The sequence below is a fragment of the Aquitalea sp. genome, from assembly GCF_030150775.1.
Classification (GTDB): domain Bacteria; phylum Pseudomonadota; class Gammaproteobacteria; order Burkholderiales; family Chromobacteriaceae; genus Aquitalea; species Aquitalea denitrificans.
The window spans coordinates 1-57,671 of record NZ_JASLFG010000061.1 but is presented as its reverse complement, the minus strand read 5'-3'; the positions used below and the strand labels follow the sequence as shown (position 1 = coordinate 57,671).

General features: G+C 59.6%; 48 protein-coding genes (1 of these 48 running past the window's edge). 14 read left to right on the top strand and 34 right to left on the bottom strand.

The window, feature by feature from the left end:
• A protein-coding gene (locus tag QVF59_RS20520) for an Lrp/AsnC family transcriptional regulator (RefSeq protein ID WP_287882377.1) crosses the window boundary here: on the top strand, nucleotides 1–66 show its end. 408 nt of this gene lie to the left of the window's left edge; only the last 66 of its 474 coding nucleotides appear in the window; its start codon lies beyond the left edge, outside the window; the stop codon is at nucleotides 64–66.
• A 1-nt stretch (nucleotide 67) separates the two neighbouring features.
• Here QVF59_RS20520 and QVF59_RS20515 read toward each other — a convergent pair whose 3' ends face one another.
• Nucleotides 68–991 (bottom strand): DUF808 domain-containing protein, encoded by a 924-nt coding sequence (locus QVF59_RS20515; protein WP_159875474.1) that lies wholly within the window; start codon nucleotides 989–991, stop codon nucleotides 68–70.
• Nucleotides 992–1,117: 126 nt separating this feature from the next.
• Nucleotides 1,118–2,026, bottom strand: a complete 909-nt coding sequence (locus tag QVF59_RS20510; RefSeq protein ID WP_287882375.1) for an ion channel — start codon at nucleotides 2,024–2,026, stop codon at nucleotides 1,118–1,120.
• A gap of 113 nt (nucleotides 2,027–2,139) precedes the next feature.
• Between QVF59_RS20510 and cls the strand changes: the two genes are divergently transcribed.
• Nucleotides 2,140–3,588 (top strand): cardiolipin synthase, encoded by a 1,449-nt coding sequence (gene cls, locus QVF59_RS20505; RefSeq protein ID WP_287882373.1) that lies wholly within the window; start codon nucleotides 2,140–2,142, stop codon nucleotides 3,586–3,588.
• Nucleotides 3,589–3,597: 9 nt separating this feature from the next.
• On the opposite strand, the gene QVF59_RS20500 is transcribed toward cls, so the two are convergent.
• The 3 genes from QVF59_RS20500 to QVF59_RS20490 all read right to left on the bottom strand — a co-directional run bounded on the left by QVF59_RS20500 (nucleotide 3,598) and on the right by QVF59_RS20490 (nucleotide 6,751).
• The gene (locus QVF59_RS20500) at nucleotides 3,598–4,299 is read right to left on the bottom strand and encodes a methylated-DNA--[protein]-cysteine S-methyltransferase (protein WP_287882371.1); all 702 of its coding nucleotides are present in this window, start codon (nucleotides 4,297–4,299) and stop codon (nucleotides 3,598–3,600) included.
• Nucleotides 4,296–5,204 (bottom strand): DNA-3-methyladenine glycosylase family protein, encoded by a 909-nt coding sequence (locus tag QVF59_RS20495; RefSeq protein WP_287882370.1) that lies wholly within the window; start codon nucleotides 5,202–5,204, stop codon nucleotides 4,296–4,298. Before QVF59_RS20495 ends, QVF59_RS20500 begins: the two co-directional genes overlap by 4 nt.
• 107 nt (nucleotides 5,205–5,311) lie before the next feature.
• Complete coding sequence (locus QVF59_RS20490; protein WP_287882369.1) at nucleotides 5,312–6,751, bottom strand: glycoside hydrolase family 1 protein; 1,440 nt, start codon at nucleotides 6,749–6,751, stop codon at nucleotides 5,312–5,314.
• Between the two features lie 100 nt (nucleotides 6,752–6,851).
• Here QVF59_RS20490 and QVF59_RS20485 point away from each other — a divergent pair, with 100 nt between their 5' ends.
• On the top strand, nucleotides 6,852–7,730 hold the full coding sequence (locus tag QVF59_RS20485; RefSeq protein ID WP_287882367.1) for a LysR family transcriptional regulator: 879 nt from the start codon (nucleotides 6,852–6,854) through the stop codon (nucleotides 7,728–7,730).
• A 42-nt stretch (nucleotides 7,731–7,772) separates the two neighbouring features.
• Here the strand turns inward: QVF59_RS20485 and narI are convergent, their stop codons facing one another.
• The 4 genes from narI to QVF59_RS20465 form a co-directional block, all read right to left on the bottom strand.
• A complete protein-coding gene (gene narI, locus QVF59_RS20480) occupies nucleotides 7,773–8,459 on the bottom strand; it encodes a respiratory nitrate reductase subunit gamma (protein WP_287882365.1) in 687 nt (228 codons plus the stop codon).
• Between the two features lie 65 nt (nucleotides 8,460–8,524).
• Entirely contained in the window at nucleotides 8,525–9,172 is a 648-nt protein-coding gene (gene narJ, locus QVF59_RS20475; RefSeq protein ID WP_287882363.1) for a nitrate reductase molybdenum cofactor assembly chaperone, read from the bottom strand.
• Between the two features lie 3 nt (nucleotides 9,173–9,175).
• Nucleotides 9,176–10,726 (bottom strand): nitrate reductase subunit beta, encoded by a 1,551-nt coding sequence (narH, locus tag QVF59_RS20470; RefSeq protein WP_159875466.1) that lies wholly within the window; start codon nucleotides 10,724–10,726, stop codon nucleotides 9,176–9,178.
• On the bottom strand, nucleotides 10,723–14,412 hold the full coding sequence (locus QVF59_RS20465; protein ID WP_159875465.1) for a nitrate reductase subunit alpha: 3,690 nt from the start codon (nucleotides 14,410–14,412) through the stop codon (nucleotides 10,723–10,725). Before QVF59_RS20465 ends, narH begins: the two co-directional genes overlap by 4 nt.
• A 404-nt stretch (nucleotides 14,413–14,816) precedes the next feature.
• Here QVF59_RS20465 and QVF59_RS20460 point away from each other — a divergent pair, with 404 nt between their 5' ends.
• Entirely contained in the window at nucleotides 14,817–15,350 is a 534-nt protein-coding gene (locus QVF59_RS20460) for a fimbrial protein (protein ID WP_159875464.1), read from the top strand.
• Nucleotides 15,351–15,463: 113 nt separating this feature from the next.
• On the opposite strand, the gene QVF59_RS20455 is transcribed toward QVF59_RS20460, so the two are convergent.
• The 3 genes from QVF59_RS20455 to QVF59_RS20445 form a co-directional block, all read right to left on the bottom strand.
• Nucleotides 15,464–17,440, bottom strand: a complete 1,977-nt coding sequence (locus QVF59_RS20455) for a methyl-accepting chemotaxis protein (protein ID WP_287882360.1) — start codon at nucleotides 17,438–17,440, stop codon at nucleotides 15,464–15,466.
• Nucleotides 17,441–17,599: 159 nt separating this feature from the next.
• Complete coding sequence (locus tag QVF59_RS20450) at nucleotides 17,600–18,979, bottom strand: NarK family nitrate/nitrite MFS transporter (RefSeq protein ID WP_159875462.1); 1,380 nt, start codon at nucleotides 18,977–18,979, stop codon at nucleotides 17,600–17,602.
• A gap of 53 nt (nucleotides 18,980–19,032) precedes the next feature.
• Nucleotides 19,033–20,286 (bottom strand): MFS transporter, encoded by a 1,254-nt coding sequence (locus QVF59_RS20445; RefSeq protein WP_159875461.1) that lies wholly within the window; start codon nucleotides 20,284–20,286, stop codon nucleotides 19,033–19,035.
• Between the two features lie 193 nt (nucleotides 20,287–20,479).
• Here QVF59_RS20445 and QVF59_RS20440 point away from each other — a divergent pair, with 193 nt between their 5' ends.
• The 4 genes from QVF59_RS20440 (at nucleotide 20,480) to moaA (ending at nucleotide 25,612) form a co-directional block, all read left to right on the top strand.
• On the top strand, nucleotides 20,480–22,522 hold the full coding sequence (locus QVF59_RS20440) for a type IV pili methyl-accepting chemotaxis transducer N-terminal domain-containing protein (RefSeq protein ID WP_287882357.1): 2,043 nt from the start codon (nucleotides 20,480–20,482) through the stop codon (nucleotides 22,520–22,522).
• Nucleotides 22,519–23,175, top strand: coding sequence for a response regulator (locus QVF59_RS20435; RefSeq protein ID WP_287882355.1), 657 nt, complete (start codon nucleotides 22,519–22,521; stop codon nucleotides 23,173–23,175). The genes QVF59_RS20440 and QVF59_RS20435 overlap by 4 nt, the downstream gene beginning before the upstream one ends.
• A gap of 55 nt (nucleotides 23,176–23,230) precedes the next feature.
• A complete protein-coding gene (locus QVF59_RS20430; RefSeq protein WP_240902603.1) occupies nucleotides 23,231–24,496 on the top strand; it encodes a GGDEF domain-containing protein in 1,266 nt (421 codons plus the stop codon).
• A gap of 141 nt (nucleotides 24,497–24,637) precedes the next feature.
• Entirely contained in the window at nucleotides 24,638–25,612 is a 975-nt protein-coding gene (moaA, locus tag QVF59_RS20425) for a GTP 3',8-cyclase MoaA (protein ID WP_287882352.1), read from the top strand.
• Here the strand turns inward: moaA and QVF59_RS20420 are convergent.
• The 8 genes from QVF59_RS20420 to QVF59_RS20385 form a co-directional block, all read right to left on the bottom strand.
• A complete protein-coding gene (locus tag QVF59_RS20420; protein ID WP_287882351.1) occupies nucleotides 25,590–26,540 on the bottom strand; it encodes an iron-siderophore ABC transporter substrate-binding protein in 951 nt (316 codons plus the stop codon). The genes moaA and QVF59_RS20420 overlap by 23 nt on opposite strands.
• Nucleotides 26,537–28,537, bottom strand: a complete 2,001-nt coding sequence (gene fhuB / locus QVF59_RS20415; RefSeq protein ID WP_287882350.1) for a Fe(3+)-hydroxamate ABC transporter permease FhuB — start codon at nucleotides 28,535–28,537, stop codon at nucleotides 26,537–26,539. The genes QVF59_RS20420 and fhuB overlap by 4 nt, the downstream gene beginning before the upstream one ends.
• A gap of 1 nt (nucleotide 28,538) precedes the next feature.
• The gene (locus QVF59_RS20410) at nucleotides 28,539–29,306 is read right to left on the bottom strand and encodes an ABC transporter ATP-binding protein (protein WP_287882348.1); all 768 of its coding nucleotides are present in this window, start codon (nucleotides 29,304–29,306) and stop codon (nucleotides 28,539–28,541) included.
• Nucleotides 29,290–30,075: a siderophore ferric iron reductase gene (locus QVF59_RS20405; RefSeq protein ID WP_287882346.1), complete on the bottom strand. Its 786-nt coding sequence runs from the start codon at nucleotides 30,073–30,075 to the stop codon at nucleotides 29,290–29,292. The genes QVF59_RS20410 and QVF59_RS20405 overlap by 17 nt, the downstream gene beginning before the upstream one ends.
• Nucleotides 30,062–31,873 (bottom strand): IucA/IucC family protein, encoded by a 1,812-nt coding sequence (locus tag QVF59_RS20400; protein ID WP_287882344.1) that lies wholly within the window; start codon nucleotides 31,871–31,873, stop codon nucleotides 30,062–30,064. The genes QVF59_RS20405 and QVF59_RS20400 overlap by 14 nt, the downstream gene beginning before the upstream one ends.
• 61 nt (nucleotides 31,874–31,934) lie before the next feature.
• Nucleotides 31,935–32,531 carry a GNAT family N-acetyltransferase gene (locus tag QVF59_RS20395; RefSeq protein ID WP_287882342.1) on the bottom strand — a complete coding sequence of 199 codons (597 nt, stop codon included), beginning with the start codon at nucleotides 32,529–32,531 and terminating at the stop codon, nucleotides 31,935–31,937.
• Complete coding sequence (locus tag QVF59_RS20390; RefSeq protein WP_287882341.1) at nucleotides 32,528–33,703, bottom strand: MFS transporter; 1,176 nt, start codon at nucleotides 33,701–33,703, stop codon at nucleotides 32,528–32,530. The genes QVF59_RS20395 and QVF59_RS20390 overlap by 4 nt, the downstream gene beginning before the upstream one ends.
• Nucleotides 33,700–35,019 carry a lysine N(6)-hydroxylase/L-ornithine N(5)-oxygenase family protein gene (locus QVF59_RS20385; protein WP_287882339.1) on the bottom strand — a complete coding sequence of 440 codons (1,320 nt, stop codon included), beginning with the start codon at nucleotides 35,017–35,019 and terminating at the stop codon, nucleotides 33,700–33,702. Before QVF59_RS20385 ends, QVF59_RS20390 begins: the two co-directional genes overlap by 4 nt.
• A 417-nt stretch (nucleotides 35,020–35,436) precedes the next feature.
• On the opposite strand from QVF59_RS20385, the gene QVF59_RS20380 reads away from it, so the two are divergent.
• A complete protein-coding gene (locus QVF59_RS20380) occupies nucleotides 35,437–37,593 on the top strand; it encodes a TonB-dependent siderophore receptor (RefSeq protein WP_287882337.1) in 2,157 nt (718 codons plus the stop codon).
• A 96-nt stretch (nucleotides 37,594–37,689) separates the two neighbouring features.
• Here the strand turns inward: QVF59_RS20380 and QVF59_RS20375 are convergent, their stop codons facing one another.
• The 12 genes from QVF59_RS20375 to QVF59_RS20320 form a co-directional block, all read right to left on the bottom strand.
• A complete protein-coding gene (locus tag QVF59_RS20375) occupies nucleotides 37,690–38,085 on the bottom strand; it encodes a hypothetical protein (RefSeq protein ID WP_287882335.1) in 396 nt (131 codons plus the stop codon).
• Nucleotides 38,086–38,152: 67 nt separating this feature from the next.
• Nucleotides 38,153–39,154, bottom strand: a complete 1,002-nt coding sequence (locus tag QVF59_RS20370) for a phosphoethanolamine transferase (RefSeq protein ID WP_287882334.1) — start codon at nucleotides 39,152–39,154, stop codon at nucleotides 38,153–38,155.
• A 41-nt stretch (nucleotides 39,155–39,195) separates the two neighbouring features.
• Complete coding sequence (locus QVF59_RS20365; protein WP_287882332.1) at nucleotides 39,196–39,627, bottom strand: hypothetical protein; 432 nt, start codon at nucleotides 39,625–39,627, stop codon at nucleotides 39,196–39,198.
• Between the two features lie 1,222 nt (nucleotides 39,628–40,849).
• The gene (locus tag QVF59_RS20360; RefSeq protein ID WP_159875448.1) at nucleotides 40,850–41,527 is read right to left on the bottom strand and encodes a Crp/Fnr family transcriptional regulator; all 678 of its coding nucleotides are present in this window, start codon (nucleotides 41,525–41,527) and stop codon (nucleotides 40,850–40,852) included.
• A gap of 204 nt (nucleotides 41,528–41,731) precedes the next feature.
• Nucleotides 41,732–43,222 carry a cytochrome D1 domain-containing protein gene (locus tag QVF59_RS20355; protein ID WP_287882331.1) on the bottom strand — a complete coding sequence of 497 codons (1,491 nt, stop codon included), beginning with the start codon at nucleotides 43,220–43,222 and terminating at the stop codon, nucleotides 41,732–41,734.
• Nucleotides 43,223–43,404: 182 nt separating this feature from the next.
• The gene (nirJ, locus tag QVF59_RS20350) at nucleotides 43,405–44,601 is read right to left on the bottom strand and encodes a heme d1 biosynthesis radical SAM protein NirJ (RefSeq protein WP_287882329.1); all 1,197 of its coding nucleotides are present in this window, start codon (nucleotides 44,599–44,601) and stop codon (nucleotides 43,405–43,407) included.
• An 87-nt stretch (nucleotides 44,602–44,688) separates the two neighbouring features.
• Complete coding sequence (gene ahbB, locus QVF59_RS20345; protein WP_287882328.1) at nucleotides 44,689–45,696, bottom strand: siroheme decarboxylase subunit beta; 1,008 nt, start codon at nucleotides 45,694–45,696, stop codon at nucleotides 44,689–44,691.
• Nucleotides 45,680–46,684, bottom strand: a complete 1,005-nt coding sequence (ahbB, locus tag QVF59_RS20340; RefSeq protein ID WP_287882326.1) for a siroheme decarboxylase subunit beta — start codon at nucleotides 46,682–46,684, stop codon at nucleotides 45,680–45,682. The genes ahbB (QVF59_RS20345) and ahbB (QVF59_RS20340) overlap by 17 nt, the downstream gene beginning before the upstream one ends.
• On the bottom strand, nucleotides 46,684–47,886 hold the full coding sequence (locus QVF59_RS20335; RefSeq protein WP_159875443.1) for a cytochrome D1 domain-containing protein: 1,203 nt from the start codon (nucleotides 47,884–47,886) through the stop codon (nucleotides 46,684–46,686). Before QVF59_RS20335 ends, ahbB (QVF59_RS20340) begins: the two co-directional genes overlap by 1 nt.
• Entirely contained in the window at nucleotides 47,847–48,200 is a 354-nt protein-coding gene (locus tag QVF59_RS20330; protein ID WP_159875442.1) for a c-type cytochrome, read from the bottom strand. Before QVF59_RS20330 ends, QVF59_RS20335 begins: the two co-directional genes overlap by 40 nt.
• Entirely contained in the window at nucleotides 48,182–48,490 is a 309-nt protein-coding gene (locus tag QVF59_RS20325) for a c-type cytochrome (protein ID WP_159875441.1), read from the bottom strand. The genes QVF59_RS20330 and QVF59_RS20325 overlap by 19 nt, the downstream gene beginning before the upstream one ends.
• A gap of 79 nt (nucleotides 48,491–48,569) precedes the next feature.
• Entirely contained in the window at nucleotides 48,570–50,297 is a 1,728-nt protein-coding gene (locus QVF59_RS20320) for a cytochrome D1 domain-containing protein (protein ID WP_287882324.1), read from the bottom strand.
• Between the two features lie 360 nt (nucleotides 50,298–50,657).
• Here QVF59_RS20320 and QVF59_RS20315 point away from each other — a divergent pair, with 360 nt between their 5' ends.
• From QVF59_RS20315 to QVF59_RS20295, 5 genes are all read left to right on the top strand, one after another.
• On the top strand, nucleotides 50,658–53,027 hold the full coding sequence (locus tag QVF59_RS20315; RefSeq protein ID WP_287882322.1) for a hypothetical protein: 2,370 nt from the start codon (nucleotides 50,658–50,660) through the stop codon (nucleotides 53,025–53,027).
• Nucleotides 53,024–53,752 carry a hypothetical protein gene (locus QVF59_RS20310; protein ID WP_287882320.1) on the top strand — a complete coding sequence of 243 codons (729 nt, stop codon included), beginning with the start codon at nucleotides 53,024–53,026 and terminating at the stop codon, nucleotides 53,750–53,752. Before QVF59_RS20315 ends, QVF59_RS20310 begins: the two co-directional genes overlap by 4 nt.
• A gap of 74 nt (nucleotides 53,753–53,826) precedes the next feature.
• On the top strand, nucleotides 53,827–54,555 hold the full coding sequence (locus tag QVF59_RS20305) for a hypothetical protein (RefSeq protein WP_287882318.1): 729 nt from the start codon (nucleotides 53,827–53,829) through the stop codon (nucleotides 54,553–54,555).
• Between the two features lie 73 nt (nucleotides 54,556–54,628).
• Nucleotides 54,629–55,414, top strand: coding sequence for a hypothetical protein (locus QVF59_RS20300; RefSeq protein ID WP_287882317.1), 786 nt, complete (start codon nucleotides 54,629–54,631; stop codon nucleotides 55,412–55,414).
• A gap of 6 nt (nucleotides 55,415–55,420) precedes the next feature.
• Entirely contained in the window at nucleotides 55,421–56,134 is a 714-nt protein-coding gene (locus tag QVF59_RS20295) for a hypothetical protein (protein ID WP_287882315.1), read from the top strand.
• Between the two features lie 118 nt (nucleotides 56,135–56,252).
• Here QVF59_RS20295 and QVF59_RS20290 read toward each other — a convergent pair whose 3' ends face one another.
• Nucleotides 56,253–56,468 carry a DUF3079 domain-containing protein gene (locus QVF59_RS20290; protein ID WP_045846238.1) on the bottom strand — a complete coding sequence of 72 codons (216 nt, stop codon included), beginning with the start codon at nucleotides 56,466–56,468 and terminating at the stop codon, nucleotides 56,253–56,255.
• A 169-nt stretch (nucleotides 56,469–56,637) separates the two neighbouring features.
• Nucleotides 56,638–57,671 (bottom strand): nitric oxide reductase activation protein NorD (locus QVF59_RS20285; RefSeq protein WP_502866819.1); only part of this gene is annotated, 1,034 nt, incomplete at its 5' end.

The window sequence follows — 57,671 nt, the reverse complement described above, 5'->3', positions numbered from 1 at the left end:
TCCACCATCATCCTGGACGCCATCAAGCACACCAGCAAACTGCCGTTGCCGCACACGCGCAGCTGAGTCAGCGGCGCAGGCGCTGCCAGCCCAGCAGTGCGCTCAATGCCAGCGTACCGGCCAGCATGCCCACCAGCACATCCAGAATGGCTGGCAGCAGCAGGCGGGATACCGCACCAATGCCGGGAAGATGCGATAGCGGATGCACCACACCCTCGATGGCATGATGCAGCGCCGGCCAGCCATGGCTGATGATGCCGCCGCCCACCATGAACATGGCCACGGTGCCAATCACCGCCAGTGCCTTCATCAGCCAGGGCATGCCATGGATCAGGCCACGGCCGATCAGGCTGCGCAGCTGGCCCCCCTGGCGCAACAGGTATAAACCGATATCATCCAGCTTCACCAGCAGGCCGACAAAACCGTATACCCCCACGGTCATGATCAATGCCACACCTACCAGCACCACCAGCTGCGACGTAAATGCAGCACTGGCCACCGTACCCAGCGTGATGGCAATTATTTCCGCCGACAGGACAAAATCGGTACGGATGGCACCCTTTACCTTTTCGGCCTCAATCGCCAGTGGATCGATGGCCGGGTCGGTCAGCATGGCTTCCAGCTCGTCCTCATGGGCGGCGTCTTCTTCCTTGCCATGCAGCAAGGGATGCGCCAGCTTTTCCATGCCTTCCAGGCACAGATATACCCCACCCAGCATCAGCAAGGGCATCACCGCCCAGGGCGCAAAGGCGCTGAGCGCCAATGCCAGCGGTACCAGAATGGCCTTGTTGCGCAGCGAGCCACGTGCCACCGCCCATACCACCGGTAGTTCGCGTTCGGCACGCACCCCGGCCACCTGCTGCGCATTCAGCGCCAGGTCATCCCCCAATACACCGGCAGTCTTGCGTGCGGCCACTTTGGTCATGGCCGCCACGTCATCCAGCACGGTAGCAATATCGTCAAGCAAGGTTAACAGGCTGGCTCCCGCCATGATTTTTCCTTCACATCCTGATGCAGCTGGCCCGGTGGGCCGCCACTGTTATTGGCAGCCGGCATCGAGGCCGGCTGGTCCTGAGCGACAGGCCGGGTCATTGTAGCGGAAGGAAGCAGCAGTAGCTCAGCCGCCAGGTTGGCTACCGGGGGTTTGGCTGTCAGGCATGGGGACAATGGCGTGCAGCAGGCCGAAGTCGACATGGTCTTCGCCGTTCTCGTCGGTATACAGCAGGTCCTGGTACTGGTGGTTCCAGCGGATGTCATCGTGCTGAAACAGGTGGCGTGCCGCCATGCTCTGGCGGGTGACTTCGTCACTGCCGCCAATCGACAGAATGAAGCCGGCACGCAATTGCGCCAGCTCTTCAGCGCTGCGGCCATACAGCGGGCTGTGCTCGTCGATGACATGCATCAGCGTCCAGCTAAGCACAAACATGGGATGGTGCTGCCGCTGCAGCTTCAGGTCGTGCAGCCGCCTGAGCGGTGTACCTTCGCTGCTGACGGTATTGAGCAGCATGTGCAGCTGCGCTTGGGCATCCACAATCACGTTCTGTCGCGCATTGGCAGCGCGCAACATCAGCACCTGCCTGCCATCCATGGGGCGGATTACCGGGTGACGGGAAAACACGATGCGCGAACGCGGCAGGGAAAAGCGGGCAAAGGTGACACCGGTCACCAGCGCCAGGCTCATCATGCCGATGAAGATTTCCAGCATGCTGATGATGTGTGCGTACACCGTTTGCGGGTGCATGTCGCCATAACCCACCGTGGCCAGGGTTTCCACACTGAAGAAAAACGCACCCCAGAAATCGCGGGGAAACTGGTTGGCAATACTGCCCTCGCCCAACTGGTACAGGCTGGCAAACAGCATGTTGAGCACAAAAAACAGGGCGGCAATGGCCACGTAAAACTGCGGCCAGCTCATGGTCATGGCCACATGGTAGATATCGTTGGCCAGCTTCAGTGGCAGTTGGTGTACATGGATCACATGCCCGCCCACCACAACCTGTCTGCCCTTGCCTTTTGCTGCCTCCATCTACCGCTCCTTCGCTTAGCTGCTTGCCATTGTGTGCAGCACGTCCGATGGCGTCAATGCAGGCGGCCACACGGTTTGGACGCAGCCAGGCCGGCTCTGGCATGATGTGACGCATGCCTGCCACCACCACTCTGATTATTCTGCTGCATGTCAGCCTGCAGTTGCTGCTGATCATGCGCGTCCTGCTACGCCCTTACCGCGACCCGGCCGCCAGGGTGGCCTGGACCGTGGTGGTGGCTACCATGCCGGTCATCGGCATGCTGGCTTATCTGCTGCTGGGTGAAGTCAGCATAGGCCACCGTCGCATGGCCAGGCTGGCGCGCATCCAGCAGCAGCTCCCTCCTCTGCCGGCTCTGCCACCAACCGCCCCCATAACGGCCCTGCCGGCTACGCCAGCCCAACTGTTTCGCGTTGGCCAGTCCATCAGCGGCTTTGCCCCCTGCGGCGGCAACCGGGCGGAACTGCTGGCGGACAGCAATGCCACCATCGACCGCCTGGTGGCGGACATTGATGCCGCACAGAGCCATGTGCACCTGCTGTTTTATATCTGGCTGCCGGATAACAACGGCAGCCGGGTTGCCCAGGCGGTCATGCGCGCCGCGCAGCGTGGCGTGAGTTGTCGGGTATTGGTGGATGATGTGGGTTCGCGCTTGTTGTTGCGCTCACCCTTGTGGCAGCAGATGCAGGCAGCCGGTGTGCAACTGGCAGCGGCCCTACCGGTGGGAAACCCGCTGCTGCGCCCTTTCAGTGGCCGGATAGACCTGCGCAATCACCGTAAGATCGTAGTGATCGACCACTACACCGGCTACTGCGGCAGCCAGAACTGTGCCGACCCGGAATTTCGCATCAAGCCGCGCTTTGCGCCGTGGGTGGATGCGGTGATAAGGGTGGAAGGCACGGTGGTACAGCAGATGCAGCGGCTGTTTGCCACCGACTGGATGCTGGCCACCCGCGAAGACCTGCTGCCGCTGCTGACGGCGACACCGGAACCGCCGCAAGGCGGCCCTGCCTGCGGCGTGCTGGCTCAGACCATTGGCACCGGCCCCACTGCACGCCACTCGGCCATGCCGGAACTGTTCGTGGCACTGATGTACAGTGCCCGGCACAGCCTGACCATCACCACCCCCTACTATGTGCCGGACGAGGCCTTGCAATCGGCACTGTGCGCTGCGGCCCAGCGCGGGGTGGCCACCACCTTGCAACTGCCAGCCCGCAATGATTCGCTGGTGGTGAGCGCCGCCAGCCGCAGCTACTACGCCGAGCTGCTGGCTGCCGGAGTGGTGATTGCCGAATATCATGGCGGCTTGCTGCACAGCAAGCTGCTGACGGTGGATGAGGACATCTGCCTGATTGGCTCGGCCAATCTGGACCGGCGCAGTTTCGAGCTGAACTACGAAAACAATCTGCTGTGCCACGACCGGGAATTGACCGCCGCGTTGCGCCAGCGGCAGCAACAATACTTACAGCACTGCAGCCTGGTTGGTCCGGACAGCGTGGCGGCCTGGCCGCTGTGGCGACGGCTGTGGAACAATGCCGTCGCCATGCTGGGCCCCTTGCTGTAAGGCGGTGCCTCAGCCAGCAAACAGGCCGGGCACGGTGTTTTCCTGTTCAAAACGCAGCAAGGCCGCCTTCAGCGGCAAGCCGCCGGCATAGCCGGTGAGGCTGCCATCCGCCCCCAGCACCCGGTGGCAAGGCACGATCAGCGCAATCGGATTGGTGGCATTGGCGCGGCCCACCGCCCGCGCGGCACCGGGTTTGCCCAGCGCCAGTGCCAGTTCGCCATAACTCATGGTCTGGCCATACGGTATCTGGCACAAGGCCGCCCATACCTGCTGCTGGAAATCCGTGCCATGCGCCGCCAGCGGGATATCAAAACTGCGCCGCTCGCCACGCTGGTATTCATGCAACTGGCGCGCCACCGCCGCTACCGCGGCATCGTCGCGCCGACTGCCGGACAACACCGCCCGCTCCATTTCCTGCTCCAGATGAAAATCCAGCCGCAGCAAGCGGCCCTGCAAATCCAGCCACACCATGGCCGGGCCAAAACGGGTATCCACCACGCCGTGGCAAGCAGCATGCGGTGGCACGCTCAAGGAGGCCGTCATGTCGCCCTCCGTATCCGCCGGCACCGTACTACCTGGCGCGGTGGCACCGGCGGCATCCCACAAACCACCCTGGGCAAATAATGGTGCCGCGGGTATGGCAGATGCAGCAGAGGTAGTTGCTGCTGTCGGGCCATGCGGGCTGAACAGATCGGGTATCACGGGTTTCATGCGTTCTCCGTCAGGCTGGCCCACAAATGCAGGGTGGCCAGGCTGCGACAGGGGGAAAAGACTTGCATCAGCTGTTCGGTCTGGCTGGCATCGGGCCGGGCTGGCAAGGCGTAAAAGCGCTGCAAGGCGGTGGCGAGGCCACTGTCGCCAATCGGCGCGCTGTCGGCAAAACCCAGGCCGCGCAGCATCACATAACGTGCGGTCCACGGCCCCACGCCATGCAGGGCCAGCAATCGGTTTTCGGCCTCGGCCGCATCCTGGCTGGACATATCATCCAGTGGCAGGTGGCCGTCCAGCACCGCTTGGGCGGCCCCCAGCAAATACGCCGCCTTGGAGCGGGAAAAGCGCTGTGCAGTCAGTTGTTCTGCCGACAGAGCGGCCACCTGGGCCGGGCCGGGATGGGCCAGCAGCGTGCTGCCGGCAATCGCCACCCCGGCCAGTTGTATCAGGCTGCGCCGCAAGGCGGTGGCAAAGGACAGATTGATTTGCTGGCCGATGATGGCCCAGCACAGTGCTTCGAAGGGTTCTGCCGTCAGTGGCAGCCACAAGGCGGGTTTGTTACCCAGCAAGCGGGCGGCATCCGGCTGCTGGCGACTCAGTTGCAACCAGGCTTCGCGCTGGCCATCCAGCCCGGCCATGCGCAACACGGCCTGCTGCACCACGGGCAGCAAGGTCGACCAGTCATGGCTGGCTGCGCCACGAACCCACACCAGCAAGGATGCGGCACTAAAGCTTAGTTGCAGCTCAAGGGCGCAGCCCTGCAGCAGCAGGCCCTTGCGCAATTGGAGCCCCTGCTGCCATTCGGCCGGGCCAGCCGGGTCGCGGCCATGATAGGCCAGCGCCGTGGCGGCGTGATAGTCCGCTGGTAAATCCAGCACAAAGCCGTGTTCCACCACCTGCTGCATGTATGCCCCGCTCCTGCGGCCCGACTGGCCACTAGAACAGGATTATCGCGCAGATGCCGGCGGCTGGCACCTTGCAGATTGCGGTCAAACTCTCCCCGGCTGGTCAATCAGTCCAGGCAGGTACCGCCGCTGGCAATCACCCGCTGATACCAGTAGAAGCTGTCCTTGCGGATGCGCTGCAGGCTGCGGCAATCCTGCTCGTCGCGATCCACATACACAAAGCCGTAGCGCTTCTGGTAGCCGTTCAGCCAGCTAAGGATGTCGGTGAAGGACCAGGCGCAATAGCCCAGCAGCTTGACTCCATCCGTAATGGCCTGCTGGCAGGCCGCCAGGTGGCTGCGCAGGTAGTCGATACGGTAGTCGTCATGCACACGACCATCTGCCGTCAGCTGGTCGAACTCGCCCAGCCCGTTTTCGGTAATCAACAGCGGCAAGGCATAACGTGATGTCAGCCGGCGCAGACCGATGCGCAGGCCAGTAGGGTCGATGGCCCAGTCCCAGTTGCTGGTGGGCAGATGCGGATTGGCCTGGGTCTTGTACAGGCCGGGTACGCCACTGGCCGGGGTGCTACCTTTCTGACCGGTGGTATTGATACGCTGCAGGCCCACGCCATCGGCCGGGTTAACGGTATAGCAATGGGTCTGGTAGTAGTTGACGCCGATGAAGTCAGGCAGGCCGCGTCGCAACATGTCCTCATCGCCGGGCTGGATGTCCGGTGCCTCGCCACGTGCGGCCAGCCAGTGCAGCGCCGCTGCCGGGTAGCGTCCCAGACAATAGGTATCCAGCCACCACAGATTGGTGAATTCCTCGGCATTTTCAAAAGCCAGCATGTCCTCTGGACTGCTACTGGCGGCATAGGCCGGGGAATAGGCAAAGCTGGGGCCGATCAGCCCCTGCGGCACCCACTGGCGGAAGGCGGCAATGGCGCTGGCATTGGCCAGGAAAGCATGATGGTTGGCAGTGTAAAAACGCTTGCGGTCCTGCACGGCCGGCGGGTGGGTGCCCAACAGATAGGCATTGCTCAGGTTGTAGTTTTGCTCGTTCAGCGACACCCAGTATTTCACCTTGCCGCCAAAGCGCTGGTACAGGGCGGTGCAGTAGTGGGTGAAGTCCGCAATGATGCGCCTATCCTCCCAGCCACCGTATTCATCCTGCAAGGCTTGCGGCAGGTCCCAGTGATACAGGGTGAGCACCGGCTCGATGCCATGAGCAAGCAGGCTGTCGATCAGCCTGTCGTAAAAGGCCAGCCCGGCCTCGTTTGGCGCACCGCGTCCGCTGGGGAAAATACGCGGCCAGCTGACGGAAAAACGGTAGGCGGTAAGGCCCATTTCCGCCATCAGGGCGATGTCTTCCGGATAGCGATGGTAGTGATCTACCGCCACATCGCCATTGCTGCCCTGAAAAGTACGCCCCGCTTCGCGGCTGAAGCTATCCCATACCGACGGGCCCTTGCCGTCGGCATTCCAGCCGCCCTCAACCTGATAGGCCGCCGAGGCAGCCCCCCACAGAAAGTCAGCCGGGAACGGCAAAGTGTGTTGATGGTGCATGTCATGGCCTGCTGCAGAGAATGATCTGCCCGCAGCATGCGCCCGCGTTATCATTCCAGCCAGTGATAAATTTTCACCAGTACCAGTCCCCGGAGGAATGATGGAATTGCGCGATCTCAAGGCTTTTGTCGTGCTGGGCGAATTGCTGCACTTCAGCCAGGCCGCCAGCCGGCTGCACATTACCCAGTCCGCCCTCAGCAAACAGATACGGAGGCTGGAAGACGAAGTGGGCGCACCGCTGTTTGAACGCAATGCCAACCGTACCCGGCTGACCGAGCTGGGCCGGGCGCTGCTGGCCGATGCCGCACAGCTGCTGGATGACAGCCTGTCCTGGCTGCGTCAGGCGGCAGATTTGCAGGCCGGGCGCAGTGGCAGCCTGCGCATCGGCTTTGGCGCTTCCACCCACACCCTGCTACCGGGACTGATTGCGCGTTTTCGCCAACAGCGCCCGCAGGTACGCATCACCCTGAGCGATCTGTCCAGCCATCACCAGTGGCAGGCCATGCGCGAAGGCCGGCTGGACCTGGGCTTCTGCCGCCTGCCAGCCCCCAGTGGCTGGCCCAGCCTGCCGGTAGTGCAGGACTGCTTTCAGGCGGTGCTGCCACCGGACTATCCGCCAGATACCAACTTGCACTCCCTCGGCAGCCTGCCCTTGGTCATCATCCGGCGCGACCTCGCCCCCGCCTATCACGACCATGTGCAGTACTTGCTGGCCAGCAGCGCACTGGATTGCTGCGACATCCTGCCGGTCAGCGATTTTCCGGCCGCCATAGCACTGGCGGCCGCCGGTCTTGGCTGGGCACTGATCCCGGCCTCGGCCAGCCTGGGTGGCCAGCAGGTGCGCAGCATTCTGCTACGGGAAGAAGCTGCTGTCTGGCAGATCGGCCTGATCCGCCCACCCGGCGTGGCCGGGCCACTGGTGGAAAGTTTCTGGGAGATGGTGCGGCAATCGCTGCCAGTTGAGCCGGACACAAAATAAGAAAGGCCCCGCAGGGCCTTTGCTGATCAATCGCGAGACAACTCAGGCACGCGGACGTACCAGCTGCCAGGCGCGGCCCAGATAGGCCAGCGCGCCAAAGCCGCTCCATACATGCACCAGACGGGTGAAGGGGAAGATGACGAACACACTCATCCCCATGAACAGGTGCAGTTTGAAGACGGGGGACGCGGCCACGATGTACTGCGCAGCATCACCACGGAAGGTCACCACATGCTGCGCCCAGGTCATCAGCAGCACCATTTCATGGCCATCCAGATGCTGGGCGGACACGGCGATGGTGCACAGGCCCAGTACCAGCGTGGCCAGCAGCCACAGCAGTACCAGCTTGTCGCGCCAGGTCGTATTGGCAGCCAGACGTTCGCTAGTCAGGCGGCGATGCAGCAGAATCAGCAGGCCGACCAGGCCCAGCGAACCCATGATGCCACCGGCAGTCATGGCGAATACCTGTTTGAAGCTATGGGTGACACCCAGTGCTTCCCACACGCTCAAGGGGGTCAGCAGGCCCACCAGATGGCCGAAGAACAAGCCCAGTACCCCGACGTGGAACAGGATGTTGCCCAGCCGCAGATTACCGCGATACACCAGCTGGGAGGATTCACTCTTCCAGCTGTACTGTTCGCGCTCAAAGCGCATCAGGCTGCCCAGCAAAAAGATGCTGAGCGCGATATAGGGATAAATCCCGAAAACAAATTGATGCAGATAGTCCATATCTCTCTCCTTGCTGTTCCGGCCAGCCCATGACAGCGCACGGAGCGGGCCGGAAACGGGCAGATTCAGGCGCCGGGTCGCGACGGGTAGAAATTGACCGGAGCAATGGCCGGCATGGCGGGCTTGAGCAAGGGCTCGCTGCCATCCGCACCGGGGCCAAAGGTTTCCAGCAGTTCGTCCATGTCGCGGATCGGCGGCACACTCAAAGGCTCCGGTGCCACCGGCGACAGCCACACCAGCACATCCAGCACCCCGACATAGGGCGAGGACGACTCGCGCAGCTTACCGGCGATATGGCCTAGCACATGTACCGCATCACCCAGCAGGCGGCTGCCCTCCTCCGCTTCGCACTGCGAAAGGAACTCCAGGAACAGCGGCACGTAGTCGGGCAACTCGGCACACACCGGCTCGAAACCGTGGGCCTTGTACTCCTCCATCAGGTCCACCATGGCCTGGCCGCGGGCGCGGTCCTCGCCATGAATGTGCTCGAACAGGTGCAGCGAGTGCGCCGGGCTGCGGTCAAAGGTTTGCACATAGCCTTCCTGCAGGGCGATCAGATCGCTGCCCTCCAGCTGGGCCAGCAGCGGTTCCAGCATGCTGGCCGCCGTGGGGCTGGCTTGCAGTTCGCTGCGGATATCATCCAGCGCCGCCAGCAACTCGGGCTCCGGATAGCACAGCAGGGCCGAGGCAATCTTGAACAGTGACTGGTTCATGGCTTAGCTCCCGGCGTTGGCTTTGCGGTCACGCCGCATGTCGTGGAACACGATGGGGGTGGCCTTCTTCTTGCCAAACAGGCTGGATTCGGACGTGCCGCCGGAGCAGCCATTGCCGAAGGTGAAGCCACAGCTGGCCTTGTCATCGAAGGTGTTTTCCACCATTTCCTTGTGGCTGGACGGAATCACGAAGCGGTCTTCGTAATTGGCAATCGCCATCACCTGGTACATTTCTTCCACCTGGGCCGGTTTCAGATGCGTGCCGCGCAGGGTGGCCGGATCGCTGATTTTCTCCACGCTCTTTTTGCGCATGTAGCGGCGCATGGCCACCATGGTTTCCAGTGCGCTCACCACCGGTTCTTCCTTGCCTGCGGTCAGCAGGTTGGCCAGATAGCGGATGGGAATGCGCAGGTCTTTCACGTCCGGGATGATGCCGTTTTCACCGATCAGGCCGTTTTCCAGCGCGCTCTGGATGGGCGACAGCGGCGGGATGTACCACACCATGGGCAGGGTGCGGTATTCCGGGTGCAGCGGGAAGGCTACTTTCCACTCCATGGCCATCTTGTACACCGGCGAATTCTGCGCGGCGCTGATCCAGGCTTCCGGAATGCCCTGCTTGCGGGCTTCGGCCTGGATTTCCGGCGAGTTCGGGTCCAGGAACACGCCCAGCTGGGCTTCGTACAGGCTCTTCGGGTCTTCCACGCTGGCAGCGGCTTCGATGCGGTCGGCATCGTACAGCAGCACACCCAGGTAGCGGATGCGGCCTACGCAGGTTTCCGAGCACACGGTCGGCTGACCGGCTTCGATACGCGGGTAGCAGAAGATGCACTTTTCGGCCTTGCCGCTGGTCCAGTTGTAGTAAATCTTCTTGTACGGGCAGCCGGACACGCACATGCGCCAGCCACGGCACTTGTCCTGGTCGATCAGCACGATGCCATCGTCTTCGCGCTTGTAGATGGAACCGGACGGGCAGGAGGCGACACAGGCCGGGTTCAGGCAGTGTTCGCACAGGCGCGGCAGATACATCAGGAAGGTGTTCTCGAAGGCCGAGTACATTTCCTTCTGGATACCCTCAAACAGGGCATCCTTGCTGCGCTTGGAAAACTCGCCGCCCAGGTCGTCTTCCCAGTTGGGGCCCCATTCGATCTTGTCCATCTTCTTGCCGGTCAGCACCGACACCGGGCGGGCCGTCGGCGGCGTCTGCATTTCCGGCGCGTTCTGCAGATGCTCGTAATCGAAGGTGAAGGGCTCGTAGTAGTCGTCGATGGACGGCAGGTTGGGGTTGGCAAAGATATTGGCCAGAATGCGCATCTTGCCGCCCTGCTTGGGCACCAGCTTGCCATTAGGCTTGCGTTCCCAACCGCCCTGCCATTTTTCCTGATTTTCCCAGTCCTTGGGGTAGCCGATGCCGGGCTTGCTTTCCACGTTGTTGAACCAGGCGTATTCCACACCGTCGCGGCTGGTCCAGACGTTCTTGCAGGTAACCGAACAGGTATGGCAGCCAATGCACTTGTCCAGGTTCAGCACCATGCCGATTTGTGCACGGATCTTCATTTGTCTTCTCCTGCAGGCTGATCCATCCAGTCAACTTTTTTCATCTTGCGCACGATGACGAATTCGTCACGGTTGGCACCTACTGTCCCGTAGTAGTTGAAGCCCCAGGACAGCTGGGCGTAACCGCCAATCATGTGCGTCGGCTTGGTGACCGCACGGGTGACCGAGTTATGGATGCCACCGCGCTTGCCGCTGGTTTCCGCGCCCGGCACGTTCACGATCTTCTCCTGGGCGTGGTACATCAGCGTCATGCCTTCCGGTACGCGTTGCGATACCACCGCACGGGCGGTCAGCGTGCCGTTGACGTTGAATACTTCGATCCAGTCGTTGTCGACGATGCCGGCCTTTTTGGCGTCCACTTCCGATACCCACACGTGCGGGCCGCCACGCGACAGCGTCAGCATGCGCAGGTTGTCCGAATAGGTGCTGTGAATGCCCCATTTCTGGTGCGGGGTGATGAAGTTGAGCACCAGCTCGTGGTTGCCGTTGGACTTCTTGCCCAGGATGGCCTGGGTGGTTTTCAGGTCCACATGCGGCTTGTACACGCACAGGCCCTCGCCAAAAGCGCGCATCCACTGGTGATCCTGATAGAACTGCTGGCGGCCGGTGATGGTGCGCCATGGAATCAGCTCGTGCACATTGGTGTAGCCGGCGTTGTAGCTGACTTCTTCACTTTCCAGGCCCGACCAGGTGGGCGAGGAAATGATCTTGCGCGGCTGTGCCTGCACATCGCGGAAGCGGATGCTGTCATGCTCGCGCGGCAGTGCCAGATGGGTATGGTCGATACCGGTGATCTTGGACAATGCTTCCCAGGCTTTCACCGCTACGTGGCCATTGGTTTCCGGTGCCAGGGTCAGAATCATCTCGGCGGCGTCGATGGCGGTATTGAGCTTGGGTTGGCCCTTGCCCGCGCCCTCGGCCACGGTGTGGTTCAGGCCGCGCAGTACATCTACTTCATGGCCGGTTTTCCAGCTGATGCCCTTGCCGCCATTACCCACTTTTTCCAGCAGCGGGCCAATAGAGGTGAACTTGTCGTAGATGGCGCCGTAATCGCGCTCCACCACGGTCATGGCAGGCATGGTCTTGCCCGGAATCGGCTCGCACTCGCCCTTCTTCCAGTCACGCGGGTCAAACGGCTGGCCCAGTTCCTGCGGGGTGTCATGCATCAGCGGGGTGAGCACCAGATCCTGCTGCACGCCCAGGTAGTCCTTGCCGATTTCGGAAATCTTCTTGGCAAAGCCCTTGTAGATTTCCCAGTCGGACTTGGCCTGCCACAGCGGCTGTACGGCTTCGGACAGCGGGTGGATGAAGGGGTGCATGTCGGACGTGTTCAGGTCGTCCTTTTCATACCAGGTGGCGGTCGGCAGCACGATGTCGCCGTACAGGCAAGTGGTGGACATGCGGAAGTCCAGCACTACCAGCAGGTCCAGCTTGCCTTCCACCGCCGGACGCACGGTGATTTCGGTCGGTTTGATGCAGTCGTCTTCGCTGCCCATTACCGCGTTTTGCGTGCCCAGCAGGTATTTGAGGAAGTATTCGTGGCCCTTGCCGGAGCTGCCCAGGATATTGGAACGCCACACAAACATATTGCGCGGGAAGTTCTTCGGGTTGTCCGGATCGTTGCAGGACATGTCCAGCGTGCCGTTTTTCAGGCTGTCCACGGCAAACGGGATGGCTTCCTGGCCAGCAGCCTTGGCGGCGCGGGTAATGTCCAGCGGGTTGGTGGTCAGCTGCGGGGTAGACGGCAGCCAGCCCATGCGTTCGGCCTTGGCGTTGTAGTCGATCAGGCTCAGATTGGCCATCTTGCCGTCGGCAGTCGGGCACAGGATTTCATTGATGCCCAGCTTTTCATGCCGCCACTGGCTGGTGTGGGCGTAGAAGAAGCTGGTGCCGTTCATCTGGCGCGACGGGCGTACCCAGTCACCGGCAAAAGCCAGCGGAGCCCAGCCGGTTTGCGGACGCAGTTTTTCCTGGCCCACATAGTGGCACCAGCCGCCGCCGCTCTGGCCGATACAACCGCACATCATCAGCATGTTGATGATGCCGCGGTAGCTCATGTCCATGTGATACCAGTGATTGAGCGCGGCACCGACAATCACCATGGATTTGCCATGGGTCTGATCGGCATTCTGGGCGAATTCGCGCGCTACCTGGATCACCATTTCCGGCTTCACGCCGGTGTGTTTTTGCTGCCAGGCCGGGGTGTAAGGCACATCGGCCATGTAGTCGTTGGTGACGTTGCCGCCGCCCAAACCACGGTCGATGCCGTAGTTGGCTGCCATCAAGTCGAATACCGTGGCCACCAGTGCGCTGCTGCCATCAGCCAGTACTACCTTGCGGGCCGGTACATTGCGGGTGAGCAGCTCGTCATGTTCCGCGCCAAAGTAGGGGAAGCCAACGCCAACCACGTCGTCACGGTTGTCAATCAAGGACAGACGGGCCGATACTTCGCGGCCAGTGCTGCCGTCATGCTGTTGCAGGTTCCACTTGCCACTCTGACCCCAACGGAAGCCGATGGAACCGGTAGGTGCCACGATGTCGCCGCTGGTTTCGTCGAAGACCAGGGTCTTCCATTCCGGGTTGTTGTCTTCGTTCAGGTTGTCAGCCAGATGGCTGGCGCGCAGGAAATAGTCCGGCACATAGCGTTCGCCATCCTGGCGCAGCGTCACCAGCATCGGCATGTCGGTGTAGCGGCGGATGTAGTCGGTGAAGTAGGCCGACGGCTTGTCCAGGTGGAATTCCTTGAAGATGACATGGCCCATGGCCATGGCCAGCGCGGCATCGGTGCCCTGCTTCGGTGCCAGCCAGATGTCGCCAAACTTGGCCATTTCGCCAAAGTCGCTGGAAACGGCCACGGTCTTGGTGCCCTTGTAGCGCACTTCGGTATAGAAGTGGGCGTCCGGGGTACGGGTCATCGGAATATTGGAACCCCACACCATCAGGTAGGTGGAGTTGTACCAGTCGGCCGATTCGGCCACGTCGGTCTGTTCGCCCCAGATTTGCGGGCTGGCCGGCGGCAAGTCGCAATACCAGTCGTAGAAGGACAGCGGCACGCCGCCGATCAGGCTGAGGTAACGGCTACCGGCAGCGTAGGACACCATGGACATGGCGGGAATCGGCGAGAAGCCCACCACGCGGTCCGGACCATAGTTCTTGATGGTGTAGGCATTGGAAGCCGCGATGATTTCGTTGGCTTCATCCCAGTTGGCGCGCACAAAGCCACCCTGGCCGCGCTTGCTCTTGTACTGCTTGGCCAGTTCCGGATTCTGGCTGATGTGTTCCCAGGCTTGCACCGGGCTCATGCTCTTGCGCGCTTCGCGCCACAGCTTGGCCAGGCGACCGCGGATCATCGGGTATTTCACGCGTTGTGCCGAATACACGTACCAGCTGTACGACGCACCACGCGGGCAACCACGCGGTTCGTGGTTGGGCAGGTCCGGCCGGGTACGCGGGTAGTCGGTCTGCTGGGTTTCCCAGGTAATCAGACCATTCTTGACATATACCTTCCAGCTACAGGAGCCGGTGCAGTTCACCCCGTGGGTGGAGCGCACGATCTTGTCGTGCTGCCAGCGTTGGCGATAGGCGTCTTCCCATTGGCGGTCTTCATTTACCACCGCGCCATGGCCATCGGCAAAGGTGGATTTCACCTTGCCAAGGAAATTCAGTCTGTCCAGAAAATGGCTCATCTTGCCTCCAAGTTTTTACCGCCAGATGCGGTGCAGCGGCCTTGCCGCGCAGCCTTTGCTTACCCTGCAAAGATTACGGCCGGACAACAACAGCGCCCATTCACCACAGGTGGCAAACAGGCAACGCAGAGTGAGGAGGCGTGCTAAGCCATAAGGAGTAGGCAGGACTACACAGGCTGGCTGCCTTGAGGCGGGTTCACGCTAAAGCCGGCAACGAGACCCGGTCGGGAACAAGCCCCCCAATAGAACCTGTACTAAAGGATGGAAACTTCCCATACCAAGAAAGACTATCTATATACAAAAGGCAACTTCAAACTCATTACCACTATTAATAAGCATTTCTAAAAAATGAGTGAATTGCCTTAGGCCGTATCTCGGGAAAACATACCATCAGGAGCAGTTCCATGCAGCGCACATTCGCCACCTTCTGCATTGCCTACGCAGGGTTCATTTCTCAAGCACATGCTTATGACGGCACCATTTCATTCACAGGAAATATTGCCACAACCACCTGTACCATTAGCGTCGCGGGGAGCGGCAACAATGGCGCCATTACCTTGCCGTCTATCTCCACCAAAGCACTATCCGCAGCCTTGGCCACCGCAGGCACTACCCCGTTTTCCATTTCCCTGAGCGGCTGTACCGGCTCAGCCACTCAGGCCGCCATCTGGTTTGAGAATGACAGCAATGTCAACGCTGCCGGGCGGCTGATCAATACGGGAACCGCAAGTAATGTCGATATTGCCATCTACAATACGACCTCAAGCACTCACATTCCCATCGGGCAAACCAGCAGCGTGTTTGGCAGTAGCGGCACGGCATTTCCGATCAGCAGCGGCAGCGCTACCCTGAACTACCTGGCAAAATACCATGCCACTGGTGTAGCAACTGCAGGCTCTGTCGTCGCCAGCGTCAATTACACCGTGCAGTACCAATAAACCAGACCCACCCAGCGTGGTGCAGATGATTGCTAATCGGCGGGGAGTTTCGCCACTGGTGCCAGATGCCGCCGGATCAGCAATCAATCTGCAATAAAGGGGCTTGTACCGCCTCAGTGGCTGGTGTGCTGGAAGCGATCGACCAGCGCCACCATCTTGCTGGCGGCGCGGTTAAGCTGGCCTGACAAGGTGGCAGCTTCCTGCACGATGTGAGCATTGTTTTCGGCCAGGGCGGCAATCTTGCTGACATTGGTGGCCACATCGTTGCTGGCTGCGGTTTGCTCCTGCATCGCCAGCGTGGTACTGCGGCTCTTGTCGGCGGTGTCGCTGGCCTTGTCATGAATCAGCGCCAGATCTTCCACGGTCAGATCCACTTCCGCCATACCACCCTGCATACGCTGACGCGCGGTCGCCATCTGCTGTGCCACGTCACGGGTTTCGCGACGGATATCCTCAATCAATGCGGCAATATCCAGTGTTTCCTTGCTGGTGCGCTCGGCCAGCTTGCGCACCTCATCGGCCACCACAGCAAAGCCACGCCCCATCTCACCGGCCCGTGCTGCTTCGATGGCAGCGTTAAGCGCCAGCAGATTGGTTTGGTCGGCAATCTCGCGGATGGCGGTGACAATGCTGTGAATACCCTCGGACTTGTCGCGCAGCATATCGACACTTTCACCGGTATGGGTCAGACCATCCGCGGTTTCACTCAGTGTGGTAGCGGTACTGTGCATGCGCTCGCGGCCATCGTCGACACAACCCTGCATGTCCTGCGCCACCCGCATGGCCTGCAAGGCGTTGTCGGTCACGGCGGCGATGCCGGCGGACATTTCCTCGATGGCCGCCGCAATATCAACCGAGGAACGGCTCTGCACTTCCGCCGTGGAGGCGGCACGGGCCGATACATCGCTCAAGGAATTGGCTGCTGACATCATCTGGTGCGCTTCGGTCTTGATCTGCCGCAGGGTGTCGGCAAAGGCGTCGGCCAGATGGTCAAACGCATGACCCATGCGGGCGATTTCATCACTGCCGGGCAGCGCCGCCCGGCGCGACAGGTCAAAATCGCGGCTCATGCCGCTCATCAGTTGCTCCAGCCGGGAAATAGGCCGCTCTACACTGTGGTAGATGGCCCAGCCCAGTACCGACAGCAGCAGGATGGTGGCAGCAGAACCCAGCAGGGTGAACCACAACTGGAAAGTGGCCTGGGACAACAGCTGCTGCACATTGTCATCCAGTTGCTGCAGCAATGCATCCTGCAGCTTTTTCAGATTGGCCATTTGCGTGCTGGCGGTTTTGAACCACAGGGCCGGCGCCACGCCCAGCGACTGCCCCAACGGCACGGACATCATCTGTTGGCGCATGGTTTGCACGGCAGCAGCTTCCGCGGATTGGTCCGCCTGCTGCGATGCCTGCCTGATCTGGCCGGTTGCCACCAGCCGCAGCTGACTGGCACAGGCCTGTTGCCGTGCCTGCATGCCGGCAGCCTGCAGCAATGCGGGTTGGTCAAAACTGCCACGGCCCAGCACACCATTGATGAAACCGCGTTCACGTCCGGCAAATTCCTTCTGACATTGCAGATTGACCAACGCCACGGCATCACGCAGTAAACCAGCATCGCTGGTACTGCCAGCCAGGCCGGCAATCAGACCAATCAGTTGCTCGATATTGTCGGAATAGGTGGTGAACATCTGCCCTGCCGGCAGACTACGGCTGTCGATGGCAGCACGCCCCTGCAGCAAGGTGCGTACCTGCTGGTCTGCCGCTGCTGCCTGGCTGGCATCCGGCAGTGTCGCCAAGCTGGCGTGGAAATCGGCCAGCGCGCTATCGGTTTGCTGGCGCACTGTTTTCAGCTCATCCGGCAGGCTACTGCCCGCCGCACTCAGAAATCCATTGCTCAGGCCCCGTTCGGTCTGCAATTGGTGAATCAGGCTGCTGGCCTTGCCTGCTACCTGCAGCAGTTGGCCGGAAGCCTGCAGCCGGGACAGGCTTTGCCATTTTTCCAGCGACAGCACGCCAGCCAGCCCGGCAATCACCAGCACGAAGGGCAAAATCAGCAGGCCAAGCCTGCTTGCGATGGAAAGTCTGGACAACATGAAGGCCTCACAATCGTCGTGGGGTGAATTGCTTGTTGCAATGCATTAAGCATAGGAAACTTTTAGCTAGCAACAAATATGCCTTCCCAATAAAAAGGGGGAAGCATCTGCGCTTCCCCCGTACTTCCTGTTGACAAGGAGACTATGTTTTGCGGTTTGTCAGCAACGGATTTCCGCATTCTTGCGAGCGTAGAACCACCAGTTGATCAGCACGCAGCTGGCGTAAAACAGGATGAAGGCGTACAGCGCAGCCTCCACACCACCGGTCATGGAAATGGACGTGCCATAACTCTTGGGAATGAAGAAACCGCCATAGGCCCCGATGGCACCGGAGAAGCCCAGTACTGCGGCCGCTTCGCGGGTGGCATCGGCCTGCGCCTGTTTCTGCGCGGCCTCGCTCTTGCCGGCCAGGCGTTGATGCAAGGTGAGGAAAATCACCGGCACTTGCATGAAGGTGGAGCCATTACCCACGCCGGTCAGCGCAAACAGGCAGAGAAACATGGCGAAGAAGCCCTGGAAGTTGCCACCCTGACCTGCGTGCGGCAAAAAGGTCAGCACACCACCAACAGCCAGCATCATCAGCAGGAATACCGCCTGGGTTACCTTGGCACCGCCAATCTTGTCAGCCAGCCAGCCGCCAACCGGACGCGCCAGCGCACCCACCAGCGGGCCATAGAACACGTACTTGGTAGGATCTACATCCGGGAACTGGCCTTTCATCAGCAGCGGGAAACCGGCAGAGAAACCAATGAAGGAGCCGAAAGTACCAATGTACAGCCAGCACATCAGCCAATTGTGCTTGCGCTTGAAAATGACGACCTGATCGGCAAAGGACGCGCGGGCCGAAGCGATATCATTCATGCCCAGCCAGGCAGCAATGGTGGACAGCACGATGAAGGGCACCCAGACAAAGCCGGCATTCTGCAGCCACATTTTCTTGTGCACGGCAGCCTTCACCCATACTTGCGGTTCACCACCAAAGGCTCCGAATACACCCATGGTAATCACCAGCGGCACCACAAACTGCACCAGCGATACGCCCAGATTGCCCAGGCCTGCATTCAGGCCCAGCGCCGTGCCTTTTTCCGCCTTGGGGAAAAAGAAGCTGATATTGGACATGGAGGAGCTGAAATTGCCGCCACCAAAGCCGCACAGCAGCGCCAGCACCACCATGGTGATATAGCTGGTATTGGGGTCCTGCACGGCAAAGCCGATACCGATGGCCGGAATCAGCAGGCTGGCAGTGGAAATGGCTGTCCACTTGCGGCCACCAAAAATCGGCACCATGAAGCTGTAGAAAATCCGCAGCGTGGCCCCAGACAACGCTGGCAGCGCGGCCAGCCAGAACAGCTGGTTCTGGCTGTAGCTAAAGCCGATATTGGGCATGTTGAGCACCGCCACACTCCACACCTGCCAGATGACAAAGGCCAGCATCAGCGCGGGGATGGAAATCCACAGGTTGCGTCGGGCAACCGCCTTGCCTTCCTGCTGCCAGAAATCTTTGCTTTCCGGTTCCCACCGGTCCAGTACATGTGACATCACGTCCTCCCTGACGGCCACACGGCCATCAATCAAAAATGGGGTTGCTACTTTCAGGCCGACTGTTGGGCCACTGCGGCCACGGCCTTGCCCTGCTCAGGCTTGAAGGAAAAATGCATCCACACCAGCGACACGCACACCGTGCCGTACAGCAGCATGAAGGCGCTGCTGCGCACACCAGTGATATCCAGCAGCACGCCAAACAGGATGGGCAACAGGAAACCGCCCATACCACCAGCCAGGCCTACCACGCCGGATACCGCACCGATATTGTCGGGAAACTCATTGGCAATGAACTTGAACACCGAAGCCTTGCCGATGGCCATGGCAATACCCACCCCAAACAGCATCAGGGTGAACTGGGTCACGCCCATGCCGATATGGAAGCTTTGCACGCCGTGCGTGGTGGTAATGCTGAAATCGGTTTGCGGGTAGGACAGGATGAAGAATGCGACCCAGCAGGTCCACATCACGCCCCAGGTGACTTTGTAGGGACCGAAGCGGTCGGACAACCAACCACCCATGGCACGCAGCACGCCACCGGGCAGGGAGAAACAGGCCGCCAGAAAGGCTGCATGCTTGATGTCAAAGCCGTACTCGCCCACGTAGTATTTGGTCATCCACAGTGCCAGTGCGACATAACCGCCGAAAACCACCGAGTAATACTGGCAGTAGCGCAGCACAGCCGGGTTCTTCATCAGTGCCATCTGGGAGCGCAGGCTCACTTTGCTGCTAACCAGATGCGCAGTATCCTGATAGGAAAACAGCCAGAACAGGATGGCTGTCACCAGCATGATGCCGGCGTATACCGACGGTACCAGTTGCCAGCCACCTACGGCGATGATGCCCGGTGCCACCAGCTTGGTGAGCGAGGAACCGGCATTACCGGCACCAAACACTCCCATTGCCATGCCCTGCTGTTCCGGCTTGAACCAGCGCGCCACATAGGGCGTGCCTACCGAAAAAGCCCCGCCTGCCAGGCCCACCAGCAGGCCAATGGCCAGAAACTGCCAATAGGCGGTGGCATACTGCATGATGAAGATGAAGGGCACGCAGATCAGCATCAGCAGAAACAGCACGATGCGACCGCCGAAACGGTCGGTCCAGATACCCAGTGGCACGCGGATCAGCGAGCCGGACAATACCGGCGTAGCCGCCAGAATGCCGAATTCGGTTTCATTCAGACCCAGATGCTGCTTGATGGGGATGCCCAGTACCGCAAACATCATCCAGATCATGAAACAGATGGTAAATGCCACGGTGCTTGATGCCAGCACGGCATACTGCTTGAAGCGTAAAGAAGCCATGATGCTTTTGCTCCACTATTGGGATAAAGACATTTAACCCTTTTATGGGCACGGGAAATATTCACCGATAGCAGCACTGCGGGCGGCATGAGGAGCTAGGCAACAACGGCAGATGGGGAAGAGGAACTAATCACTAAGAGGGATATACAAGCAAAAATCCTTGCCAGGCCTGGCTTGCAGCAGGCCAGAAATCATGACGGATACTCCATCTTGTGGCGAATTGTCGTCACACTCTGCTGCCATTATTGTTAAGCTGGAAACAGACACGGTTCTGGCCCTGCGTCGGCCCGACCCCACTCCCCTCCAGCCTTACCGGACCAGTACCCAGATGATGCTTTACCAGACCCCGCAATTGCGCAGCCTTTCCACCAAGCTGCTGATGCTGACCATTGCCTGGCTGCTGCTGGCCATGACCTCCATCGGCTACACCCTGGTGCTGTCATGGAAGCTGGAAGGCGGTGCCGCCGCCATCAACGATGCCGGCAGCCTGCGCATGCGCAGCTACCACATCGCCCTGCAAGTGAGCGAAGGCGCGCCGCTGACCACCGTGCATGATGAAGAACAGCAATTTGCCTTTATCCTGGCCCGCCTGAAAAAAGGCGACCCGGCCCGGCCGCTTTTTCTGCCGGACAATCTGTCCGTACATCAGCAGGTGGCCAGTATCGAACAATCCTGGCAGCACGACATGCTGCCGCTGCTGGAAGCTGCCTCCGTACAAAGCACCAGCAGCCGCAAGATGGAACGCCCTGACATTGCCAGCTTCGTCAACCGCATCGACCGACTGGTAAAACTGGTGGAAGAAGACAATGCACGCAACACCACCTTGCTGCGGTTCTTCCAGATGGCGCTGATTGCCATGGCCATTGTCGGCTCCTTCAGCATGATGTTCCTGCTGTTCCTGCTGGTGATCCGCCCGCTCAATGCACTGGGCGAGGGCATGCTGCGCCTGCGTGACGGCAAGCTGGACGCGCGGGTCGAGGTGGACAGCAATGACGAATTTGCCACCATTGCCACCGGCTTCAACCAGATGGCTGACCGCCTGCAGGACCTCTACACCACGCTGGAACAGAAAGTGGCGGGAAAAACCCGCTCGGTGGAAGAAAAAAACCGCCAGCTGGCCGCGCTCTACAATGTCACGGCCTTCCTGCATGGCTCGCACACGCTGGACAATATGTGCAGCGGCTTCATCAGCCGGCTGATCGAACTGACCGGGGCTGATGCCGGCAGTGTGCGGCTGGTGGATTTCAAGCGCGGCAGACTGGAGCTGATTGCCCAGCAAGGCCTGCCGGACGACATGGTGGAACATGACGACTGCGCCCCCATCGACGGCTGTCTGTGCGGCGATGCCGTACAGCAGCCGGTGTCCGTCATCCACCGCTTCGACCGTCTGCCGGCCACAGAGGAAAAGCACTGCCAGCGTGCCGGCTTTGCCAGCATTTCGGTATTTCACATCCGTCACAACCAGAATAATGTCGGCATTTTCACCCTGTATTTTTACCAGACGCCCAAGCTGCCACCGCAAGACCAGTTTTTGCTGGAAACCCTGGGCAGCCATCTGGGCGTGGCCGTGGAAAACCAGCGTCTGGCCGCCCGCGACCAGCAATTTGCCGTGGCTGAAGAGCGCAATCTGATGGCGCAGGGCCTGCATGACAGCATTGCCCAGTCCCTGTCCTTCCTCAACCTGCAGGTACAGATGCTGGAAGCGGCACTGGCCGACAAGCACACCGAACAGGCCCAGGAAAACCTGGCCTTCATCCGTACCGGCGTCCAGGAATGCTACGAAGACGTACGCGAGTTGCTGCTCAACTTCCGCACCCGCATCAACAAGGAAGACTTCGGCGACGCAGTACGCACCCTGCTTGACCGCTTTGAAAAGCAGGCACGCGTCCCCGCTCAGCTCAACCTCAGCGGCAATGGCCTGGCACTCAATCCGCAACAGCAGCTGCAGGTAATCTTCATCCTGCAAGAAGCACTGTCCAATGTGCGCAAACATGCCCACGCCCGCCGCGTGCGGGTGGATATCCGCAACGATGCCGACTTCCACATGCAGATCCGCGACGATGGCTGCGGCTTTGACGAAGCCCAGGTTGCCAGCCGCCGCGCCAGCCACGTCGGTCTGTCCATCATGCAGGAACGCGCTTCGCGCATTCACGGCCAGATCAGCATTCAGGCCCATGCCGATGGCGGCACCGAAGTCAGCCTGCTGCTACCCCATACCGAAAGACAAGCCGCATGACAACCACCCGTATCCTACTGGTCGACGACCACACCCTGTTCCGCAGCGGCCTCAAAGCCCTGCTGCAAAGACAAAGCGACTTTGAAATCGTTGGCGAAGCCGCCGACGGCCTGGAAGGCGTGAAGCTGTGCGAGCAACTGAAGCCGGACGTAGTGCTGCTGGACCTCGACATGCCGCAGATGAATGGCCGCGAGGCATTGGCACAAATCCTGGTTACCCAGCCGCAACTGGCGGTGCTGATGCTTACTGTATCGGAAGACGGCGAAGATCTGGCCGAATGCCTGAAAACCGGCGCCCGTGGCTATCTGCTGAAAAACATCAATGCCGACTTCCTGCTGGAAAGCATCCGCCGCGCGGTGGAGGGTGACAGCGTGCTGTCACCGGAAATGACCTCAAAGCTGCTGCTGCAACTACGCGGTGGCGAAGCATCCCGCAGCAAGCGTGCCGGGGTAGAGCAACTGACCCAGCGTGAGCGGGAAATCCTGGCCTGGCTCAGCCGTGGCGTCAGCAACAAGGAAATCGCCCGCTCACTGGATCTGGCCGAGAGCACAATCAAGGTGCATGTGCAGAACATCCTGCGCAAGCTCAATCTGAATGGCCGGGTACAGGCTGCCCTGTTTGCCGTCGAACACGGTCTGGACAAGCTGCCCTGATATCTTGCCGGATTCAGCAACATCCCTGTTGAAGGCCGGCAAAAGGACAACTACCATGTCATGCATAGCCCCACCACTGGCCCCCCCAGGCCCGCTTGCCGCCATGAATGCATATGCGCTGCTGGACGCGCTCAATACCCCGGTATGGATCATCCTGCCGGCCACCGATGAAATCCTGTTTGCCAACCGGCAGGCACTGGCCATGGCCAGCCGGCAAACAGTGGCCGATCTGCGCGGTGGCTGCCTGTCGGCCCGCGCACAGGAAAGGCTGGCCGACTACACGCCCAGCATGCTGCAGCACGAGCAGGTGGTGGAAATCTGGACCGTGCGAGGGCAAGACGAAGCGCAAGCCCTTGGCTGCCATCTGGGAGACTTTCTGCTGGAAGATGGCCGCAATGCCATTCTGGTGGAAGGCATGCTCGCGGCCATCGCACCGCCACATTCCTTGCCGGCTGCAGCAGGCCGGGAAGGCAGCTTTCACGAAATGCTGATGCAGACCAACAGCGCTCCCATGCTGCTGATCGACCCCGCCGACGAAGGCCGCATCGTCAACGTCAACCAAGCCGCAATCCGCTTTTATGGCTACAGCCGGACCGAATTCACCGAGAAGCACACCTGGGAAATCAATGCCATGGGCCGGGCCATCCTGCCGGTGATGCAGCACATTGCCCAACTGCCTGGCGGACACAAGCCGCTCAGCTTTGTCCACCGCCTGGCCGACGGCAGCCTGCGTGACGTGCAAACCTATGCCGGCCCGGTGGTCATTCACGGCAAACGCCTGATGCTGTGCGTGATTCATGACATCACCGAGCAGAAGCGCCTGAAATCCGAACTGGAACAAGCGGCCCTGAAAGACCCGCTCACCGGACTGTGGAACCGCCGCCACCTGTTGCTGCAACTGGAACGCTCCATTCAGGAAAAACAACGCTTTGGCAATGACTTCAGCCTGATTTTGCTGGATGCCGACAACTTCAAGCACATCAATGACCGCTACGGCCACTTTACCGGCGACGAAGTACTGGTATGGCTGGCCAAGACGCTGGAGTCGCGTGTGCGTGCCGTGGACAGCGTCTGCCGCTGGGGCGGCGAAGAGTTTGTCATCCTGCTGCCCCAAACCAGCCGCGACAATGCCCTGCTACTGGCCGAATCCTTACGCCAGACCGTGGCACAAACACGCCATGACAAACTGCCAGCCATCACGGTCAGCATTGGCGTGGCCATCCATCAGGAGCAGGAAACGGTGGAAAGCCTGATCATGCGGGTGGACAGCGCGCTATACCAGGCCAAGAACCAGGGCCGCAACTGCGTCATCGCCGCCTGATGGCCCGGGCAGGACACCGCCTGCCCGATCTGCCATCCTGCCCTACTCCCTCTGACCTAGATGCATGCCCACCACTGGCCAACTGGCAAGACCGGGCCGGCAGCATACACTGGCAACCATTCTCCCCTACTGGTGCCAGCCATGCTGTCCGACCGTTTTGGCAGAGCCATCGACTATCTGCGGGTATCCGTCACCGACCGTTGCGACCTGCGTTGCAGCTATTGCATTCCCAAAGGCTTCAAGGGTTTCGAGGAACCGGCCAACTGGCTGCGCTTTGACGAAATACAGCGCGTGGTGGCCGCCTTTGCCCGGCTGGGCACGCGGCGCTTTCGCCTGACCGGTGGCGAGCCGCTGCTGCGGCGTGACTTGCCGCAACTGGTGGGCGCACTGGCGGCACTGCCGGGGGTTGAAGACTTGTCGCTCACCAGCAATGGCACCCAGCTGGCCAGCCTGGCCGCACCGCTTAAATCCGCCGGCCTGCACCGGCTCAACATCAGCCTGGATTCCTTGCGGCGCGACTGCGTGGCCAGCATCAGTGGCAGCGACAGTCTGGGCAAGGTGCTGGACGGGCTGGCAGCAGCCAAAGCTGCCGGCTTTGCCAATATCAAGATCAATATGGTGCCGCTGGCCGGGGTGAATGACGGTGATATCGAGTCCATGCTGGCCTACTGCATGGAGCAGGGTTTCGTGCTGCGCCTGATCGAAGCCATGCCGATGGGCAGTACCGGCCAGGCCGCGCAGGGGCTGGACCTGAGCCAGTTGCTGGACAAGCTGACACACCAGCACGGCCTGATTGCCAGCAGCCGCAGCCTGGGCGGCGGCCCGGCCTCTTACTGGCAGAATGCTGATGCCAGCTTCACCCTGGGGCTGATCACGCCGATGTCGCAGCACTTCTGTGCCACCTGTAACCGGGTAAGGCTATCGGTGGATGGCACGCTATACATGTGCTTGGGGCAGGAAGAACAACTGGAGCTGCGCCCGCTGCTGCGCGCCGGTTGCAGCGACACCGAACTGGAAGCCGCCATCCGCGCCGCCATCGAACTGAAGCCGGAAAAACACGAATTCATCCAGCAGCCGCAGCAGGTAGTGCGCTTCATGTCGATGACCGGAGGCTAGGCCGGTTTGCTGCCATCGGCTTGTCAGCCAGCAGCGGCAACTGCAATAAGGCAGCCGTCATGCGCTGGGCCAGGTAATACAAGGAACCCACCCCGCCATAACTCCAGGCCGGTGCCACGGCTGCCAGCCGCTGCTGCCGGACAAAGGGCATGCCCTGCCACAGCGGGCTGACAAACAGCCGCCCGGCTTCAGCAAACGGCTGCTGATACAGCACCACCTCGTCACGCCAGGCTGCCAGATCCACCACCCGCTGCTGGCTGATTCCCCATACCGAAGCCGCCGGCGTGCCGGTGGTATTCAGCCCCAGCCGGCGCAAGGCCAGCACCGGCATGGCATTGCTGCCATACACATACACGCTGGAGGCATTGGCAAAACGGATCACCTGCACCCGTGGCAGACGCCGGGCACCATGCGCCTGCAATTGCTGACGCAATTGCGCAAAGCCCTGTGCCAGCTGGTGCAACCTGGTGTCAGCCTGCGGCTGGCGGCCCAGCACCCGGCCCAGTTGCAGGAAAATGGCTTCGGCCACCTGGGCATGGTCTTCGTTCTGACGGAAAGCATCGATGGTCAGCACCGGAGCAATGGCTTGCAGGCGCGGACGTAAGGCACCCAGCACCGGACTGCTGAGGATCAGATCGGGCTTCAGGCTGGCCAGCAATTCGAGGTTCGGCTCCAGCCGGCTGCCCGCCGACAGCGCTCCGGCGGGCAACAAGGGCTGCGCCACCCAGCGGCGGTAATCGTCGGCATCCGCCACCGCCAGCGGGGTGATTCCCAGCTCCAGCAGGTTTTCTGCCGCCTCCCAGCTGAGCGCCACAATCCGCTTGGCTGCCGGCATGGCCGCTGCCGCCCTCAGCTCATCCACACCACCGGCCATGGCCGGGCAGGCCAGCACCCACCACAACAGGACACAAAACCAGCCACGCCTCATTGCCCACCTCCACGCCGCAGGCGTTGCCACCCCAGCAACAACAGGAAATAACAACCGCACAAAACCGATGCCAGCATGCCCAATGGCAGTTGCCGCGGGTAAATCACCACCCGCCCCAGCCAGTCGGCCAGCAGCAGCAAACCGGCCCCCAGCAAGGCGGCCACCAGCAACTGTGTTGCCGCCTGCCGCGCACCCAGCATGCTGGCAATATGCGGTGCCAGCAGGCCCAGAAACGCCACCGGCCCCAGTACCGCGGTCACCGCCGCAGTCAGCACGGCCACCAGCAGCAACAGGCCCAGACGGGCGGCAGCCAGATGCAGGCCACGCCCTTGTGCCAGGCCATCGCCCAGGCTGAGCAGGGTCAACACCCGCTGGCAGGCCAGCGCCGCCAGCGCCAACAACAGCACCGTCAGGCTGAGCCACACCGCATGCGCCGGTGTCACCCGGTAACTGGAACCGGACAACCATGCCAATACCGCCAGGCTGTCCGGCGTGCCCCTGGCCAGCACCGTTTGCAACATGGCATCCAGCATGGCAGCCAGGGCAATGCCGCTGAGCGCCATCATGCCCGGCGCATACTGGTGGCGACGGCCCAGCCATAGCAAACCGGCCAGCACCAGCAAGGCCCCCAGCAACGCCAGCATGGTAGCGTCCTGCTGCAAGGGCCGCCCCAGGCAAGCGGCCACCAGCAGCATGCACAAGGTGGAGCCAGCCGACAGGCCGAGTAGATCGGGACTGGCCAGCGGGTTACGCAGCAGCCGCTGCAATAGCACGCCAGCCAGCGCCAGGCCCGCCCCGGCACTCAGGGCCACCAGGCTGCGCGGCCAGCGCAGCGACCATAACAAGGCATCCGGCCAACCCCATTGCCAGCCATCGGGGCCGGGGGCCAATGCAATGCTCAGCCAGCCCAAGCCCAGCAAGGCCAGCAACAGCAGCAGCCAATCGCCGGTACGCCAACGGCGCTGACCGCCGGCCATGTGCAGCACGGCCGCTTGCTGGGCCGTGCTCAGGCTGCGCCGTACCAGCCACAGCAGCAGCGGCCCGCCCAGCAAGGCAGTCACCGCGCCGCTGGGCAGGCTGCTGCCCGCCCAGTGGCCGATGGCCAGTGCCAGACAATCGCTGCCCAGCAAGCAAGCCGCCCCCAGCAGCGCACTGCAGGCCAGTTGCGCCAGCGGACGGCGCGCGCCAAGCAACTGGGCCAGATTGGGAGCCAGCAGGCCGATGAAACCGATCAGCCCCACCGCCGTCACCGTCACCGCGCTAAGCCACAGTGCCGCCAGCAACAGCAGCAGAATGGTACCCAGTGCCAGCCCTCGGCCGCGCGCGGCAGCCACGCCCAGCGACAGCATGGCCAGTGGCCGGGGTGCCAGCCACAGCAACAGCGCGGCAGGCAGCAGGCGCGGCCACAGCCACTGCGCCCATTGCCAGTCTATTTGCGCCAGATCGCCAGCCCCCCAGACAAACAGATTGCTGGCGTACTGGTCGTGCAATAACACCAGCATGGTGGCCATGCCGCCCAGCAGCAGATTCACCGCCATGCCGGCCAGCACCAGCGGCAAGCCGTTCAGCCCGCGCGGTCCGGCCAGCAGCAAGACCAGCCCCAGCGCCAGCATGGCACCCAGCAAGGCTGGCCAGCCGCTGCTCAAGGAGGGATTGTCGGGCAGTACCACGGCAGCCAGCACCACACCCAGCCAGGCACCCGATGAAATGCCCAGCGTCATGGGAGACACCAGTCGATTGCCGCTGAGTTGTTGCAGCACGCTGCCGGACAAGCCCAGTGCCGCCCCGGCCAGCAGCGCCATCACCATGCGTGGCAGGCTGGCGTAATAAAACTGCAGGCTGGCAATGTCCTGCTGCTGCTGCCACGGCCCGGCAGGCGGCATGCCTCCGTTAAGCCACAGGTGCACGCCAGCCAGCAGGCAGAGCACCGGCAATATCCAGCGCAGATGACCATGCGCCCCGGCCCCCTGGCCGGGCTTGGCAATCACATGCTCCATATCAGGCCACCACCGCCACCGGACAGGCCTGCCCGGCCTGCTCCAGCAAGCGGATTTCTATGCCGTACAGGCCGGACAGCCGCGGCGAATGCAATAACTCCAGCGGACTGCCGTCAAAATACAAGGCACCGCGCTGCAAGGCGATGATGCGGTCGGCAAAGCGGGCCGCCAGGTTCAGATCATGCAGCACCACCACCACACCACGTCCGGTCTGCTGGTTCAGGCGGCGCAGCAGGCCCATCATTTCGTATTGATGGGCCAGATCCAGCGCCGAGGTGGGCTCATCCAGCAGCAGCAGCGGCGATTGCTGGGCCAGCAGCATGGCAATCCAGGCCCGCTGGCGCTCGCCGCCGGACAGGCTGTCCGCCGCCCGCGCGGCATACTGGCTGACATCGGCATCGGCCATCGCCTGCGCCACCACGGCGCTATCCTGCTCCCGCCAGCGGCCAAACACCCCGCACCAGGGATAACGTCCCAGCGCCACCAGTTCCGCCACCGTCAGCCCGGCAGCGTCCGGCAGTCGCTGCGGCAAGTACGCCACCTGGCGGGCAAACTGGCGGGCGGACAGGCGGGAGCTGGGCGCGCCATTAAGCAGCACCTGGCCCTGATCGGGCTGCAACTGGCGCGCCAACACATTCATCAAGGTGGATTTACCGGAGCCGTTATGCCCCAGAATGACGGTGAACGCCGTCCCATCCAGCTGCAAGGCTGGTAACTGCAACAGGCAGCGCCCCTGACGCTGCACCTGGATATCATGCAAGCTCAACATCTTGTTGTGCCCACTCCTGTCTGAGCAGCGCAATGCGCGCTGCCGGTTTCAATTTCGGACACGTACTGCACAGTGTCCCGTCACAGCGGCGAAAATGCTGGCAGCAGGCACGCCGTGCCAGTGCCAGCCGCTCGCCGCCCTGCTCCAGCGCCACCGGCCACAGCCCGCTGGCCTGCGGCAGTTGCATTGCATCCAGCCACTGCCCACACCAGTCGGTCACGGTGGTGTTGGCCAGCGCCGGGCGCTGCTGCTGCACCCGCAGCAAGGCAGCGGCCACACAATCGGCCAATAAGCGGCCTGCCAGCTTGGGGTGCAATGGCTGCTGGGCGTGTAGCTGGGCATGCAGGCAGTCGGCCATCTCCGTCAGTTGCCGCGCAGCCTGCTGGCGCAGGCTGGCTATAGCGGCAGGCTGCAGCATTTGCTCCGGCAGGCTGAAACCGGCCACCATGCCGGGCAGCAAGCGCTGCTGCATGGCAGTGAAATCCGGCAGCACTGCTGCCAGCTCCACCGCCAGCACCGTGGCATAGGCGGGCTGCCACAGCAGCAGGCTCCAGCTGCGGCAGCCCCAGTAATGCGGGCCGGCTTCCGGATGCTGCTGACGCAGGTAGTGCAGCAGTTGGCCGATGGCAGCACTGGCGGTGCTGATGGCAAACTCATCCGGCGCGGGCAGCCCTACCCGGCCCTCCAGCCCGGGCAGCGCCCGGGCCAGCAGCGGCAGCAAACGGCCCAGCGGCAGTGTGCTGCCTGCGGCCCGATCAGTCGGCCACATGATTAGCCAGAGGATTGCGCAAGGTGCCGGCAAACTTGAGGTTGCCCGCCGGGTTGGCCAGATCCAGCATTTGCTGGTTATTGCCCAGTTGCAGCCGGTTGAGGCATGAGCGGTCAAATTCCGGCATGAACAGGTCGTAGCGGGCAAAACGCTCGGCCAGCTGCGGGAATTGCGCCTGGTAAGTGCGCACGCACTGGCCTACCTCCTGCCAGAACGCTTGCTCGGGCAGGCCGCAATGCTCATCCAGAATGGCGGACAGGTAGCGGAAGAAGCCGTCGAACACATCGGTGAACAAGGCCAGCAGCTTCATGTGTTCCGGCACCTTCACCGCCAGCCGCGCTACCGCTGGCGGCAGGGCGGCGTCCGGGTTCAGGATGGCGGCTTCCTCGGCAATGTCCTTCATGATGGCGCGCTGCGGGATATTGTTTTCCAGCTGCAGGATGAGGTTTTCCCCATGCGGCATGAACACCAGCTCGTGGGCATAGAAGCAATGCAGCAGCGGTGCCAGATAGGCTTGCAGATAGCGCGCCACCCAGTTGCGCGCATCCAGGCCGGAACTCCTGATCAGCGCGGCCAGCAAGGATTCTCCGGCCGCATCGATATGCAGCAGCGCGGCCATGGTCATCAGCCGCTTGCCCGGTGCCAGCAAGGACGCGGGGCTTTCACGCCACAGTGCCGACAACATTTTCTTGTACGGCGAGTCCTTGCTGATGCCGCTGTCGAAATAGGGATTGCGAAAACCGATGGAAGCCACTTCGCGCAAAATGGCAAAGCCTTGCTGGCGCAGGTAGGCATCGCTGTCCACCAGTTGGCGGATCCAGTCGTTGATGGCCGGGGTGGCCAGCATGTAATACGGCGACAGCCCGCGCATGAAGCCCATATTGAGAATGGACAGCGCGGTTTTCACATAGCGGTGCTGCGGCTGGCTGATGTTATAGAAGGTGCGGATGGACTGCTGCGCCAGATAGGCATCCTCGCCATACCCCAGGCAGACGATATGGCGCTGTGCCACTTCCGGCGCAAAGGAAATGGCCAGCTTGTTGAACCACTGCCAGGGGTGGGCCGGCATCAGCAGGTAGTCGTCCATGTCCAGTTGCTGAGCGGCCAGCTGGCGGGCAAAACCGGCCAGCACCTCGCTGCCCAGCTCTTCTTGCAGCAGGCGCTGGTAGTCCAGATCGGCCGCGCACGAGAAGGTGGCGCGCGCCTTGTGTACCGCCAGCCAGATCAGGCGCTGCGGTGCCGCGGCTTCCGGCGCATGGCGCAGGTAATCCACCGCATCAAAGCCGATACGGCCGTTATTGGCGACAAAGCCCGGATGCCCTTCCATCATCGAGGTTTCCACCGACTGGAAATCCGCCCGGGTCAGTTCCTCGGCACTCAGCCCGCCACGGGCATGCTTGTAGGCACTGCCATACAGGGTGCTGCTGATTTCCTCCAGGTACACCGGCATCATGTCGTCGCCAATGCCCAGCACCGCCTTGAATTCGATGATGAAGGCCAGCGCGTCCAGCTCGGCGGCGGCACCCCGCACGGTGCGCCGGATGGATGCCGGGTCGATCAGCCAGTGCTCCAGCGCCAGCACACGGGCGCGGAAAGTGTATGCGCCGCTGCCATCCGGAATGGGCAGGCGGTATTCGCCCCAGCCGTCCTGCTGATGCTGCAGTTCTGGTGTCAGCAACAGTTCGTGGGAAAACTCGGCAATGGCCTTGCGCAGCAGCAGGCGGTTGACCTTGGCCCAGATGGCCGGCTGCAGATGGGAAACCAGTTGTTGCGGATGTTGATGATTGACGTTTTGCATGGTGTTCCTTGCACCAGGGCGTGGCCGCCTGACAGCGGCTGCCCCGGCAGGGTAAATGTTGTCAGAGTGCACACGTGGCCTGGTCGGCGATGGCTTGCAAATGGGCGTCAAACTGCGCCCGTGTGCAAAAGGCCAGCGCGGCACGCTTGTGCGGCAGCGCGATTTCGCCGTGATAGACAAAGCCGGCATAGCGGTTGAGCTGGTGGATCTTGTCGTTGCGCACATCCGGCTCCACCACGACGCGGCGGACGGACGGTTCGGCAAACAGGGCCGCCAGCACCGTATCCATCGCCACCCGGCTAAAACCACTGCGCGGCTGCACTGGCGGAGCCAGCAGCAGATGCATGCCGATATCGCCGGGCTGCACCGGGTAATGGCGGCCCAGTTGGTCATGGGCCGGGTCGTAGCGCTCCATCAGGAAAGCCGGTGCATCGTCCAGCCAGGCCAGCCAGGCCTGGGCATGGCCACTGGCCTGCAAGCCGGCATAGGCGGCAGTGACCGCTGCCAGCGCATGCCCCTGCATGCCCCAGTAGCGGGCGTAATCACGCTGCACCCAGTCATGCAGCAAGGGGATGTCCTCGGGAATGCGCAAGGCATGCAGGCGAAAGCAGCCAAAACCCTCCACCTGACGGGTGAACAAAGGTAAACGCGCCGTCATGGGCAAACTCCTTGGGAAAGTGCCGGGGCAGGTTCCCGCAGCAATACAGGGGATAACAGCCAGCACAGCAGCAGCCCTAGCGCCGCAGCGACAAACGGGGCCAGCAAGCCATGGCCTGCCACCAGCACACCGGCGGCGGAAGAGGACAGCAACACGCCCAGGTTCTGGCACAGGCTGATGCGGCTGTAGTCGCGGGCATAGCGTGCCGGGCTGCTGTGGCGGAACAATTGCAGGTCCAGCCATACCGTCAGCTGAAACAGCGCCCAGCCAAACAGGCAGCGCCCCAGCAACAGCAGTGGCAGCCAGGGCTGGGCCTGCAACAGCAGACCGGCCGCTCCCAGCCACCACAGGTGGCGCAGGCCAGCCGTTGCCGCCAGGCCACGCTGCGAACGCCACCGCGCATGCCACAAACCCAGCAAGGCCATGGCAGCAGGCAGGGCAAACACCGCAGCGGCCAGCAGGTTGTTGTCGATACCGCTTTGCTGCTGCCAGTACAGGGCAAAGAAGCCGCGTACCAGATAGGCACTGCAGTAGAACAACAGCATCAGCAGTCCCAGCCGCCGCAGCGCAGCACCTGCCGCCTGCGGGCTGCTTGCCTGCTCCTGCTCTGCCTCCGGGGTGGCGCAGGACGCGCGCGGATGCCAGCGCAGCCACAGGCACAAGGCCATCTGCAGCAGGTCTGCCAGCGCCATCAGCAAGAAGATATCCCCCGGCGGCAACAGGCCCAGCAAGGCACCACCCAGCAAGGCTCCGCCAATGCCACCAAAGTGGACAATCACCGACAGCAGGCCGATCAGGCTGCCGTGCTGTTGCCGTGGGGTCTGGCTCATCAGCAGCGGGTAAATCAGCAGATAGCTGGCCTTGCACGCCACCATGCCCAGCGATGCCAGCCAGAAGACCGGCATGCTGTTGCTGAAGGCGCTGCACAGGCATAGCAAGGCGGCGGCCAGCTGGGTGACAGGCAATAGCCGCAGCAAGGCCACCCGCCGCGCCAGTGCTGCCCAGGCGGGCAGCGCCAGCATTACCACCAGGCACATGGCAGCCAGGTAATTACCCACCAGGCTGGCATCGTTCACCCCGAAGCGGCTGGCAAAGTACTGGGGATAAAACGGCAGCAATACCGCATCGCCCACCACCGCCAGGCTGGTCAGGGTCAGCAATACCCGCCTCATGCGCTCAGGCGCTCCGGCGCGGGTTGCGACTGCGGCACGGTGAATTGCTGGAAGGCAATGCGCTGCTCCACCGGATAGTGGGCAACCCCGGTCATGCTGTGAATCAGCCGGGCATTGCGATAGCACGCCATGCCCAGATCCGGCGACGACAAGCCGTGGGTGTGCAGTTCGGCGTTTTGCACAAACAGGCGGTGGTCGGCATCGATGCTGTAATCGCGCGCTACAGCAAAGCGGCCACGGGCATCACGCTGGATGCGCCCGGCAATCGGTGCCAGGAAGTCTGGCTGGCGGTAGCCATAACCGGTGGCCAGCACCAGAGCGGCGGTTTCCAGCTGGAAGTCCTGCTGTTGTTCCTGCTGCTGCAGGCTGAGCACGAAGCGCCCGCTGGCCTTGTCATGCCGACAATCGGTAAGCACGGTATTGGCCAGCAGCAGGGTGTTGGGCGTGCCGCTCAGGTGCTTGCGGTACAACAGTTCGTGAATGTCGTTGATCAGGCTGGCATTGATGCCCTTGAACAAGCCTTTTTGCTGCTGCAACAACTGGTCGCGCTGCGGCAACGACAGCCGGTGGAAGTAATCCACATATTCCGGTGAAGTCAGCTCCAGCGTCAGCTTGGTGTATTCCAGCGGGAAGAAACGCGGCGAGCGGGTGAGCCAGTTCAGCTGGTAGCCGTAACGGTCGATGTCTTGCAGCAGGTCGTAATAAATCTCCGCCGCGCTTTGCCCGCTGCCGACGATGGTGATGGAAGGCTGGCGCTGCAAGGCGGCCTTGTCCGCCAGATAGCTGGCGGAGTGGCTGGCCTGCTGCTGCACCGACTGGCAGCACTCAGGCCACAGCGGCACGGTGCCGGTGCCCAGCACCAGATGGCGGCCACGGTATAGCTCGGCCTCGCCGGTGGCCAGGTTGTGGCAATGCACCTGATAGAGGTGATTGATTTCGTCGTACTCCACCCGCTCTACCCGGCGCTGCCAGCGCAGGCTCTCCAGCTGCGCGCACACCCACTGGCAGTACTGGTTGTACTCCTGACGCAGCATGAAAAAGTCTTCGCGGATGTAAAACGCGTAAATCCGCCCGCTTTGCTTGAGGTAGTTCAAAAAACTGAAGCGGCTGGTGGGGTCGGCCAGCGTCACCAGGTCGGCCAGGAACGGCGTTTGCAGGGTGGCATTTTCCAGCAGCATGCCAGGGTGCCAGTCAAAGCCGCTGGCCTGATCGAGAAACACACCATCCAGCCCGTCCAGCGGTTGGCTCAGGCAGGCCAGGCCCAGGTTGAAGGGGCCGATGCCGATGGCAACAAAGTCGTGGATTTTACTGTTCATTACAGCGCCCTCCTGACAAACAACACAGGAAAGGCGGCTTGCGGGACAAGAATCTGCTTCATGTTTTCATCGCTCCGGGTACTGGCTGAGCCAGTGGGTGGGAGGTCCGGTACCGGCGGGCCACTGTCTGGGCAAACCGGACGGACAAGGCTGTCCCGGCGGGCGCTTAGCGACCCGCCAAGGGCTTACAGGAAGCCTGCCTGCCAGCGCGCTGCATGCTGCTAGTTGTCATGAATGCCACTCCTGCAATCAGAATTTTCACAATATTATTGCGAATGATAATAATTATCAATAGCATTATTGCATCAAGCCTGCCACGGCCACACGCCGCAGGCATGGTCGAATGCTTCCCGTTCAGCACGCCGGCAGGGGGCCGGACGCGGGAGGTGGTATCCGTCACCCATCAAGGAAACAGTGATGAACAACAGCAAGAAGAACCCGTCTGCCAGCCTGGCATTGGGTCACGCAGTGTGCATGGCCAGCCTGGCACTGGCGGTGCAACAGGCCTATGCCGCCACGGACAGCAGCACGCTGGAAACGGTGAAAGTCAGCGCCGATCAGCGCAATGATGCGCTGGCCCCGACACAGGGTTATCAGGTGGGCAGCAGCAAGAGCGCCAGCAAAACCGATACGCCGCTGCAGGACATCCCGCAGGCGGTATCGGTGGTCACCCGCCAGCAAATCGAGGACCAGCAAGCCCGCACCATCAGCGAAGCACTCAATTACACTCCGGGGGTATTTACCGGCGCGGTGGGTTCCACCACCCGCTACGACTACATTGTGTTGCGTGGTTTCAGCGATCACCCCACCGCCAATGAATTTCTGGATGGACTGCGCCTGTTTGGCGACCCGGATGGCTACAACACCCTGCAGATTGACCCCTACGTGGTGGAAAGGCTGGACGTGGTACGCGGACCGGCATCCGCCAGCTATGGCCAGGCCGCGCCCGGCGGCGTGGTGGCCATCACCAGCAAACGCCCGCTGCAATCGGACTACCATGAGCTGTCGCTGACCGTGGGCAACCACCAGCAACGCAGCCTGGGGCTGGACTTTGGCGGTGCCGTGGCCGGGCGCGATGATCTGTCCTACCGCCTGGTAGCCAAGGGCAGCGCCGCCGACCAGCAGCAAAACGGTGCCAGCACCGAGCGCTATGTGCTGGCCCCCTCGCTCAACTGGAAAATCAGCGACAGCACCAATCTGCTGCTGCAAGCCTATTTGCAGAAAGACCCCAGCACCGGCTACCACGGCACCCTGCCCTACTACGGCACCGTGGTGCCGCATAACGGCAAAACCATCTCCACCGACTTCAACGAAGGCTCCAGTGGCGACGGCATGAGCCGCGATCAGCAATACTTTGGTTATCAGCTGGAACACCGCATCAACGACGCGCTGACCTTCCGCCAGCAATACCGGCTGCAACTGAGCAAGACCGACCTGAGCCAGTACTCCGACGTGGGCTGGGTGTCGGACAGCTCCGACCTGCTCAACCGCACCTATGCCCGCTCCAGCGAGCGCTCCACCGCCCACATCATCGACAACAGCCTGGAAGCCCGCTTCAGTGCGCTGGGACTCAGGCACACCATGCTGGCCGGGCTGGACTACCAGACCAGCCGCAACAAGGGCGACAACTCCTATACCTACACCGGCACCACCATCAACCCCTTCAACACCGTCTATGACGACAGCAGCCACCCGCTGTCCTACAAATACTTCGACCGCAAGCGCGATCAGACCGGCGTCTACCTGCAAGACCAGATGGCGCTGGACAACTGGAAGCTGACCGCCGGCCTGCGCCACGATCAGGCCAAGGTATCGGAAACCAATACCGGCACCGGCGTGAGCAACAGCTGGGATGGCGGCAAGACCACCGGCCGGCTGGGGCTGGTTTACCAGACGGCCAATGGCCTGAGCCCCTACCTGAGCTACAGCGAAGGCTTCGACCCGAGCCAGGCCTATGCCACCGATACCAATGGCAATGTGCTCAAGCCCATGCAAAGCAAGCAAAGCGAAGTCGGCATCCGCTACCAGCCAGGCAGCGACATCCAGCTGTCAGCGGCCATCTACGACTTGCGCCAAAGCAATGTCGCCCAGTACAACGCCACCACCTTCAAATACGATCCCATCGGCAAGGTCCGCTCGCGCGGCGTGGAACTGGAAGCCAATGCCAGGCTGACCAAGCAGCTGTCCTTGCTGGCCGGCTACACCTATACCGACATGGAAGTGACCGAAGGCAGCAACCAGGGCAAGACGCCGTATCTGGCACCGGCACACAAGGCCACCGCCTGGCTGGACTATGCCTTTGACAGCGGCATCAATCTGGGCGGCGGCATTCGCCATACCGGCTGGATGTGGGCCGACAGCGCCAATACACTGACCATTCCGGGTGTCACGCTGTACGACCTGCGCCTGCGGCTGCAACTGGGCCAGTTCAGCCCGTCGCTCAAAGGCAGTACGCTGCAGATCAACGCCAACAACCTGGCCAACAAGACCTACGTGGCATCGTGCTACAACAGCTATGCCTGCTACTACGGCGAGAAGCGCAATATCAGCGCCACCCTCAGCTACAAGTGGTAAGCCTGCCCGGCAAAGAAAAACGCCTGACACAGTCAGGCGTTTTTTGCTGCTGACGACCTCCCGCTTTTTCGGGGGTTCTTGTTTTTCTGGGTTTGCTTAACCACACATCGCGTATCTGCTCACTTTCAGGCGAAGCAGGGCTGATCGCGCGCCATGACTTGTCCACTCCACTAAAACTGCCTTGACCACGCCCCGGAACCATCGCGGACCCAATAATGCCGCTGCCCGCCGGGCCATCAGCAGCGCGGCCATGAAACCGGCCAGTTGGCCAAAGCCGATACCACCAAGGACGGCCTGGCATTCTGCCCGTTGTCGCACCCTCAGTATCCGCGCGATGTCCACAACGACTTGACGGACCACTCTGACGGGAACCACGTAGCGGATGAGTACGGTCAGTGATTCGATACGGCGTATTGGGTTCTCCTGGACGCTATGGGCCGCGTAGAGCGCGATATTGATCCGGCAGCTAAATTGCGTACTGATACTTGGCATAGTCCATTGATTTATAAGGAGCTTGCTGTGTGGTCAATTTCTGCCAGTTCAATAGCATCCTCAGTCTTTACATTTTACCGTCAATTATTTTGGAAGATGGTAAAGATTTATAATCAATGAAAGAAGTACCATTATAAATCATGTTATCTAAATTTAGCGCTCCATCCAAAGGGAGCTTATACTCAATGCCAACCTTCTCAGAGAATTTCGATAAAAATGCGGAATTACTAAATTGATCATTTATCAATCTATGTTTTTTGGATTTATTGTCAATAATAAAAAAAGGAATGTCATAATTTTCTCTATAAGAATTGCCATGCCTAACCGGATTGCTTGAATTATCAATGGTTAGCCCGTGATCCGAAAAATAAAAAATCACATATGGCTTACCATTTTTCTCTAACATCTCGGCGGCCCTCTTTATAAATAAATCGAGCTTTTGGATTGATGAGAGGTAGCAATCTATAATTTTATTGCCGGTATTGAAATTTAATGGGTAGGACTGAAGTCTGTCGCATGGATTTGGATGCGAGCCAATCATGTGTGCAAATATAACTTTATTTTCTTTGCTACGAATTATATTGTCTATATAGGGCAGCATTTGAAAGTCATCAGAATTTCTTGCACTTTCATAATCACCGCCATTTAAAAAAAACTTGTGCTTGGCATGGTACGCAATAATTGTTGCTGGAGTGTCAAACTGCCCAATGCGCCCTTGATTTGACACCCAGTACGTATCCAGACCTGCTTTGTTTGATAAATTTACTATATTATTTGCGGCTTCTTTTTTATTTTCATCAAACCTTGCTAGTGTTCTTGGCAGTGATAGAAAGGTATTTGGTGCTGGCGAAATTACATTGGTATAAAAATCACCATTGGCATTTTTTAGCCACGGCGTTGTATCTAGCGGATAGCCATAAACAGACATGTATTCTCGCGTAACGCTTTCACCAATAATTACCAATATATTTTTATATTGAATATTTTTTTTGATTATGGTGAATTGATCTTTAATTGAAATGCCTTGTTTTAAGATTTCAACTTCGGTCTTTGCCTCTGTGAGCCGCATGTACGCTGCAATGGCAAATCGCTTGGGATACGAATTTACATTTAATAAAACAAACGCAATAAGAAATAAATATTGTCTTTTTTTCGAACCAGAACCCCATGAGTCAACAATATAAATAAAGAGAAAAATATTGCCAATAAACATAAAACAATACCGATAACATTTAGTTTAATAAACTCAATTGCTTCGGGCATGTTTGTTTGCAAAAATGATGCAGCATGGCCTATATTTATTCTTCCGTAGGAGTGCCCGGCGGGCATGTATAAGATGATGGTTGTAAACAATACAATTAACAAACACAGTGCTGCTTTGCTTTTTCTTGCAACTGCAAACATTGCGAACGTTAGGCTTGCATTTCCAAGGCTTCCATATCCAGTATTGTATGGAACAAGAAAGGAAATAGCCATTGCAGAAATAAGCCAAATTTTATTGGTAAATATATAGTAAATTATTTTTTTAAAAATCATCCTCACGAAGAATCCTTCTTTAATTTGGATTTATAAAAGTGATTCGCTTTGTTTTGAAAGTAATTTCAAGTGAATATTGGTGCATAGTGCTTGCAAACGCTGCAGGCTTCTTCTGCAAGGTTTAAGTTCAATATTCAGCGAGGGAAATTTTCGATATCTCAGTGTGCGGGTGCCCTCTCAGTCATGCAGGTAAACCTGAGAGCAAATGTGATTACCGACTGCTTATATAAGCCTCCGCATGTAAAATGCCTTATTTATGTCGTTCAAATGCGGAAGCGCGGAGAGGACCATTTATTAAGCGTTGGTGTCATTCAAATCAAGTGATTTGAAAATTTATAATCGCACCTAAACTTTTTTCGCATTTATCAATCGAGATGATGTTGTTTTTAACTTTTAAACTCCATCCGTGCAGCAAAGGGAGTGATAACCGTCACGGGCCTTAGCGAACGGCTTGCACGGTGTGTGACTCTCCTGTTGCCGGAAGTTATAGCGAGCCTTACCCCATGTATATCGCTCCGCTAAAGCCGCTGGTGCCTGATGATAGAGATACTCCCCTTTAAATCAACAGATGGAGGTATCGGCCAACATAGAAGGGAATAGCGGGGTGCAACGCGACTGATCGTGATCGTATAAAGGCTCGAAAGGTTTTGGACACAACACATGGGGAAGCCGAAAAGAACGGATAGCTTGGCGGCCATTACCTTCTTCGCCAGCCTGCTTGCGGTCGAAAAGGCAACCAACTGAGGACTTGCTGAAATTAAAAAGGCCGGGTTAAACCCGGCCTTTAAGATTATTGACAAACAATCTCTCTCGTTTTCTGGGAGAAAAGTGAGGCTTTCTTTTTCAATTGGCAAAGCACGGGCGGAGGATAGGAAATAAATGGGAAGACTGTGAAATCAGCTACTTAATCGAAAGAGCCAGCTTTGCCGAGCCTGGTGAAATCGCACCAAATTACTTTGTCAGCCGCGTGAAAGGCCGGATTGAACCTGTCCTTTCAGATTATTGACAAAATATCTCTATCTATTTCTATAAGAAAAACGAGGCTCGCTGCTGCAATTGGCAAAGCAAGGGGGGATAGGAAATAAATGGGAAGACTGCGGAATCTATCACTTAGTCGAAAGGCCCGGCTTTGTCGGGTTTGGTGAAAGCGCAGCAAATCACTTTGCCAGCAGCAAAAAACGCCTGACACAGTCAGGCGTTTTTTGCTTGTCACCGCGGACGGAGCCGCTTAGTCGGCGCTATGGCGCAGCCCTTCGACATCCAGCAGCCGGATGTCGCGGCCATTGACATCGATCAGCGCAGCCTCGCTGAGCTGATGCAGCATGCGCGAGAAGGTTTCCGGCGTCAGGTTCAGCCGTGATGCAATCAGGTTCTTGTTCACCGGCAGCGTCACCAGCGGCATGGCGGCGTCCAGCTCGGCATTCTGCAGCAGATAACCCACCACCCGCTGCAGCGAGCTTTCGATGGTGTAGCGTTCCACATCGCGCACCAGACCATGCAGTCGCATCGACAAACCCGCCAACAGGCGACGGGCAAAGGCCGGGTCATTCTCGATGGCCTGATTGATGCCCTGGGCTTCCACTTTCAGCAAAAAGCCGTCTTCCAGCAACTGCGCCATCACCGGGCAGGGCTTGCCCAGAAACATAACGGCTTCGGCAAAACTCTGGCCCGGATGGATGATTTCCATCACTTTTTCGCTGCCCTGGGAGGAGGAAATGGCCAGCTTCACCCGGCCATACACCACCAGGAACATGCCATCGCAGGGATCACCTTTCTGGAAAATCACCTGACCCTTGTTACCGCGCACCTCGTGGGTAAAGGGCACCAGCGCATCGATCTGTGCCGGAGATAACTGCTGGAACAGCGGCTGGTGCCGCAAAAACGAGGGAATATCGACAGTTTGCATGACTTTTCCGTAAGGCGCGCCGGGCGCAATGTCCCGCAATGCTGCCGACTATAAGCCGCAGCCGACGACATCACCATGCGCAATAAGCATCAGCCGGCTACGCCAAATGGTGTAGACCGGCTTGTCGTACATCCGCTGAAGGCGCTACTGCAGCAGGGCAGAACCAAGCTGCAACGGGGCGGATCTCAGCGGTCCTCAGTAACTTCAGTGACTGGTCCCTTCCGAACGGTTCACCTTGTTATACACATTGTATTTGCCGATGGGCTTGGCCATGGGCAAGGCGGCAACTTCGCGCAGGGTTTGCGCATCCACCACAATCAGCTCGCCCGGGTTTTCCATTACCGACACCAGCGCATAGCGGCCATCGCGGGTGAATTCCACATGGGCGGTGGTCTTGCCCGGTCGCAACACCAGCTGGCGCACCACGCTGAGGCTGCGCTTGTCGATGATGGACAGCGTGTCCTTGTGCGCGCTCATCATGGAGTCGGCCCAGGCATAGGGCGTGTTTTCATGGCTGCGCAGGAAAAAGCCAGGCCCTGGCAACTGCACTTCCTTGATCAGCTGCCAGCTGTCCATGTCGACAAAACTGAGCTGGCCGCCCTTGAGATTGGGCGTGGCCATGATGCGATGGCCATCGCGCTCGAAACTGATGCCGGAACCCAGATGCGGCATGCCCAGCAGCGGCAGGTCCGCCACCTTACTGCGTGCATCCAGACTGATGACCTGCGCCTGGCCGCTGCGCGAGGCACCCAGCACATGGAGGTAGGACGGATCAAAGTAAAAGTCGTCCAGCACCATGGTCAAGGGCGTCACCCGCGGGGTAAGAAAGCCCGGCTGCGCCAGTGACTCGCCCATCTTGTAGTCATGCACCAGTCCGGAGTAAACCGGCTCGGCGTGGCGGTCGTAACTGATTTCCCACAGCTCCGGCACATCTTTCAAGGCCACCACAAAACTGTGGCGTGGCGCGGCTTCGTACACGGCGGACACCCGCGACGGATGACCAGCAGCATCGCGCACCACAATGGTTTTTACCGGGGCCAGGCCGTGGGCATCCAGCAGCACCAGCGTCTGCGGCAGGGTGTTGCCGGCCAGAATCCAGTTGCCGTCATCCGATACCGCGATATTGCGGGTGTTCAGCCCCACGCGGATATCCGCCACCACTTGCAGGCTGTACAAGTCGTACTGGGTCACCCAGCCATCGCGGCTGGAGAAATAGACAAAGCGGCCATCGGGAGAAAACTTGGGGCCGCCATGCACCGCATAGTGGCTGGCAAAGCGGGTAATGGGCTGAAAGCGGTCGCCATCCAGCACCGTGACATGATGGTCGCCCGCCTCCACTACCACAAACAGATTGAGCGGATTGGCCGTGTATTGCGGCTTGGCCGGCAGGCTGGCAAGCGCCACCGGCTGGCGGTGCGAGGCACGCATGTCGGCCTCACTCCAACGCGGCGGCGTGGCCGGAGCGCTTTGCACATATGTAGTCAGCTGGCTGATTTGCTCCTCACTCAGCCGGTCGGCAAAACCGGCCATCTGGGTGGCAGTGCGCCCCTGGCGGATGGTGTTGCTGATTTCGCCAGTTTTCAGCCGCTCCAGGCTTTCCGGCAGCAAGGCCGGGCCCATGCCGCCCAGCCGGTCGGCACCATGGCAGCTTTGGCAATGCTGGCCATATAACTGCGCGGCGGCGGATGGATCCATGTCCGCTGCGGGAGCAGCATGCAGCGGCAGGCTAAGAGCGGCTAACAAAATAGCGTAGCGTCCCTGGGGCAAGGCGCGCCGACGCAGACAGTACAAGGGTACGGCAAGGAGGCGCAACGTAGCAGCAGGGTTTTTGTTAGCGGCTCTAAGCGCCATGCCCAACAAGACTAGCCAGCGTTTGATCATGCTGTCTCCTTCTGCCAGGGAGTGAGCGGTGCCAGCGCATGCACGCCGCTGGCGACGCCCACTTCCTCGTCGCTCAGATAGCAGGCCGGGTCTGCCGCCCAGAAATTGCCGGTCAGCTCCCAGGCGCGCACCCGGGTATTGCCATTGCAGATGGCCAGATGCTGGCAGGCGGCGCAGCGCCCTTCCACCGGCCGTGGCGACTGGCGCAGACCGGCCATCAGCGGATGGGATTCATCCTGCCAGATGGCGGAAAACGGCCGCTGGCGCACATTGCCCAGCGTCACCTTCCACCACATGGTGTCCGGGTGCACATTGCCCAGATTGTCGATATTGGCCACGTTGACCCCGCTGGCGTTACCACCCCAGGCCAGCAGGCGCTGGCGCAGCTGCGCGGCCTGTGCCGGGTAATGACGGGCTGCCCAGTGCAGCAGGTACACCGCATCGGCATCGTTATTGCCGGTGACGAAATCACGTGGTCGGCCAGCGCGGATATGCTGCAGACAGGCCTCGATCAGCAAATCCATCGCCCAGCGGGTACGCGGCTGGCGTGCGTCATCGGCACGGTGCTTGTTGCCGCGTCCGGCGTAGTTGAGATGGGAAAAGTAAAACTTGTCGATGTCTTCCACTGCCAGCAGCTGCAATAGCGCCGGCAGGTCATCGGCATTGTCTTCGGTCATGGTGTAGCGCAGGCCCACTTTCAGCCCGGCATCGCGCGCCAGCCGCATGCCGCGCAGGGCCAGCTCGTAGCCGCCAGCCAAGCGGCGGAAGCGGTCGTGGGTGGCTCCAATGCCATCCAGACTGACACCGACATAGTCAAAGCCTACCGCCGCCAGCGCCGAGATATTGCGTTCATCGATCAGCGTGCCATTGCTGGACAGGCCGACATAAAAACCCATGGCCTTGGCGCGGGCGGCCAGCTCGAAGATGTCCGGCCGGAGCAGCGGCTCGCCGCCGGACAGGATCAGCACCCGCACACCAAAGGCGTACAGATCGTCCATCACCGCACAGGCTTCTGCCGTACTCAGCTCGCCCTGAAAATCCTTGTTGGCCGAGGTGGAATAACAGTGCTGACAGGTAAGGTTACAACGACGGATCAGATTCCAGATTACCACCGGGCCACTGGGCTTGCCGCTGCGTGGCAATGCAGCAGCCGGGTCCAGCAGGCTTTGCAGATAGGGTGTCAGGCGCAGCATGGCAGGCTCCGGCAATGGCGACGGCATACAGTGTGCGGGGACAAGCCCACCGCACTCCTTGACCCGCATCAATGGGATGGTCCCGGCTTATACCCGCAGGCCGGATTTTTTCAGGATGCGAGTGGAAAACAGCAGCGCATGGCGACGGCAGGCCGGACCCAGCAGTTGCAGCAAAGCCGCCTGCTGTTCGCGCACTGCCCGGCGGCTGCCACCATGCACCATGGCAAACAGGTTGTACGGCCAGTGCGGCAGGTGACGCGGGCGACGATAGCAGTGGCTGACGCAATCAAGCTGCCCCAGTTGCTGGCCCAGTTGGTCCACCTGATCGTCCGCCACATCGAACACCGCCATGCCATTGGCGCGGTAGCCGATGGCGTAGTGGTTGGGCACCGCGCCGATGCGGCGTATCACTCCCTGATCCAGCATGCGGCCCAGCCGGCTCAACACCTCCTGCTCTGGCAATTGCAGGCTGTCGGCCAGCTGGCGATAGGGCTGCTCCACCAGCGGCAGACCGGCCTGGCTGGCACGGATCAGCCGCCAGTCGTCTTCATCCAGCTCCGGCACCTGCAGGCTATCGTCCACGCTGCTGCGCCCGGCGCTGGCCTGCCCCACCGCGGCCTGGCCGCCCACGGTAAAGCGCATGCCGACAAAGTATTCCCGTTGTTTGGGAAAGGCATGCACGGTAAGACCGGTGAGCAGTTCGATGGCGCTACAGGCGGCGGATATGCCGGCCTGGCTGGCGGCGGCCAGTACAAACCACATATTGAGCTTGTGGGTGCGCTGATAATTGTGCGCCACCGCCGGCAGGCTGTTGACCGCGGCGGCCACCTCGTCGAAACGGGCGGGCGGCACCGCCAGTGCAGCCAGCACAAAGCAGCCGCCCATGCGTTCTATCTGGTATAGCGGGCCAAAGCGGGTGAGCACCTGGCGCTGCAGCAGGCCGTCCAGGCCCTGGCGTAGTGCGGTTTCGCTGCAACCCAGTGTGGTGGCGGCAGCGGCATAAGGATGGCTGGACAGGGGGAAACCACCCTGCAGCTGGTTGACGATGCTGGTTTCCAGCGGGTTGAGCTTGGCCTGGCTATGCGTGATGGCCATAACAGGCTCCGCGTTGGGTATAGCGTTTCAGGGACGGCAATACAGCGTGCGCATACTGTTGCAGGCCATGGCGCTGGATGATCTGCCCCAGGGCGGCCTGCAGGCTGGCGGCATCGCTGGCGTGAATCATGCAAAACAGCTGGTAAGGCCAGTACGGCAGCCGCGCCGGGCGCTCGTAGCACAGCGTCACCGCGGGTTCGCCAGCCAGTTGCCAGGCAATAGTCTCGCGGGTAGCGGCATCGTCGATCTGCCACACGCACATGGCGTTGTGGCGATAGCCCAGCTCGGCATGGCGCAGTACCGCACCAAAGCGGCGCAGCACTCCGCCTGCCTGCCAGTCCTGCAGCTGGAGCAGGACTTCCTGTTCGGTCAGGCCGCAACGTGCAGCCAGCAGCGTGAAGGGGCGCAATTGCAACGGCAGCCCGCTGCACAGGGCAGCCAGCAGGCGCTGCTGACGCCAGTCCGGACGGATGGGTTCGGGCACACGCTGTGGTTGGCGCACGGCAATACTGCCATCCAGCGCAAAGCCCAGGTCGATATGGTATTCACGCAGCAAAGGAAGGTTTAGCGGTGTCAGACCCGTGGCCAGATGAATGCGCGACAGCACATCGGTCACCGCGGCGACATCACTGGCCGTTACTACGAACCACAGGTTGAAGTGATGCTGGCGCTGGTAGTTGTGGTTGACTTCGGCATGGCTGCTGACATAAGCCGCCACGGCATCCAGCCGCTCTGGTGCCACGGCCAGTGCGGCCAGGGTGCTGCTACCCACGGTATTGGGGGCAAACACCGCCCCCAGCCGGGACAGCAGGCCGGCCTGCTGCGCCTCGCGCAGCAACTGCATCAGCTCGCTGGCCGTCCAGCCATCCCCCAGCATGGCGGCCATGTCGGCAAACGGCGTGGCGCTGAGCGGAAACTGTTTCTGGCAGCGGTCCAGTGCATTCAGGCTGCGCGGCGGCAGTGTGATGGGGCTTGGCAAGTCTTGCATCACATCCCCATGCGGCTGGCGCGCCAGCTGAAGAAAATGCCGGAAGGTTCCAACGCCGGCAGTGTACTGCGCACGGCGAGGGTTGCGGTGTCGATCACCACCAGCTTGTTGTCATCGCGGCTGGACAGCCACACCGCGTCACCACGAGGGGTGAACTCCATGTGCAGGATGGCGCGGCCCGGCTGCAGGGTCTTGATCACCTGCCGGGTCGGCACATCAATCACCTGCACCTTGTCGTTGTCGGGGAAGGCAAAATTCACCCACACCCGGCGTCCGCCCGGCTCGGCCATCACGAATACCGGCTGGCCCAGCACCGGCACGCTGGCCACTTGTGCCCAGCTGCGGTTGTCGGCCACCAGCACCTCGTGCTGACCGATGGCGGGCAGGAAGGCGTAGTCACCGGCGATCGACCAGCCGCGCAAATGCGGCATCTTGTATACCGGCAGCGCCTGCCGGCCACGGCCATAGCCGCCCAGGATGCGCCGCACGCCAGCATCGGCATGCCAGCTGTCCAGCAAGGCCAGGCCGTCTTCGCCGTACAGGCCGGCAATGAAGTAGCGGCCATCGCCACTGGCCAGGCCGTCGTAGGGCTGCTTGCCGATATGTTCAAAACGCTGGACCTTGGGTGCGGTGGGCGTACTGGCATCCAGCAGCCAGATTTCGCCACTGTCGTACAGGGCAAAGGCAAAGCGATTGCCCGGCAGGTCGGCCAGCCCCACTACCTTGGATTCACTACCGCCAAATGCCGCAGTGCTGACGCTGGACAGCAGCTGCAGGCTGTCGGCATCAAACAGCTTTACCCCGCCGGGGCTGTAGTTTTGCGCGGCAATCACCCGGCCATCGCTGGAAATGGCACCGCCTATGCTATTGCTGGCCTGCTCCACCCGCTTCACCAGCCGGGCAGTGAGCAAATCCACCTTGCTGATGGCACCATCGCGGCCAAACACATAGGCATAGCGGGCATCGCGCGAAAATACCACCGAGGCATGCGACAGATCGCCCAAGCCCTGCACCCGCGCCAGCGATTGTGTATGGCTGTTGTCGACAATCTGCACGCTGCCGCTGGCGCGTTCGATCACCACGCCAAGGTCGCCAGTGCCGCGCAGCGGTGTGCTGGCGCAGGCCGCCAGCGCCAGGCACAGCAGCGGTGCCAGCAGGCGGGCTAGCGTGCGCCGCCCTGTTGCAAGAGTTGAACCAGCCATTGCGCTTCTTCTTCGGAAAGGAAAGGCCGCCATGGCGGCATCGGTGTGCCGGGGCGGCCATTGAGAATGGTGGCCACCAGGCTGTCGGCCGGCTTGCCGGCCAGCGCCTGGGGGGTGAGCGGGCTGCCCAGCCCGCCCTTGAGGCTGAGGCCGTGGCAGGCACCGCAATCGTTATGCAACAGTTGCAGCAGCGCGCCGGCACGTGGTTCTGCCGGGGCGGCCGCTGCAGCCAGCTGTGACTGCCACAGGCTGGTAGCCAGCAGTGCTGGTAGCGCCAGCAACCACAGGCTGCGCCTTACTGGGACAGAATCCATGTCACCAGCTGCTTCAGGTCGGCATCCGGTACTTGCGGATTGGGCGACATCGGAATGGCACCAAAGCTACCGGAACCGCCCGCCTTCACCTTCTGCATCAGCTTGGCCGTGACATCCTGGCCCTTGTATTTGGCGGCCACCTGCTTGTAGGACGGGCCAACCAGCTTGGCATCCACGCTGTGGCAGGCCAGGCAATTGTATTGCTTGGCCAGTTCCGGTCCGGCGGCAGCCTGAGCCAGCGATGCAGAAACAGCCCCACACAGGGCCAGAGCGATCAGTGCATGTTTCATCGTATTCTCCTTATTCCGGCAGACAATGTACTGCCTGCCGGATTTCAACAGCGAACGATCAGGAAAGATTTATCCCAGATCAATAAATGTCATGCTGGGTGTTGAATACATTGAACTTGCCAGTCGGGGTGATCAGACGCGGGTCCTTGATCACGGCCTTGAGCTTGCGGGTCTTGTCATCCACCACCACGATGGCGGATTGCTTGTCCTTGCCGCTCCATACCGAGAACCACACCTCACTGCCGTCCTTGCTGTATTCCGGCTGCAGCACGCGCTTGGCACCATCGCCCAGGCCAGACCATTCGCCGATCGGCAATACGGCATAGCCCTTGTCCAGGTGGTTGATGTCAAACACGGCGGCGCTCTGGCTGATGGCGGCATCCGGATTCAGCGTGGTATCCACCCACAGATTGTGTGATTTCGGGTGGGTCTTGATGAACAGCGAACCACCGCCCTGCCCCTTCAGCACACGTACCACCTTCCACGCCTGGGCCTTGTGCTTGTCCGGGTCGGTGCCGATCAGGCTGATGCTGTCGTCGCCCAGGTGGCCGGTAGCCCATACCGGGCCATATTGCGGGTCGACAAAGTTGGCACCACGACCCGGGTGCGGGGTCTTGCCCACATCCACCAGCGCTGCCAGCTTGTCAAGCTTGGTATCCACCACCGCCACCTTGTTGGAGGCATTGGCAGCCACCATGAAGTAACGGCCAGTAGTATCAAAACCGCCGTCATGCAGGAACTTGGCCGCATCGATGGTGGTGGTTTTCAGGTTGGACAGGTCGGAGTAGTTCACCATCATGATCTTGCCGGTTTCCTTGGCATTGATGACGAATTCCGGCTTGTAGTGGCTGGCCACGATGGAGGCCACACGCGGCTCGGGGTGGTATTCGTTATCCACCGTCATGCCACGGGTGCCGACAATCTTCAGCGGCTTGAGGCTGTTGCCATCCATGATCACGTATTGCGGCGGCCAGTAGGCACCGGCCACGGCCAGCTTGTCTTCAAAGCCCTTGAACTTGGAGGTTTCCACCGAGCGGGCTTCCAGGCCGATGCGGATTTCCGCCACCGTGTCCGGCTTGGCCATCCACAGATCGATCAGGTTGATCTTGCCGTCGCGGCCAATCACGTACAGATAGCGGCCGGATTGCGACAGCCGGGAAATATGCACGGCGTAGCCGGTTTTCAGCACGCTGACAATCTGCTTGCTATTGCCGTCGATCAGCGCAATCTGGCCAGCGTCGCGCAGGGTGACCGAGAACAGATTGGCCACATCCAGATTGTTTTCTTTATGCGTAGGCCGCTTTTCCGGCGGAATCAGCACCTTCCAGGTGCCCAGCATGTCCTTCATGCCGAATTCCGGCGGTGTCGGCGGTTCCTGCTGTACATAGCGCGCCATCAGGTCCACCTGGGCATCGGTCAGTTCACCGGAAGTACCCCAGTTGGGCATGCCGGCTGGCGAGCCGTACTTGATGAAGGTTTTCAGGTATTCGGTGCCACGACCCAGCGTGATATCCGGCGTCAGCGGCTTACCGGTGGCCCCCTTACGCAGCACCCCGTGACAGCCGGCGCAACGCTCGAAGTAAATCTGCTTGGCGTGGCTGAACTCCGCCTCGGTCATCGGCGGGGCCTTGGGGTTGATATTCTGGTGCATGGGCTCGGAAGCCAGCGGCGAAGCCGCACCCTGGTATTTCGCTTCCGGCGCGGAAGTCGAGGTGGCGGCAGTATCCGCCCAGGCCTGCATCACGGAAAAAGGCAGGGCCGCCAGCAACACACTTCTTGGCAGCCAGGACAAGCGCGGGGTCTTCATGGTTAGGGCTCCAGCGTGACAGTAATGCTTGATAGCCGGCATCTTCATCCCGCAGGCATATCTCCCTCCTTGATTCGAATCAACGGTTTAACCATGGCATGGCCATGGTCTCCGCTCCTCCTTAATCCCAGCTATCACACAATATCCCGGCACATGCCGGCTTGATCCTCCAACCATACCGAAGCAATTCAGGAAAATTCAGACATCTCCCACCCAGGCAACGCCATTTCCCGATAGCTCGAGATCCAGACTCAAACAACCATGCACCTGACATGGCAACAGATGCTGCTCGCACAACTGCCGACCGATAACAGGCTCTGCGCCAATGACGTACTCCCCCGTAAACCAGGACCAAACACCATGCTCATCAGCCCGCCCTCTTTACACCATCGCCAGCAACAGCAAAGCGATGCTGACTGGCTCGCCAGCATCCTGCCCGACCCAAGCGTAGGCCGTTACCCATTGAGCACGGGCTTCGAATGGCATGGCGGCATCCATGTACTGCTCAACGGCAGCGGTGAAGCCAATACCGTACGCGCCATTGCCAGCGGCAATGTCATCCATTTTCGTGATTGCGGCCCCGGTGAACTCAGGCCGGAGCCGGACTCGCCCATCGCCCGCTTCGGTTTGAATAGCCCCGGCTGCGTGGTGATGCGCCATGAAACCGAAATTGGTGCCGGGCCGGATGGCCACGTAGTGTTCTTTTCCGTCTATCAGCATCTGGCCAACTTGAAGCCGGCGGTACGTGATGCCTTTAAAACCGGCAAGTTGCTGCCACGCAAACAGGCATTGGGCCAGTCCGGCTATGCGGGAGGAAAGGCAGGCTTTCATTTTGAAATTTTCTGCAACAGCGAGAACCTGCGTCGCCTGACTGGCCGCACCGGCGGGCTGCTGCCACTCACCCAGCATGGGCGCGACAATATCCTGTTTGGTGACATTCACTTTTATCTGCCTGCGGCCACTCCGCTATACCGGTTTGCCAATGAGCAAGCCGACTGGAGCCCGCGCCATGCCAGCCTGCGTCCGGCCAGCCACACCGACCGACCACTGTTTGTCACCCTGCAATTCGACAAGGGCAATATCAGCCTGTACACCCGGCAACAACAAGGCCAACACTATCCTCTGCTGCCGGACACCCACCGACCGGCCTACTGGCACAACTACGAAGCCGGTATGGCGAAACTGGCGGGAAAAATTGCCGATCAATACCCGGCCGCCTCCGCCAGCGCGGTATACGAACTGCTGCGTTTTGGCCGACTTGTCGCCCGGGAACAACACAGCGCACTCCCCGCACAACTGCCGCACTGGCACCAGATCAACACCCCGACCGGCTGGCATTGGGTCAACCTGGCCAGCAACGACATCAAAAAATACAGCGATGCAGATTTCCCGCACTGGCTGGGCTGGACCTGGATAGACGACGACCCCAGCGACGACGGCCTGTGCCAGTCCCCCACCCTGCACGGCTGGCTGCTGCCGCCTGGCCAGCCCAAAACCAGGGACAGGCTGCTGGCCGCCATCCCGGCACAACAAGCCCGGCTCTCACGCACCATCTGCCGCTTTCCCACCGAATGGGACAGCAACAAGGTGGATGCCCGCTACGGCTGGGTACGGCAGGAAAGCGCCTTCAACCCCAAGTCAGAGGTCATGTCCGCTGCCGATTATCGGGTCTACAAGATCAAGATCGAAATGCTGAGCTTCTGGCAACAGATTCTGCCGCGCAGCATGGTCCAGGCCGGCAAGAGTTGTTACCAGGAGGAAAGGAATTTATACGACCGCAGTCTGGAAGATCACATCTGGCACTTTCATCCGCGTGAATTCATTCAGGTATTCCGCAAATGCAAATGGCTGAGCAGTGTGGAAATGGAAATGGCGGTATTACCGGAAGCCAAACCCAAGCAAGGGCCAAACGCAGAAGAACAGATCAGACGTTACAAAATTCCGCTCAACCTGGCCATGCGCAAATACCTAATTGATACCGGCCTGCGCTGCAGCCATTTCATTGGCCAGGGCTGCGTGGAGTCTAACGCTTTGAAAAGCATGGTGGAGACAGCACAAGAACAGGATTATGTATTAAAGAAGGGCGGAGATCCTATAAAAGACTCATTAATTTCATACGAAATGAAAGAAAAAGACTGGTGGGGAAGCAAGCAGAAAGATCGAGTCGATATTTTCAACCACACCAGATACACCACCACCGGCACAATTAGTGGCAATTCCTATGCCTGGCGAAATGGAAATATCGACACCATAGACGCGCAGAAATTCCGTGGTCGCGGCTTCAAGCAACTGACCGGGCGTAGCAATTACGCCCAATATTGGCGTTATCGCGGCTGGCTGGCCAAATCATCCTTCGATGAATACTGGTGGGATGACCCCGCCTATAAAAATCGTCAGCCGGAGAAAATGAAGCGCCGCCCCGCCATCATCAATAATCCGCACATCATTGCCATCGACCCCTATAACTGCATTGATAGCGGTGCCTACTTTATTACCGCGGAACGCCCCCAAATCAAGCTGCACATGCAAAGCATGAACGACAACAGCATCATTGAAGTCAGCCGTGCCATCAATGGTGGCATCTATGCCAAGGAGCAGAGAATAAAACAAAGCTATCGCGCCTACCATGTTCTTGGTGACGAGATAGAACCCAAAGATAAAAAAGAATATCTCAGCAAGTATATCGAACGATTTACCTTGGCCATCGAAAAACAAGGACATGAAAAATGAAATTCATAATTGCCACAACACTACTGGCGCTCGGCACTACCGCTGCATCAGCACATACCATTACGCACATCTACATTAAGGATAGCGATATAGTTCGTACCGATATCAAGCAAGCAAAGGAAGGCTCACCGGGCCACACTTATGTCCATCTGGATGGCAATACCTGCGAAATCATTGAAGGTAGTGCTGCGGCAGCTGACTGGATAAGAACGAGCTCGGACAAGCAGTATCTTATACTATTCAACGAATATATAGACATGGAACAACTAAAAACCTGCAAAGCCAAAATGCATCCTTCCAAAATAACCGTAGGTGATCTATCAGACATGAACAAGAAAAAAGGTATCTTTATAGGAATCAACGAATATGAATTAGACTGGAACTGTTCCATTGTATCGATAAGAAAAATACCTACAGGGAAAAAAATAAGCATTGCAGCAAAGCCATTTTATGCGCAGAAAAAATCTGAACACACCATGCGCAAGAATTCCTTTGGTGGTGGCGGCAGCTTTTCACCCGATGGCAATTATCTGGCCCTGTCATTACCTAATTTTTCCTGCCGCAAAGGCAGTTACCCCGGCGTATACGATACTCGGACCTGGAAAAAAGTGGAGTTCACCACCCCGGATGTCGACGCCCGTTGCGATGCCCTGTTTCCCAATCTGCCCACCCCCAGCCGCACCCTGAAACCACTTTGCGTGGATGAGGACTTCAGTGAATATTAACACCACATCGCTACAATAACTCAGCTGAATTAAATAAGAAAAATTGAGGGCATGATAAATGCAGAGGAGAAAAAATGAAATCCATCATCACCGCAGGCATCATCGCGCTGTCCAGCACACCAGCCACTGCATACACCATCACGCATATTTATATAAAAGATAACGATATTATCCGCACCGATATCAAGCAAGCAAAGGAAGGCTCGCCGGGCAACACCTATGTCCATCTGGATGGCAATACCTGCGAAATCATTGAAGGTAGTGCTGCGGCAGCTGACTGGATAAAAACGAGCTCGGACAAGCAGTACCTTATACTATTTAATGACTACGTGGATATGAAACAACTTAAGGCCTGCAAGACAAAAATGAAGCTTTCTGGAAAAGCCTATGGAGATTTGTCCGACATGAACAAGGAAAAAAATATTTTCCTTAGCATTACCGAATACGGCTTACGCTGGCCATGTTCCATTGCATCAATCAATAAAATATCTACCAGAAAAGAAATAAATATTGCAGCAAAGCCATTTTATGCGCAGAAAAAATCTGAGCGTACCATGCGCAAGAATTCCTTTGGTGGTGGCGGCAGATTTTCACCCGATGGCAATTATCTGGCCCTGTCATTACCTAATTTCTCCTGTCGCAAAGGCAGTTACCCCGGCGTATACGACACCCGGACCTGGAAAAAAGTGGAGTTCACCACCCCGGATGTCGACGCCCGTTGCGATGCCCTGTTTCCCAATCTGCCCACCCCCAGCCGCACCCTGCAACCACTTTGCGTGGATGAGGATTTCAATGAATATTAACACCACATCGCTACAATAACTCAGCTGAATTAAATAAGAAAAATTGAGTGAATGATAAATGTAGAGGAGAAGAATGAAATCCATCATCACCGCAGGCATCATCGCGCTGTCCAGCGCACCAGCCACCGCACACACCATCACGCATATTTATATAAAAGATAACGATATTGTCCGCACTAACATCAAGGAAGTAAAGTTTGGCTCACCGGGCAACACTTATGTCCATCTCGATGGCAATACTTGCGAAATAACTTACGGAGACGTCTTTACTGCCCAACAAATAAAAATGAGCTCAGACAAGCAATTTCTTATTCTATTCAATTCTTACATTGACATAGGACAGCTAAAAATCTGCAACACCAGAATGGAGGCTTCAAAAGTCACCGTAGGTGATCTATCTGACATGAACAAGCAAAAGGGCATTTTTCTGAGCGGAGATGACTACGGCTCAGATTGGTCATGCTCTATGGCATCGATAAGAAAAATACCTACAGGCGAAACAATAAGTATCGCAGCAAAGCCATTTTATGCGCAGAAAAAATCTGAGCGCACCATGCGCAAGCATTCCTTTAGTGGCGGCGGCAGCTTTTCACCCGATGGCAATTATCTGGCCCTGTCATTACCTAATTTCTCCTGCCGCAAAGGCAGTTATCCCGGCGTATACAATACACGGACGTGGAAAAAAGTGGAGTTCACCACCCCGGATGTCGACGCCCGTTGCGACGCCCTGTTTCCCAACCTGCCCACCCCCAACCGCACCCTTAAAACACTTTGCACTGATGAGGATGTCAATAACGTTTTCACCTTCCCCATTGCACCACTTGGGAACAATCAAACTGACTTATTTATTAAGGAATGAAAAATCATGAAACTGGCAATCCATGTAAGTGTATTGGCACTGGCGCTACAAACCGCGTCAGCCGGCACCATCAACTACATTCACATCAAAAAAGATGCAATCACTCGCATTGATACCGAGGAGAATAATGATGAGTATTTCCAGGGAATTCATGTCTATCTTGATGGCAAGCTATGCAAAATTCTCGACACCACTGCCACAGAGGCCGACTGGATAAAAATGAGCTCGGATAAACAATATCTTGTTTTATATAATGGCTATCTTGAAATGAAGGAGCTAAAAGCTTGCGACAAGGTCATGAAACTGTCCGGGCAAACGACTGGCACAATTGATGACATGAACAAAGAAAAGGATTTCCTGGTTGAACAAACAGAGGGCAGTTCACCTGAACCATGCCAACGCTTATCAATCAGACACATTTCCACCAAGCAAGTAGTGAATATTCCAGCCGGAGCATTTTTTACTGCAAGCAAATCCAGCAGCAGCCTTGCTGATTCAGCCAGTTTCTCACCGGATGGTCAGTATCTTGCCTTGTCCACTTCGCATTTCTCCTGCCGTAAAGGCGGTTACCCCGGTGTGTACGACACACGAACATGGGAAAAAGTAGAGTTCACCACCCCGGATGTTGACGCCCGTTGTGATGCCCTGTTTCCCAACCTGCCAAGCCCCAGCCGGGTGCAACAGCCAGTTTGTGTTGAGCCGGGGGGCGGTATGAGATGATCAGTGCACTGTTGCATTCCGGTCCCGTAAATACACACCACCCTGCTGCTGCCTCCTTATCCTGCCAGGCTTCGACTCGCGGCCTGCAGGGCAACGTCAGGCAGCAGAGTGCTGCAACTTAGCCCTTCTCCGGCAGCGTAAGCGATTTTTGTTCCGGCTCCACCTCCAGCCCCCAGTCACCATATTCATACCAGTCCTCCCCCAGTACTTCCGCCGGGTGCTGGGTGCGGCCGGAGCCATTGCCGCATTGCAGGGAGTCGGCCGGGCAGTATTTGTCGCAGCCCCAGCAGATGCGCTCCGGGTGGGCGGGATGCAGGGGAAATTTCCTGGCCATGATGTTTCCTTTCCGGTGACAGAATACGCGAAGCAGCAGGCTGTCATTGTCCGAGCACATGCCGACTGGCGACTTGCCGCATATCAAAAAAATCCCGGCACAAGGCCGGGAGAAGAAGGTGATTACACCTTGGAGTGGGGTTGCAGTGGCTACCTTGCAGTAGCCGCCATCAGGCAGTCAGGTGGGCATACAGCCGGGTCAGCACAGTGGGCAGCATCTGCGCCTGCTGTACCACCACATAGCCACGATGGCCAAACAGGTGCGGCAGGTAGTCGCCGGCTTCGCGGTCCACCGTCAGGCAGAAGGGCAGCAGGCCGTCGCGGCGGGCTTCCAGAATGGCCTGACGGGTGTCCTCGATGCCGTAGCGGCCTTCGTAATGATCCAGATCGTTGGGTTTGCCATCGGAGATGATCAGCAGCAGGCGCCGCGCGGCCGGCTGTTGCAGCAGGATGCGGCTGCTCTGGCGGATGGCCGCTCCCATGCGGGTGTAGTAGCCGGGGCGGATGGCCAGAATGCGGCCACGCGCGTTGTCGTCGTAACGCTCGGCAAAATCCTTCAGCACCTGAAAGCGCACTTCCTGCCGATGGATGGAGGAAAAACCGTACAGGCCAAAGCTGTCGCCGGCAGCGGACAAGGCCTCGGCAAACAGCAGCAGGCTGTCGCGGATGACGTCGATCACCCGGCCCGCCTCGTCCCCTACCCAGCTTTCGGTGGACAGCGACAGGTCGGCCAGGGTCAGGCAGGCCAGGCTGCGCTCGCCCGGGGGCCAGGCCTGGTACAGGCCGGGTTCGGACTGGGCCACGCCGCTGTGGCGCTCGGCCAGAAAGCGGATGACGCGGTCGATATCGATATCCGGGCCGCATTCCTGCCCGCTCTTGCGGGTGCGTTCCGGTGCCAGTGCCTGAAACTGGCGGCGCAGGCGACGGGCCAGCGGCAGCAGGCGGTCAGGCAGGGCTGCCGGCACGGCGTCGCGCGGCAACATGGGCAGCAGGCGGCAATGATCTTCCACCAGCCTTTGCTGCTTCCAGTTCCACTCCGGCAGCATCAGCCCGGCACCCAGCGGGGTGTCATCGTAGGCTGCGGCGGGGAGATCCAGATCAAACTTGAGCTTGCCGCCCTTGGTGTGGGCATCCTGCGCTAGCGACAAGCGGTTCATGTCTTCGGCCGCGGCGGCGGCGTTGTCGTCGTCATCCTCGTCGGTAT

Bases quoted from the DNA above. Each gene is read 5' to 3' on its own strand.
- QVF59_RS20440 (WP_287882357.1), top strand. From the start codon at position 20,480: ATGACGGATACTCCATCTTGTGGCGAATTGTCGTCACACTCTGCTGCC.
- QVF59_RS20455 (WP_287882360.1), bottom strand. From the start codon at position 17,440: ATGTTGTCCAGACTTTCCATCGCAAGCAGGCTTGGCCTGCTGATTTTG.
- narJ (WP_287882363.1), bottom strand. From the start codon at position 9,172: ATGAACCAGTCACTGTTCAAGATTGCCTCGGCCCTGCTGTGCTATCCG.
- QVF59_RS20400 (WP_287882344.1), bottom strand. From the start codon at position 31,873: ATGCAAAACGTCAATCATCAACATCCGCAACAACTGGTTTCCCATCTG.
- QVF59_RS20300 (WP_287882317.1), top strand. From the start codon at position 54,629: ATGAAATCCATCATCACCGCAGGCATCATCGCGCTGTCCAGCGCACCA.
- QVF59_RS20335 (WP_159875443.1), bottom strand. From the start codon at position 47,886: ATGGCTGGTTCAACTCTTGCAACAGGGCGGCGCACGCTAGCCCGCCTG.
- cls (WP_287882373.1), top strand. From the start codon at position 2,140: ATGCCTGCCACCACCACTCTGATTATTCTGCTGCATGTCAGCCTGCAG.
- QVF59_RS20495 (WP_287882370.1), bottom strand. From the start codon at position 5,204: ATGCAGCAGGTGGTGGAACACGGCTTTGTGCTGGATTTACCAGCGGAC.
- QVF59_RS20515 (WP_159875474.1), bottom strand. From the start codon at position 991: ATGGCGGGAGCCAGCCTGTTAACCTTGCTTGACGATATTGCTACCGTG.
- QVF59_RS20485 (WP_287882367.1), top strand. From the start codon at position 6,852: ATGGAATTGCGCGATCTCAAGGCTTTTGTCGTGCTGGGCGAATTGCTG.
- QVF59_RS20465 (WP_159875465.1), bottom strand. From the start codon at position 14,412: ATGAGCCATTTTCTGGACAGACTGAATTTCCTTGGCAAGGTGAAATCC.
- QVF59_RS20330 (WP_159875442.1), bottom strand. From the start codon at position 48,200: ATGGATTCTGTCCCAGTAAGGCGCAGCCTGTGGTTGCTGGCGCTACCA.
- QVF59_RS20290 (WP_045846238.1), bottom strand. From the start codon at position 56,468: ATGGCCAGGAAATTTCCCCTGCATCCCGCCCACCCGGAGCGCATCTGC.
- QVF59_RS20310 (WP_287882320.1), top strand. From the start codon at position 53,024: ATGAAATTCATAATTGCCACAACACTACTGGCGCTCGGCACTACCGCT.
- QVF59_RS20325 (WP_159875441.1), bottom strand. From the start codon at position 48,490: ATGAAACATGCACTGATCGCTCTGGCCCTGTGTGGGGCTGTTTCTGCA.
- QVF59_RS20320 (WP_287882324.1), bottom strand. From the start codon at position 50,297: ATGAAGACCCCGCGCTTGTCCTGGCTGCCAAGAAGTGTGTTGCTGGCG.
- narI (WP_287882365.1), bottom strand. From the start codon at position 8,459: ATGGACTATCTGCATCAATTTGTTTTCGGGATTTATCCCTATATCGCG.
- QVF59_RS20380 (WP_287882337.1), top strand. From the start codon at position 35,437: ATGAACAACAGCAAGAAGAACCCGTCTGCCAGCCTGGCATTGGGTCAC.
- QVF59_RS20420 (WP_287882351.1), bottom strand. From the start codon at position 26,540: ATGAGGCGTGGCTGGTTTTGTGTCCTGTTGTGGTGGGTGCTGGCCTGC.
- ahbB (WP_287882328.1), bottom strand. From the start codon at position 45,696: ATGGCCATCACGCATAGCCAGGCCAAGCTCAACCCGCTGGAAACCAGC.
- QVF59_RS20305 (WP_287882318.1), top strand. From the start codon at position 53,827: ATGAAATCCATCATCACCGCAGGCATCATCGCGCTGTCCAGCACACCA.
- QVF59_RS20360 (WP_159875448.1), bottom strand. From the start codon at position 41,527: ATGCAAACTGTCGATATTCCCTCGTTTTTGCGGCACCAGCCGCTGTTC.
- QVF59_RS20315 (WP_287882322.1), top strand. From the start codon at position 50,658: ATGCTCATCAGCCCGCCCTCTTTACACCATCGCCAGCAACAGCAAAGC.
- QVF59_RS20355 (WP_287882331.1), bottom strand. From the start codon at position 43,222: ATGGATCCATCCGCCGCCGCGCAGTTATATGGCCAGCATTGCCAAAGC.
- QVF59_RS20460 (WP_159875464.1), top strand. From the start codon at position 14,817: ATGCAGCGCACATTCGCCACCTTCTGCATTGCCTACGCAGGGTTCATT.
- QVF59_RS20375 (WP_287882335.1), bottom strand. From the start codon at position 38,085: ATGCCAAGTATCAGTACGCAATTTAGCTGCCGGATCAATATCGCGCTC.
- ahbB (WP_287882326.1), bottom strand. From the start codon at position 46,684: ATGCAAGACTTGCCAAGCCCCATCACACTGCCGCCGCGCAGCCTGAAT.
- QVF59_RS20445 (WP_159875461.1), bottom strand. From the start codon at position 20,286: ATGGCTTCTTTACGCTTCAAGCAGTATGCCGTGCTGGCATCAAGCACC.
- QVF59_RS20405 (WP_287882346.1), bottom strand. From the start codon at position 30,075: ATGTGGCCGACTGATCGGGCCGCAGGCAGCACACTGCCGCTGGGCCGT.
- moaA (WP_287882352.1), top strand. From the start codon at position 24,638: ATGCTGTCCGACCGTTTTGGCAGAGCCATCGACTATCTGCGGGTATCC.
- QVF59_RS20435 (WP_287882355.1), top strand. From the start codon at position 22,519: ATGACAACCACCCGTATCCTACTGGTCGACGACCACACCCTGTTCCGC.
- QVF59_RS20370 (WP_287882334.1), bottom strand. From the start codon at position 39,154: ATGCGGCTCACAGAGGCAAAGACCGAAGTTGAAATCTTAAAACAAGGC.
- QVF59_RS20390 (WP_287882341.1), bottom strand. From the start codon at position 33,703: ATGAGGCGGGTATTGCTGACCCTGACCAGCCTGGCGGTGGTGGGCGAT.
- nirJ (WP_287882329.1), bottom strand. From the start codon at position 44,601: ATGCTGCGCCTGACACCCTATCTGCAAAGCCTGCTGGACCCGGCTGCT.
- QVF59_RS20295 (WP_287882315.1), top strand. From the start codon at position 55,421: ATGAAACTGGCAATCCATGTAAGTGTATTGGCACTGGCGCTACAAACC.
- QVF59_RS20510 (WP_287882375.1), bottom strand. From the start codon at position 2,026: ATGGAGGCAGCAAAAGGCAAGGGCAGACAGGTTGTGGTGGGCGGGCAT.
- QVF59_RS20450 (WP_159875462.1), bottom strand. From the start codon at position 18,979: ATGTCACATGTACTGGACCGGTGGGAACCGGAAAGCAAAGATTTCTGG.
- QVF59_RS20490 (WP_287882369.1), bottom strand. From the start codon at position 6,751: ATGCACCATCAACACACTTTGCCGTTCCCGGCTGACTTTCTGTGGGGG.
- QVF59_RS20430 (WP_240902603.1), top strand. From the start codon at position 23,231: ATGTCATGCATAGCCCCACCACTGGCCCCCCCAGGCCCGCTTGCCGCC.
- QVF59_RS20395 (WP_287882342.1), bottom strand. From the start codon at position 32,531: ATGACGGCGCGTTTACCTTTGTTCACCCGTCAGGTGGAGGGTTTTGGC.
- fhuB (WP_287882350.1), bottom strand. From the start codon at position 28,537: ATGGAGCATGTGATTGCCAAGCCCGGCCAGGGGGCCGGGGCGCATGGT.
- QVF59_RS20410 (WP_287882348.1), bottom strand. From the start codon at position 29,306: ATGTTGAGCTTGCATGATATCCAGGTGCAGCGTCAGGGGCGCTGCCTG.
- QVF59_RS20385 (WP_287882339.1), bottom strand. From the start codon at position 35,019: ATGAACAGTAAAATCCACGACTTTGTTGCCATCGGCATCGGCCCCTTC.
- narH (WP_159875466.1), bottom strand. From the start codon at position 10,726: ATGAAGATCCGTGCACAAATCGGCATGGTGCTGAACCTGGACAAGTGC.
- QVF59_RS20500 (WP_287882371.1), bottom strand. From the start codon at position 4,299: ATGAAACCCGTGATACCCGATCTGTTCAGCCCGCATGGCCCGACAGCA.